Annotated in this window: 45 protein-coding genes and 1 tRNA gene; 23 read left to right on the forward strand and 23 right to left on the reverse strand. The window is 72.4% G+C overall.

Annotation, left to right across the window (positions count from 1 at the left end; genetic code table 11):
* Positions 1–55: 55 nt before the first annotated feature.
* Positions 56–1,198: a molecular chaperone DnaJ gene (dnaJ, locus tag ABZ641_RS02125; protein WP_263105448.1), complete on the reverse strand. Its 1,143-nt coding sequence runs from the start codon at positions 1,196–1,198 to the stop codon at positions 56–58.
* Positions 1,199–1,270: 72 nt separating this feature from the next.
* A complete protein-coding gene (gene hrcA, locus ABZ641_RS02130) occupies positions 1,271–2,293 on the reverse strand; it encodes a heat-inducible transcriptional repressor HrcA (protein WP_344625687.1) in 1,023 nt (340 codons plus the stop codon).
* A gap of 271 nt (positions 2,294–2,564) precedes the next feature.
* On the opposite strand from hrcA, the gene htpX reads away from it, so the two are divergent.
* The 3 genes from htpX (at position 2,565) to ABZ641_RS02145 (ending at position 5,050) form a co-directional block, all read left to right on the forward strand.
* A complete protein-coding gene (gene htpX / locus ABZ641_RS02135) occupies positions 2,565–3,485 on the forward strand; it encodes a zinc metalloprotease HtpX (protein ID WP_344625650.1) in 921 nt (306 codons plus the stop codon).
* A gap of 20 nt (positions 3,486–3,505) precedes the next feature.
* Positions 3,506–4,096 carry a hypothetical protein gene (locus ABZ641_RS02140; protein ID WP_359978473.1) on the forward strand — a complete coding sequence of 197 codons (591 nt, stop codon included), beginning with the start codon at positions 3,506–3,508 and terminating at the stop codon, positions 4,094–4,096.
* Between the two features lie 120 nt (positions 4,097–4,216).
* Positions 4,217–5,050 carry a DUF3097 domain-containing protein gene (locus ABZ641_RS02145; RefSeq protein ID WP_344625652.1) on the forward strand — a complete coding sequence of 278 codons (834 nt, stop codon included), beginning with the start codon at positions 4,217–4,219 and terminating at the stop codon, positions 5,048–5,050.
* A 12-nt stretch (positions 5,051–5,062) separates the two neighbouring features.
* Here ABZ641_RS02145 and hemW read toward each other — a convergent pair whose 3' ends face one another.
* Both hemW and ABZ641_RS02155 read right to left on the reverse strand, forming a co-directional pair.
* On the reverse strand, positions 5,063–6,292 hold the full coding sequence (gene hemW / locus ABZ641_RS02150) for a radical SAM family heme chaperone HemW (protein WP_344625653.1): 1,230 nt from the start codon (positions 6,290–6,292) through the stop codon (positions 5,063–5,065).
* Between the two features lie 77 nt (positions 6,293–6,369).
* Positions 6,370–8,268: an AMP-dependent synthetase/ligase gene (locus ABZ641_RS02155; RefSeq protein ID WP_359978477.1), complete on the reverse strand. Its 1,899-nt coding sequence runs from the start codon at positions 8,266–8,268 to the stop codon at positions 6,370–6,372.
* A gap of 281 nt (positions 8,269–8,549) precedes the next feature.
* Here ABZ641_RS02155 and ABZ641_RS02160 point away from each other — a divergent pair, with 281 nt between their 5' ends.
* The 3 genes from ABZ641_RS02160 (at position 8,550) to ABZ641_RS02170 (ending at position 13,294) form a co-directional block, all read left to right on the forward strand.
* Complete coding sequence (locus ABZ641_RS02160) at positions 8,550–10,283, forward strand: ABC transporter ATP-binding protein (protein ID WP_344625655.1); 1,734 nt, start codon at positions 8,550–8,552, stop codon at positions 10,281–10,283.
* A 77-nt stretch (positions 10,284–10,360) separates the two neighbouring features.
* Positions 10,361–12,259 (forward strand): ABC transporter ATP-binding protein, encoded by a 1,899-nt coding sequence (locus tag ABZ641_RS02165; protein ID WP_344625688.1) that lies wholly within the window; start codon positions 10,361–10,363, stop codon positions 12,257–12,259.
* Positions 12,260–12,415: 156 nt separating this feature from the next.
* Positions 12,416–13,294: a sigma-70 family RNA polymerase sigma factor gene (locus ABZ641_RS02170; protein WP_359978480.1), complete on the forward strand. Its 879-nt coding sequence runs from the start codon at positions 12,416–12,418 to the stop codon at positions 13,292–13,294.
* A 78-nt stretch (positions 13,295–13,372) separates the two neighbouring features.
* Here the strand turns inward: ABZ641_RS02170 and lepA are convergent, their stop codons facing one another.
* Positions 13,373–15,241: a translation elongation factor 4 gene (lepA, locus tag ABZ641_RS02175; protein ID WP_344625657.1), complete on the reverse strand. Its 1,869-nt coding sequence runs from the start codon at positions 15,239–15,241 to the stop codon at positions 13,373–13,375.
* Positions 15,242–15,574: 333 nt separating this feature from the next.
* Between lepA and ABZ641_RS02180 the strand changes: the two genes are divergently transcribed.
* Both ABZ641_RS02180 and rpsT read left to right on the forward strand, forming a co-directional pair.
* Positions 15,575–15,904 carry an antibiotic biosynthesis monooxygenase gene (locus ABZ641_RS02180; protein WP_359978483.1) on the forward strand — a complete coding sequence of 110 codons (330 nt, stop codon included), beginning with the start codon at positions 15,575–15,577 and terminating at the stop codon, positions 15,902–15,904.
* A gap of 316 nt (positions 15,905–16,220) precedes the next feature.
* Positions 16,221–16,481, forward strand: a complete 261-nt coding sequence (gene rpsT / locus ABZ641_RS02185) for a 30S ribosomal protein S20 (RefSeq protein ID WP_030270581.1) — start codon at positions 16,221–16,223, stop codon at positions 16,479–16,481.
* A 301-nt stretch (positions 16,482–16,782) separates the two neighbouring features.
* On the opposite strand, the gene ABZ641_RS02190 is transcribed toward rpsT, so the two are convergent.
* Together ABZ641_RS02190 and ABZ641_RS02195 are read right to left on the reverse strand one after the other, a co-directional pair.
* Positions 16,783–17,979, reverse strand: a complete 1,197-nt coding sequence (locus ABZ641_RS02190; protein ID WP_359978486.1) for a site-specific integrase — start codon at positions 17,977–17,979, stop codon at positions 16,783–16,785.
* The gene (locus tag ABZ641_RS02195) at positions 17,979–18,545 is read right to left on the reverse strand and encodes a helix-turn-helix transcriptional regulator (protein WP_359978489.1); all 567 of its coding nucleotides are present in this window, start codon (positions 18,543–18,545) and stop codon (positions 17,979–17,981) included. The genes ABZ641_RS02190 and ABZ641_RS02195 overlap by 1 nt, the downstream gene beginning before the upstream one ends.
* Positions 18,546–18,662: 117 nt before the next feature.
* On the opposite strand from ABZ641_RS02195, the gene ABZ641_RS02200 reads away from it, so the two are divergent.
* The 6 genes from ABZ641_RS02200 (at position 18,663) to ABZ641_RS02225 (ending at position 22,113) form a co-directional block, all read left to right on the forward strand.
* Positions 18,663–18,857 (forward strand): helix-turn-helix domain-containing protein, encoded by a 195-nt coding sequence (locus ABZ641_RS02200; RefSeq protein WP_359978492.1) that lies wholly within the window; start codon positions 18,663–18,665, stop codon positions 18,855–18,857.
* Positions 18,858–19,041: 184 nt separating this feature from the next.
* Complete coding sequence (locus ABZ641_RS02205) at positions 19,042–19,314, forward strand: hypothetical protein (protein WP_359978495.1); 273 nt, start codon at positions 19,042–19,044, stop codon at positions 19,312–19,314.
* Complete coding sequence (locus tag ABZ641_RS02210; protein WP_359978497.1) at positions 19,311–20,648, forward strand: AAA family ATPase; 1,338 nt, start codon at positions 19,311–19,313, stop codon at positions 20,646–20,648. The genes ABZ641_RS02205 and ABZ641_RS02210 overlap by 4 nt, the downstream gene beginning before the upstream one ends.
* A 138-nt stretch (positions 20,649–20,786) precedes the next feature.
* Positions 20,787–21,194, forward strand: coding sequence for a hypothetical protein (locus ABZ641_RS02215; protein ID WP_359978500.1), 408 nt, complete (start codon positions 20,787–20,789; stop codon positions 21,192–21,194).
* Between the two features lie 132 nt (positions 21,195–21,326).
* Entirely contained in the window at positions 21,327–21,551 is a 225-nt protein-coding gene (locus ABZ641_RS02220) for a hypothetical protein (protein ID WP_359978503.1), read from the forward strand.
* Positions 21,535–22,113, forward strand: a complete 579-nt coding sequence (locus tag ABZ641_RS02225) for a hypothetical protein (protein ID WP_359978506.1) — start codon at positions 21,535–21,537, stop codon at positions 22,111–22,113. The genes ABZ641_RS02220 and ABZ641_RS02225 overlap by 17 nt, the downstream gene beginning before the upstream one ends.
* Positions 22,114–22,173: 60 nt before the next feature.
* Here the strand turns inward: ABZ641_RS02225 and ABZ641_RS02230 are convergent, their stop codons facing one another.
* Positions 22,174–22,449, reverse strand: a complete 276-nt coding sequence (locus ABZ641_RS02230) for a hypothetical protein (protein WP_359978509.1) — start codon at positions 22,447–22,449, stop codon at positions 22,174–22,176.
* Positions 22,450–22,614: 165 nt separating this feature from the next.
* Between ABZ641_RS02230 and ABZ641_RS02235 the strand changes: the two genes are divergently transcribed.
* The 5 genes from ABZ641_RS02235 to ABZ641_RS02255 all read left to right on the forward strand — a co-directional run bounded on the left by ABZ641_RS02235 (position 22,615) and on the right by ABZ641_RS02255 (position 24,750).
* Positions 22,615–22,815, forward strand: coding sequence for a hypothetical protein (locus tag ABZ641_RS02235; protein WP_359978512.1), 201 nt, complete (start codon positions 22,615–22,617; stop codon positions 22,813–22,815).
* A 5-nt stretch (positions 22,816–22,820) separates the two neighbouring features.
* Positions 22,821–23,357 carry a DUF6879 family protein gene (locus ABZ641_RS02240; protein ID WP_359978515.1) on the forward strand — a complete coding sequence of 179 codons (537 nt, stop codon included), beginning with the start codon at positions 22,821–22,823 and terminating at the stop codon, positions 23,355–23,357.
* Positions 23,354–24,190 carry a helix-turn-helix transcriptional regulator gene (locus ABZ641_RS02245; protein ID WP_359978516.1) on the forward strand — a complete coding sequence of 279 codons (837 nt, stop codon included), beginning with the start codon at positions 23,354–23,356 and terminating at the stop codon, positions 24,188–24,190. Before ABZ641_RS02240 ends, ABZ641_RS02245 begins: the two co-directional genes overlap by 4 nt.
* A gap of 87 nt (positions 24,191–24,277) precedes the next feature.
* Positions 24,278–24,487, forward strand: a complete 210-nt coding sequence (locus ABZ641_RS02250; protein WP_359978518.1) for a hypothetical protein — start codon at positions 24,278–24,280, stop codon at positions 24,485–24,487.
* A complete protein-coding gene (locus ABZ641_RS02255; RefSeq protein ID WP_359978520.1) occupies positions 24,484–24,750 on the forward strand; it encodes a hypothetical protein in 267 nt (88 codons plus the stop codon). Before ABZ641_RS02250 ends, ABZ641_RS02255 begins: the two co-directional genes overlap by 4 nt.
* Before the next feature lie 141 nt (positions 24,751–24,891).
* Here ABZ641_RS02255 and traB read toward each other — a convergent pair whose 3' ends face one another.
* The 7 genes from traB to ABZ641_RS02290 form a co-directional block, all read right to left on the reverse strand.
* A complete protein-coding gene (traB, locus tag ABZ641_RS02260) occupies positions 24,892–26,853 on the reverse strand; it encodes a plasmid transfer protein TraB (protein ID WP_359978523.1) in 1,962 nt (653 codons plus the stop codon).
* Positions 26,854–26,869: 16 nt separating this feature from the next.
* A complete protein-coding gene (gene traA, locus ABZ641_RS02265; protein ID WP_359978526.1) occupies positions 26,870–27,388 on the reverse strand; it encodes a plasmid transfer protein TraA in 519 nt (172 codons plus the stop codon).
* A 26-nt stretch (positions 27,389–27,414) separates the two neighbouring features.
* Positions 27,415–27,573 (reverse strand): hypothetical protein, encoded by a 159-nt coding sequence (locus ABZ641_RS02270; RefSeq protein ID WP_359978528.1) that lies wholly within the window; start codon positions 27,571–27,573, stop codon positions 27,415–27,417.
* A gap of 93 nt (positions 27,574–27,666) precedes the next feature.
* On the reverse strand, positions 27,667–27,945 hold the full coding sequence (locus ABZ641_RS02275) for a WhiB family transcriptional regulator (protein ID WP_359978530.1): 279 nt from the start codon (positions 27,943–27,945) through the stop codon (positions 27,667–27,669).
* A gap of 78 nt (positions 27,946–28,023) precedes the next feature.
* Positions 28,024–28,314, reverse strand: a complete 291-nt coding sequence (locus tag ABZ641_RS02280; RefSeq protein ID WP_359978533.1) for a hypothetical protein — start codon at positions 28,312–28,314, stop codon at positions 28,024–28,026.
* Positions 28,311–29,165 carry a DUF2637 domain-containing protein gene (locus tag ABZ641_RS02285; protein WP_359978535.1) on the reverse strand — a complete coding sequence of 285 codons (855 nt, stop codon included), beginning with the start codon at positions 29,163–29,165 and terminating at the stop codon, positions 28,311–28,313. Before ABZ641_RS02285 ends, ABZ641_RS02280 begins: the two co-directional genes overlap by 4 nt.
* A complete protein-coding gene (locus tag ABZ641_RS02290; RefSeq protein WP_359978537.1) occupies positions 29,162–29,554 on the reverse strand; it encodes a hypothetical protein in 393 nt (130 codons plus the stop codon). The genes ABZ641_RS02285 and ABZ641_RS02290 overlap by 4 nt, the downstream gene beginning before the upstream one ends.
* Before the next feature lie 828 nt (positions 29,555–30,382).
* On the opposite strand from ABZ641_RS02290, the gene ABZ641_RS02295 reads away from it, so the two are divergent.
* Positions 30,383–30,970: a hypothetical protein gene (locus tag ABZ641_RS02295; RefSeq protein WP_359978540.1), complete on the forward strand. Its 588-nt coding sequence runs from the start codon at positions 30,383–30,385 to the stop codon at positions 30,968–30,970.
* A gap of 111 nt (positions 30,971–31,081) precedes the next feature.
* Here ABZ641_RS02295 and holA read toward each other — a convergent pair whose 3' ends face one another.
* Positions 31,082–32,077: a DNA polymerase III subunit delta gene (gene holA / locus ABZ641_RS02300; RefSeq protein ID WP_344625660.1), complete on the reverse strand. Its 996-nt coding sequence runs from the start codon at positions 32,075–32,077 to the stop codon at positions 31,082–31,084.
* Between the two features lie 73 nt (positions 32,078–32,150).
* Here holA and ABZ641_RS02305 point away from each other — a divergent pair, with 73 nt between their 5' ends.
* Both ABZ641_RS02305 and ABZ641_RS02310 read left to right on the forward strand, forming a co-directional pair.
* Positions 32,151–32,411 (forward strand): hypothetical protein, encoded by a 261-nt coding sequence (locus ABZ641_RS02305; RefSeq protein ID WP_344625661.1) that lies wholly within the window; start codon positions 32,151–32,153, stop codon positions 32,409–32,411.
* 248 nt (positions 32,412–32,659) lie between these two features.
* A complete protein-coding gene (locus ABZ641_RS02310; RefSeq protein WP_359978542.1) occupies positions 32,660–33,589 on the forward strand; it encodes a helix-turn-helix transcriptional regulator in 930 nt (309 codons plus the stop codon).
* A gap of 131 nt (positions 33,590–33,720) precedes the next feature.
* Here the strand turns inward: ABZ641_RS02310 and ABZ641_RS02315 are convergent, their stop codons facing one another.
* From ABZ641_RS02315 to ABZ641_RS02330, 4 genes are all read right to left on the reverse strand, one after another.
* Positions 33,721–36,438 (reverse strand): ComEC/Rec2 family competence protein, encoded by a 2,718-nt coding sequence (locus tag ABZ641_RS02315; protein ID WP_359978544.1) that lies wholly within the window; start codon positions 36,436–36,438, stop codon positions 33,721–33,723.
* A 257-nt stretch (positions 36,439–36,695) separates the two neighbouring features.
* Positions 36,696–37,454, reverse strand: coding sequence for a ComEA family DNA-binding protein (locus ABZ641_RS02320; RefSeq protein WP_359978547.1), 759 nt, complete (start codon positions 37,452–37,454; stop codon positions 36,696–36,698).
* Between the two features lie 752 nt (positions 37,455–38,206).
* Complete coding sequence (locus ABZ641_RS02325; RefSeq protein ID WP_359978550.1) at positions 38,207–39,052, reverse strand: DegV family protein; 846 nt, start codon at positions 39,050–39,052, stop codon at positions 38,207–38,209.
* 122 nt (positions 39,053–39,174) lie between these two features.
* Positions 39,175–39,936: a hypothetical protein gene (locus ABZ641_RS02330; RefSeq protein ID WP_344625666.1), complete on the reverse strand. Its 762-nt coding sequence runs from the start codon at positions 39,934–39,936 to the stop codon at positions 39,175–39,177.
* A gap of 236 nt (positions 39,937–40,172) precedes the next feature.
* Here ABZ641_RS02330 and ABZ641_RS02335 point away from each other — a divergent pair, with 236 nt between their 5' ends.
* Positions 40,173–41,150, forward strand: coding sequence for a YafY family protein (locus ABZ641_RS02335; protein ID WP_359978553.1), 978 nt, complete (start codon positions 40,173–40,175; stop codon positions 41,148–41,150).
* Between the two features lie 74 nt (positions 41,151–41,224).
* On the opposite strand, the gene leuS is transcribed toward ABZ641_RS02335, so the two are convergent.
* From leuS to ABZ641_RS02350, 3 genes are all read right to left on the reverse strand, one after another.
* Positions 41,225–44,110 (reverse strand): leucine--tRNA ligase, encoded by a 2,886-nt coding sequence (leuS, locus tag ABZ641_RS02340; protein WP_359978555.1) that lies wholly within the window; start codon positions 44,108–44,110, stop codon positions 41,225–41,227.
* A gap of 398 nt (positions 44,111–44,508) precedes the next feature.
* Positions 44,509–45,813, reverse strand: coding sequence for a hypothetical protein (locus tag ABZ641_RS02345; protein ID WP_344625669.1), 1,305 nt, complete (start codon positions 45,811–45,813; stop codon positions 44,509–44,511).
* A 103-nt stretch (positions 45,814–45,916) separates the two neighbouring features.
* Positions 45,917–45,989: transfer RNA gene (locus tag ABZ641_RS02350), tRNA-Ala, on the reverse strand.
* Positions 45,990–46,215 lie beyond the last annotated feature (226 nt).

A 46,215-nucleotide genomic window follows, 5' to 3' on the forward strand; every position in this document is an offset into this window, starting at 1 on the left:
CTGGGAGGTGCCCCCACGCGCCCCTAGTGGTTGTCCGTCGCCCCTAATGGCCGGCCTAGCGGCCGTTGAAGGCGTCCTTGAGGCGGGAGAAGAGGCCCTGCTGGCCCGGTGCGAACTGGCCGGACGGGCGCTCCTCGCCGCGCAGCATGGAGAGCCGCCGCAGCAGCTCCTCCTGCTCCGGGTCGAGCTTGGTCGGCGTCTGCACCTCGACATGCACTATCAGGTCGCCCCGGCCGCCGCCGCGCAGGTGCGTGATGCCCCGGCCGTGCAGCGGGATCGACTGCCCGGACTGGGTGCCGGGCCGGATGTCGACCTCCTCCAGCCCGTCGAGGGTCTGCAGCGGCACCTGGGTGCCGAGCGCGGCCGCCGTCATCGGGATGGTGACGGTGCAGTGCAGGTCGTCGCCGCGGCGCTGGAACACCGCGTGGCTGGTCTCGGCGATCTCGACGTACAGGTCGCCGGCCGGGCCGCCGCCGGGGCCGACCTCGCCCTCGCCGGCCAGCTGGATCCGGGTGCCGTTGTCGACACCGGCGGGGATCTTGACGGTGAGGTTGCGGCGGGCGCGGACGCGGCCGTCGCCGGCGCACTCCGGGCACGGGGTCGGCACGACGGTGCCGAAGCCCTGGCACTGCGGGCAGGGGCGGGAGGTCATGACCTGGCCGAGGAAGGACCGGGTGACCTGGGAGACCTCGCCCTTGCCGCGGCACATGTCGCAGGTCTGCGCTGAGGTGCCCGGTGCGGCGCCCTCGCCGGAGCAGGTGGTGCAGGTGACGGCGGTGTCGACCTGGAGTTCCTTGGTGGTGCCGAAGGCGGCCTCCTCCAGGGTGATCTCCAGGCGGATCATGGCGTCCTGGCCGCGGCGGGTCCGCGAGCGGGGGCCTCGCTGGCCGCCGGCGGCGCCGAAGAAGGCGTCCATGATGTCGGAGAAGCCGAAGCCCGCGGCGCCGAAGCCGCCCGCCCCGGCGCCACCGCCGCCGTTCGGCGACAGCGGGTCGCCGCCGAGGTCGTAGACCTGCCGCTTGGCGGGGTCGGAGAGGACCTCGTACGCGGCGTTGATCTCCTTGAACCGCTCCTGGGTCTTCGGGTCCGGGTTGACGTCCGGGTGCAGTTCGCGTGCGAGGCGCCGGAACGCCTTCTTGATCTCGTCCTGCCCCGCATCCCGTCGGACGCCGAGTACCGCGTAGTAGTCCGTGGCCACCAAATGCTCCGCTTGTTCCGCTTCTGGAAGTGCTTGCGTCCGACCGGCTGCGCCGCCTGGCGCAGCACGCTGTTACGACTCGGCCAGGATCTGACCCACGTACCGTGCCACCGCTCGCACCGCCCCCATTGTGCCCGGGTAATCCATCCGGGTCGGACCGATCACACCCAGCTTTGCCACGCTCTGGTCGCCCGAACCGTAACCGACGGAGACCACGGACGTGGAATTGAGGCCCTCGTAGTCGATCTCGCGGCCGATCCGGACGGTCATCCCGGACTCCGCGGTCTCGCCCAGCAGGCGCAGCAGCACCACCTGCTCCTCCAGCGCCTCCAGCACCGGCTGGATGGTCAGCGGGAAGTCGTGCCCGAAGCGGGTCAGGTTGGCCGTGCCTGCCAGCATGATGCGCTCCTCGTTCTGCTCGGCGAGGGTCTCGAAGAGCGTGGCGAGGACGGTGGAGACGACCGGCCGGTCACCCTGCTCGAAGGCGTTCGGCAGGTCCTCCAGCGCCGCGGGGACGTCCGGCAGCCGGCGGCCGGACGCGTTGGCGTTGAGCTTGGCCCGCAGGTCCGCCAGGACGGTCTCGCCGACGGGGCCGGGGCAGTCGACGATGCGCTGCTCCACCCGACCGGTGTTGGTGATCAGGACGAGCATCACCTTCGCGGGTGCCAGCGCGACCAGTTCGATGTGCCGCACGGTGGAGCGGGTCAGCGACGGGTACTGCACCACGGCGACCTGCCGGGTGAGCTGGGCGAGCAGCCGGACGGTGCGGGCGACGACGTCGTCCAGGTCGACGGCGCCCTCGAGGAAGTGCCGGATCGCGCGCCGCTCGGGCGCGGTCATCGGCTTGACCTCGGCCAGCCGGTCGACGAACAGGCGGTAGCCCTTGTCGGTGGGGATGCGGCCGGCGCTGGTGTGCGGCTGGTGGATGAAGCCGTCCTCCTCCAGCGCGGCCATGTCGTTGCGGACCGTCGCCGGCGAGACGCCGAGGTTGTGCCGCTCGACGAGTGCCTTGGACCCGACCGGCTCCTCGGTGCCCACGTAGTCCTGGACGATCGCCCGGAGCACGGCGAGCCTGCGCTCGTCGAGCGGGCGCACGCCAGCACGCGTGTCGATGAGACGCTCGTCCCTGCGCTCGTTGGCCACGGGGCACGCACCTCCGTCTTCGCCCGTTGGACCTGGTGACCGATCCGATCCTTGGCACTCCGGAAGGCAGAGTGCCAGATTCGTACCTGCCAGTGTAAGGCCCACCCCCGACGGCAGGAACGGGCCTCCCGCGTGATCCTCGACCGATCTCGGGGCCGCGGGCAGTGCCCGGTGCGCCGGTGAGTGGCAGCATCGAAGGCAGCGAGCTACCGAAGGAGCAGCGATGTCGTCGACACGGCAGCACTCCCGCTTCGCGCCGGACCGCGGCCTGACCGGCCGGATGGTCACGACGATGTTCCTCATCGGCCTGGTCTACGTGGGGTTCACCGGGCTGCTGATCGTCATACTGCGCGGCGCCTGGCCGCTGATCGTGCTGCTGTCGGGCGGACTGTTCGTCGTGCAGTTCTGGTTCAGCGACAAGATCACCGAGAAGGCGATGGGCGCCCACGAGGCGTCCCCCGAGGAGTACCCGCAGCTGCACGGCACGATCGACCGGCTGTGCGCACTGGCCGACATGCCCAAGCCCCGGGTGGCGGTCGCCCGCAACGACATGCCGAACGCCTTCGCCACCGGCCGCAAGCCGGAGAAGGCGGTGGTCTGCGTGACCACCGGCCTGCTGCGCCGGCTGGAGCCGGAGGAGCTGGAGGGCGTCCTCGCCCATGAGCTGTCGCACGTGGCGCACCGGGACGTGGCGGTGATGACGGTGGCCGGCTTCCTCGGCGTGCTGGCCGGCGTGACGACCCGGATCGCCCTGTACGGCGGATTCCTGGGCAACAACCGCAACAGCAACGACCCGAACACGGCGATCGCCCTGGTGATCGTCCCGCTGGTGAGCATGGTGGTGTACGCGCTGAGCTTCCTGCTGACCCGGATGCTGTCGCGCTACCGGGAGCTGGCGGCGGACCGTTCGGCGGCCCAGCTGACCGGCCGGCCGAGCGCGCTGGCCTCCGCACTGACCAAGGTGACCGGGCAGATCGCGGCCATCCCGACCGAGGACCTGCGCAAGGCGCAGCCGTACAACGCCTTCTACTTCGCCCCGGCGCTGAGCGCGCGGGACGCGGCGACCCAGCTCTTCTCCACCCACCCCTCGCTGGAGAAGCGGCTGGAGCAGCTCGCCCGGATCTCCGCCGAGCTCGGCCGCTGACGGCCGGAGAGGACCACACCGTGGGATTCCTGGACGCGCTGCTGGGCCGGAGCAAGCCGGTGAAGCCGGACCTGGACCAGCTGTTCGGCATTCCGTCGGCCGCGCTGACCCTGGAGGCGGCGGCCGGGTTCCGGCCGACCGGGCTCGGCTCGGTCTGCTTCGCGGCCGTCGAGGGCGGCGCCTTCGAGGAGGTGAAGCAGCAGGTCCGGGCCCTGCTGGACGCCGACACCGACCGGGGCGGCGTCCCGGTGGAGGGCTCCCGGGACGGCTACGGGTACTCCTGGCTGCTCGCCCGGCACACCCCCGAGGAGCTGCCGGACCTGGTGAACGACCTGCACGCGGTCAACAGCGAGCTGGAGGCGCACGGCTTCGGCCCGCAGCTGCTGTGCTCGCTGGTGGGCTTCCGCGACACGGAGGGCCGCTCGCTGGCACTGGTCTACCTCTACAAGCGGGGCACCTTCTACCCGTTCGCGCCGATGCCGGGCGGCGGCGAGAAGCGCAACAGCCCGCTGGAACTGCAGGTCAAGGCGATGCTCGGGAACGACCTGCGGCTTGAGTCGGACCTCTCCCGCTGGTTCCCGGTCTGGGGCGCCCCGGGCCTCACCGACTGAGGCGGCGCCTCACACGGCTCCTTCACCGCGCGCGGGGGCTCTCGGGGGCGCGGGGGCGGGCCCGGCGCGCCTTACGCCGGACGGGGGATGACCGGGTGTCAGGATCGTAGACTCCCGTCCATGCGCAGCAGGCAGTACGGCCCCGATCTGACCCCGCCGTGGAAGCGGCAGCAGCCGGCTCCGGAGGTGCCCGCCGAGCGGGACCTGGTGGTGGAGGAGGCGGCGACCGGCTTCTGCGGGGCGGTGGTGCGCTGCGAGAAGACCGCGGAGGGCCTGACGGTCACCCTGGAGGACCGGTTCGGCAAGCACCGGGTGTTCCCGATGGTGCCGCGCGGATTCCTGCTGGAGGGCCGCGTGGTGACCCTGGTGCGGCCCTCCGCGCCGGCACCCGCCGCCGGGCCGCGGCTGACCGCCTCCGGGTCGATCGCCGTGCCGGGGGCACGCGCCCGGGTCGCCCGGGAGTCGCGGATCTACGTGGAGGGGCGGCACGACGCGGAACTGGTCGAACGGGTCTGGGGCGACGACCTGCGGATCGAGGGCGTCGTCGTGGAGTACCTGCAGGGCGTCGACGACCTGCCGGCGATCGTGGCGGAGTTCGCTCCCGGCCCGGGCCGGCGGCTCGGCGTCCTGGTCGACCACCTGCTGCCGGGCACCAAGGAGCACCGGATCGCCGAGCGGGTCTCCGGCGACGCGGTGCTGGTGGTGGGCCACCCGTACGTCGACGTCTGGCAGGCCGTGAAGCCGGCCGCGGTGGGCATCGGGGCGTGGCCGCAGGTACCGCGCGGCGAGGTGTGGAAGGAGGGCGTTTGCCGCCGGCTGGGCTGGCCCGTGGACCCGCCCGCGGCCTGGCGCCGCATCCTCGCCTCGGTCGACTCCTACCGCGACCTCGACCCCGCCCTGCTCGGCCGCGTCGAAGAACTGATCGACTTCGTGACAGCGACGGAGACTCCGTAGAGGCGCCCCTGTTCAGTCCACGAGGTCGCGGACGACGGCGTCGGCCAGCAGGCGTCCCCGCAGGGTCAGGGCGGCCCGGCCGGCGGCGTGGGCCGCGGGGTCGAGCAGGCCCTCCTCCAGGGCGCGCAGGGCGGCCTTGCGGCCGTCCTCGGTGAGCAGGTCGAGCGGGCAGCCGTCGACCAGGCGCAGTTCCAGCAGGATGCGCTCGACCCGGCGGTCCTCCTCGGCGAGCACTTCCCGGCCGAGGGCGGGGGTGCGGCCCTCGGCGAGGGCCTGGGCGTAGGCGGCGGGGTGTTTGGCGTTCCACCAGCGGACGCCGCCGACGTGGCTGTGGGCGCCGGGCCCGGCGCCCCACCAGTCGGCGCCGGTCCAGTAGAGCTCGTTGTGCCGGCAGCGGCCTTCGGGGGTGGTGGCCCAGTTGGAGACCTCGTACCAGGAGTAGCCGGCCCGGCTCAGGGCGTCCTCGGCGATGAGGTAGCGGTCGGCGTGCACGTCGTCGTCGATCATCGGGAGCTCGCCGCGGCGGACGCGGGCGGCGAGCCGGGTGCCCTCCTCGACGATCAGGGAGTAGGCGGAGACGTGGTCGGGGCCGGCGCCGATCGCGGCGTCGAGCGAGGCCCGCCAGTCGTCGTCGGACTCGCCGGGGGTGCCGTAGATGAGGTCGAGGTTGACGTGGTCGAAGCCGGCCTCGCGGGCCTCGGCGACGCAGGCCTCGGGGCGGCCGGGGGTGTGGTGGCGGTCGAGCACCTGCAGGACGTGCTTGCGGGCGCTCTGCATGCCGAAGGAGATCCGGTTGTAGCCGCCCTCGCGCAGCTCGGCCAGGTACGCGGGGCCGACGGACTCCGGGTTGGCCTCGGTGGTGACCTCTGCGTCCGGGGCGAGCCCGAACTCCTCGCGGAGCGCGGCGAGCATCCGCACCAGGTCGCGGGCGGGCAGCAGGGTGGGGGTGCCGCCGCCGAGGAAGACGGTCCGCACGGGCAGGTCGGCGTCGCCGAGGACCTTCCGGGCGAGCCGGATCTCGGCGATCACGTTGTCGGCGTACGTCTCCTGCGAGGCGACCGCGCCGGAGGAGCGCAGTTCGGTGGCGGTGTAGGTGTTGAAGTCGCAGTAGCCGCAGCGGCTGGCGCAGTACGGCACGTGCAGGTAGAAGCCGAACGGCCGGGTGCCGAGCCCGGCGAGGGCGTGGGCGGGCAGCGAGCCGTCGGACGGCACCGGTTCGCCGTCGGGGAGTGCGGAGGGCATGACCCCATTGTCCCGTACGGCTCGGGTTGCCCCGGAGCCGTACGGGACGGCGGACGTCACACCGTGTGCGGGCCCGGTCAGGCCTCGTTGGATCCGGCGTACATCTCGGTGATGGCGTCGGCGTACTCGCGCTCGACCACCGGCCGCTTGATCTTGAGGCTGGGGGTCAGCTCGCCGTGCTCGATGTCGAGGTCGCGCGGCAGCAGGGTGAACTTCTTGATCGTCTGCCAGCGCTGCAGCTCGCCGTTGAGGCGGGTCACGAAGCCCTCGATGAGCTTGTTGGTCTCCGGTGCGGCGACCACCTCGGCGTAGCTCTTGCCGGCCAGGCCGTGCTCGGCGGCCCACGGCATGAGCACGGTCTCGTCCAGGCCGATCAGGGCGGTGCAGAAGTTCCGCTGGTTGCCGATGACCAGGATGTTGCTGACGAACGGGCAGATGGCCTTGAACTTGCCCTCGACCTCGCTGGGGGCGACGTACTTGCCGCCGGAGGTCTTGAACATGTCCTTCTTGCGGTCGGTGATCCGCAGGTAGCCGTCCTTGTCGAGCTCGCCGATGTCGCCGGTGTGGAACCAGCCGTCCGGCTCCAGCACCTCGGCGGTCTGCTCGGGCAGCTGGTGGTATCCGCGCATGACGCCGGGGCCGCGGAGCAGGATCTCGCCGTCCTCGGCGATCCGGACCTCGGTGCCGGGCAGCGGAAGGCCGACCGTGCCGACGCGCGTCGCGCCGTCGCGGTTGACGGTGGAGCCGGCGGAGGTCTCCGTCAGGCCGTAGCCCTCCAGGATCGGCACGCCGGCGCCCATGAAGAAGAAGCCGATCTCGGGGGCGAGCGCGGCGCTGCCGGAGACCGAGCCGCGCATCCGGCCGCCGAACGCGGCGCGGATCTTGGCGTAGACCAGCTTGTCGGCGATCTTGTGCTGGAGGTCCAGCGCGAACGGCGCGGTGGCCCGGCCGGTGGCGATCTGGTTGGCCTGGGTGGTGCGGGCGTGGTCGCGGGCGACCTTGGCGGCCCACTGGAAGATCTTGTACTTGGCGCCGCCCTCGGCCCGGGCCTTGCCGGCGATGCCGTTGTAGACCTTCTCGAAGATGCGCGGGGCGGAGGCCATCAGGGTCGGGCGGATCACCGGCAGGTTGTGGATGATCCGGTCCACCCGGCCGTCCACGGCCATCACGTGGCCGGTGGCGATCTGGCCGGAGATCAGCGTCTTGCCGAAGACGTGCGACAGCGGCAGCCACATGAACTGCACGTCGTCGGCGCGCAGCAGCCCGCTCTCCTCCTGGGCCAGGCCCTCGTAGGACCAGCAGTCGTGCACCAGGCGCACGCCCTTGGGGCGGCCGGTGGTGCCGGAGGTGTAGATGAGGGTGGCGAGCTGCTCGGGCTCCAGCGCGTCGACGGCCTTGTCGACCGCGTCGGGGTGGTCGACGAGGTACGCGGCGCCGCGCTCCTCCAGCTCCGCCAGGGTGATCACGGTCAGCCCGGCCGTCTCCGGCTCACCGGCGGGGGCGTCGAAGAGGATCACCGTTTCGAGGGCCGGCAGCTCGGCCTTCCGCTCGACCGCCTTGGCGAGCTGCTTCTCGTTCTCGGCGAACATCGCCCGGCTGGCCGAGTTGGCGAGGATGAACGCCGTTTCGTCCGCATTGGTGCTGGGGTACACGGTGGTGGTGGCAGCGCCGGCGCACATGTTCCCGAGATCCGCGATGATCCACTCGACCCGGGTGGTCGAGGAGACCGCCACGCGGTCCTCCGCCTCGATACCGAGCGACATCAGGCCCGCCGCGACCGCTCTGACCCGCTCCGCGGTCTGCGCCCAGGTCAGCGAGCGCCACTGCTCGGCACCGGGCGCGCCGTCGGCGGCATGCTCGTCGACCGGCACGGGGTACCGGTAGGCCTCACCGTCGGGCGTGGCCCTTACCCTGCTGAGGAAGAGATGGGCCACGGAGGGCGGACGCCGCTCGATCATGGACTGCACGGAACTCAACGAGGACCTCCGGGGGGCGGGTGGCCGAGGGTGAGGGACGGGCGGCCGTGGGGGCAGCCTGGCCCGGCCCGCCTTGTTAACCAGCAAGTAACAAGAACCAGGCAGCAGCCTAGGGCGTGATCGGCCGTTCCGTAAGGGGGTCCGGACAGCTGGCACACCGTCGGAGCTGCAGTGCAGGAGGGTCCGCCCCGGCGACTGGGGCGGTCCTAGCACGAAATACCCAGTCGCGAGTAGACCTAAATGAGGATGCGCGCATCCGCGTCGAGGACGAGAGTGTCACGGTGCTGATCAGACTGTTGCGGGCCCATCTGGGGCCCTACCGCCAACCGATCCTGCTGCTGGTCCTCCTCCAGCTCGTCTCCACCATCGGTGCCCTGTACCTGCCCACGCTGAACGCCGACATCATCGACAACGGCGTGATCAAGGGCGACACCGGCTACATCCTGCAGATCGGCGGCGTGATGATCGCCGTCTCGCTCGCCCAGGCGGTCTGCTCGATCTGCGCCGTCTACTTCGGCGCCCGGACGGCGATGGGCATCGGCCGGGACATCCGCGCCACCGTCTTCGACCGGGTCCAGGGCTTCTCCTCCCGCGAGCTCGGCCAGTTCGGCGCCCCCTCGCTGATCACCCGCACCACCAACGACGTCCAGCAGATCCAGATGCTGGTGCTGATGGCGTTCACCCTGATGGTGGCCGCGCCCATCATGTGCGTCGGCGGCATCGTCATGGCGCTCAACCAGGACGTCCCGCTCTCCGCGCTGCTGCTCGCCGTCGTCCCGCTGCTCGGCATCGTGGTCGTCCTGCTGGTCCGCAGGCTGCGCCCGCAGTTCCGCGGCATGCAGCAGCGCATCGACGGCGTCAACCGCATACTGCGCGAGCAGATCACCGGCATCCGGGTGATCCGGGCGTTCGTCAAGGACGGCCACGAGCAGGAGCGGTTCGGCGGCGCCAACCAGGACCTCGCCGACGTGTCGCTGCGCGTCGGCCGCCTGATGGCCTTCATGTTCCCCGCCGTGATGTCCGTGGTGAACATCTCCAGCGTCGCCGTGCTCTGGTTCGGCGCCCACCGGATCGACAGCGGCGGGATGCAGATCGGCGCGCTGACGGCCTTCCTCTCCTACCTCATGCAGATCCTCATGAGCGTCATGATGGCCACCTTCATGTTCATGATGGTGCCGCGCGCCGAGGTCTGCGCCGAGCGCATCCAGGAGGTCCTCACCACCGAGTCGAGCATCGTGGCCCCCACCGCCCCGGTGACCCAGCTCGACGGCCGCGGCCGGCTGGAACTGCGCGACGTCGAGTTCCGCTACCCCGGCGCCGAGGCGCCCGTCCTGCGCGGCATCGACATCCTCACCCGCCCCGGCGAGACCACCGCGATCATCGGCTCCACCGGCTCCGGCAAGTCCACCCTGCTCGGCCTCGTCCCCCGGCTCTTCGACGCCACCGGCGGCCAGGTCCTGGTCAACGGCGTGGACGTCCGGGAGATCGACCCGTCCCGGCTGGCCGAGGTCATCGGCGTGGTCCCGCAGAAGCCCTACCTCTTCTCCGGCACCGTCGCCTCCAACCTCCGCTACGGCCGGCCCGAGGCCACCGACGACGAACTCTGGGAGGCACTGGCCACCGCCCAGGCCAAGGAGTTCGTCGAGAAGTTCCCGGAGGGCCTGGACGCCCCGATCTCCCAGGGCGGCTCCAACGTCTCCGGCGGCCAGCGGCAACGCCTGGCGATCGCCCGCGCGCTCGTCCGCAAGCCGGAGATCTACCTCTTCGACGACTCCTTCTCGGCCCTCGACTACGCCACCGACGCCAAGCTGCGCCGGGCCCTGGCCGCCGAGACCTCCGACGCCACGGTCGTCATCGTCGCCCAGCGTGTCTCCACCATCCGCGACGCCCACCGGATCATCGTGCTCGACGAGGGCTCCGTGGTCGGCAGCGGTACCCACCAGGAGCTGATGGCCGACAACCCGACCTACCGGGAGATCGTCCTCTCCCAGCTCACCGAACAGGAGGCGGCGTGACCACCCCCGGTCAGAAGCCCCGCAGCGCCTCGCAGGAGGCCGCCGCCCGGCGCGGCCCGGCCGGCCCCGGCCGCTTCATGGGCGGCCAGGGCGCCGAGAAGTCCATGGACTTCAAGGGCTCGGGCCGGCGGCTGCTCGGCACCCTCCGCCCCGAACGCCGACTGCTGTACGGCGTCCTGGCGCTCGGCGCCGTCAGCATCGGCTGCGCGGTCGCCGGCCCGTACGTCCTCGGCCACGCCACCGACCTGATCTTCGCCGGCGTGGTCGGCGCCCAGGCCCCGGCCGGTGCCACCAAGCAGCAGGTGCTGGAGGGGCTCCGGGCGAAGGGCGAGGGCGGCGTCGCCGACATGCTCTCCACCGTGCCGTTCACGCCCGGCCAGGGCATGGACTTCGACGCCATCGGCACCGTGCTGCTCTGGGTGCTGGCCATCTACGTGGTCTCCGCCGTCTTCGGCATCCTCCAGGGCCGGCTCGCCACCACCGCCATCCAGCGGGCGGTCTTCCGGCTGCGTGCCGACGTCGAGGCGAAGATCTCCCGGCTGCCGCTCAGCTACTTCGACCGCCAGCCCCGCGGCGAGGTGCTCAGCCGGGTCACCAACGACATCGACAACATCGGCCAGTCCATGCAGCAGACCACCGGCCAGGTGGTGAACTCCCTGCTCACCATCGTCGGCGTGCTGGGGATGATGTTCTGGATCTCCCCGCTGCTGGCCGTGATCGCGCTGATCTCGGTGCCGCTGTCGGTCGTGGTCGCCGCCCGGGTCGGCAAGCGGGCCCAGCCGCAGTTCGTCGCCCAGTGGAAGACGACCGGCGCGCTCAACGCCCACATCGAGGAGATGTACACCGGGCACACCCTGGTGAAGACCTTCGGCCGCCAGAAGGAGGCCGCGGAGATCTTCGCCCGCGAGAACGAGGCGCTGTACGACTCCGCCTTCCGGGCCCAGTTCATCTCCGGCATAATCCAGCCGGCCATGATGCTGATCGGCAACCTCAACTACGTGCTGGTCGCGGTGGTCGGCGGTCTGCGGGTGGCGAGCGGCGCGCTCTCCATCGGCGACGTGCAGGCCTTCATCCAGTACTCCCGGCAGTTCAGCCAGCCGCTCACCCAGGTCGCCTCGATGGCGAACCTGGTGCAGTCCGGCGTGGCCTCCGCCGAGCGGGTCTTCGAACTGCTCGACGCCCCCGAGCAGACCCCGGAGCCGGCCATGCCGGAACGCCCCGCGGAGCTGGCCGGGCGGGTCGCCTTCGAGGACGTCGCCTTCAGCTACGAGCCGGAGAAGCCGCTCATCGAGAGCCTGTCGCTGAAGGTCGAGCCCGGACAGACCGTCGCCATCGTCGGCCCGACCGGCGCGGGCAAGACCACCCTGGTCAACCTGCTGATGCGGTTCTACGAGGTCAGCGGCGGCCGGATCACCCTGGACGGGGTCGACATCGCCGCGATGTCCCGCGAGGAGCTGCGCTCCGGCATCGGCATGGTGCTCCAGGACACCTGGCTGTTCGGCGGCACCATCGCCGACAACATCGCGTACGGCGCCGCGGGCGCCACCCGCGAGCAGGTGGTGGAGGCCGCGAAGGCCGCCCACGTCGACCGCTTCGTCCGCACCCTGCCGGACGGCTACGACACCGTGATCGACGACGAGGGCACCGGCGTCAGCACGGGCGAGAAGCAGCTGATCACCATCGCCCGGGCGTTCCTCGCCCAGCCCTCCATCCTGGTGCTGGACGAGGCGACCAGCTCGGTCGACACCCGCACCGAGGTGCTCATCCAGAAGGCCATGGCGCGGCTGCGCACCGGCCGCACCAGCTTCGTGATCGCGCACCGGCTCTCCACCATCCGGGACGCCGACGTGATCCTGGTGATGGAGAACGGCTCGATCGTCGAGCAGGGCTCGCACGACGGGCTGATCGCGGCGGAGGGCGCGTACGCGCGGCTCTACCAGGCGCAGTTCGCCGAGGCGGTGGCCGAGGTCGACTGAGCCGGGCCGGCGCGACGGCGTCCCGGGCGTCGGGGGAGGTCCGGGAACACCGGGCCTCCCCCGAGGCGTGTCCGGGCCGGTGCTGTGGGGCAGGTCATGGCCGCGGGTGCGGCGGACGTCCGTCCCGCCCGGGCAAGATCGCGCTAGCGTGGCCGGGTGACCGACACCGATGCGGCGCTCGCCGACCCGTTCGAGACCTACCGGCGCTACCTGGGCGCCGTCGCCTACCGGCTGCTCGGTTCGGTGGCCGACGCGGAGGACGTGCTGCAGGAGGCGTGGCTGCGCTGGCAGTCCGCCGACCGCGCCGCGGTGGCCGAACCCCGCGCCTTCCTCACCACCGTGGTCACCCGGCTCTGCTACGACCAGCTCGGCTCGGCCCGGGTGCGCCGCGAGGAGTACTACGGCGAGTGGCTGCCCGAGCCGCTGGTCGCCGACGAGAGCTCCCCCGCCGACCTCGCCGAGCTCGGCGAGTCGGTGTCGATGGCGGTGCTCACCGTGATGGAGCAGCTCACCCCGGCCGAACGGGCGGCCTTCGTCCTGCACGACGTCTTCTCGGTCGGCTTCGACGAGATCGCCGCCACCCTGGAGCGCAGCCCGGAGGCCGCCCGCCAGCTCGCCTCCCGGGCGCGGCGGCGGGTGAAGGACGGCAGCCGCCGGAGCACCGTCGACCCGGCCGAGCACCGGCAGGCGGTGAGCGCCTTCGCCGCGGCCACGGCCGGCGGCGACCTCCAGGCGCTGCTGGCGGTGCTCGACCCGGACGTCGTCTGGCACTCGGACGGCGGCGGCGTGGTCAGCGCGGGCGTGCGGCCGATCGTCGGCGCCGACCGGGTCTCCCGGCTGGTGGTCGGCCTGGTGGCGAAGTTCATGAGCGCCGAGGCGACGGTCTCCTTCGCCCAGGTCAACGGCGAACCCGGCCTGGTGGTCCACTCCTCGCCGGGCGTGGTGGCCGGCGTGATCGCCTTCACCGTCACCGACGGGCGGATCACCGAGGCGTACGTGGTGGTGAACCCGGAGAAGCTCGCGCACGTGAAGTGAGCGCGCCCCCTGCGCGGAGAACGGCGGAGGCCGCCACCCGGTTCGCCCGGGCGGCGGCCTCCGCCGTACGCGGTACCGCTACTTCTTCTCCTTGGGGGCTTCCGCATCGGTGGACAGCGCGGCGATGAAGGCCTCCTGCGGGACCTCCACCCGGCCGACCATCTTCATGCGCTTCTTGCCCTCCTTCTGCTTCTCCAGCAGCTTCCGCTTACGGGAGATGTCACCGCCGTAGCACTTCGCGAGGACGTCCTTGCGGATCGCGCGGACGGTCTCGCGGGCGATGACCCGGGAGCCGATGGCGGCCTGGATCGGCACCTCGAACTGCTGGCGGGGGATCAGCTTCTGCAGCTTGCCCGCCATCATGACGCCGTAGTTGTAGGCCTTGTCCTTGTGCACGATCGCGGAGAAGGCGTCCACCGCGTCGCCGTGCAGCAGGATGTCGACCTTCACCAGGTTGGCCGACTGCTCGCCGATGGGCTCGTAGTCGAGCGAGGCGTAGCCGCGGGTCTTGGACTTCAGCTGGTCGAAGAAGTCGAAGACGATCTCCGCGAGCGGCAGGGTGTACCGCAGCTCGACGCGGTCCTCGGAGAGGTAGTCCATGCCCTGGAGGCTGCCGCGGCGGGACTGGCAGAGCTCCATGATCGCGCCGACGAACTCGTTGGGCGCCAGGATGGTGCCGCGCACGACCGGCTCGAACACCTCGGCGATCTTGCCGGTGGGGAACTCGCTCGGGTTGGTGACGGTGTGCTCGCTGCCGTCCTCCATGATCACGCGGTAGATCACGTTGGGGGCGGTGGAGATCAGGTCGAGGTTGAACTCGCGCTCCAGGCGCTCCCGGATGATCTCCAGGTGCAGCAGGCCGAGGAAGCCGCAGCGGTAGCCGAAGCCGAGCGCCACCGAGGTCTCCGGCTCGTAGACGAGCGCGGCGTCGTTGAGGCGCAGCTTGTCGAGGGCGTCGCGCAGCAGCGGGTAGTCCGAGCCGTCCAGCGGGTAGAGGCCGGAGAACACCATCGGGCGCGGGTCCTTGTAGCCGCCGAGCGGCACGGTGGCGCCCTTGTGCATGGAGGTGATCGTGTCACCCACCTTGGACTGCCGGACGTCCTTCACACCGGTGATGATGTAGCCCACCTCGCCGACGCCGAGGCCGTCGGCGACCTTCGGCTCGGGCGAGATGACGCCGATCTCCAGCAGCTCGTGGGTGGCGCCGGTGGACATCATCGCGATGCGCTCGCGCTTGGTCAGCTGGCCGTCGACCACACGGACGTAGGTGACCACGCCGCGGTAGGAGTCGTAGACCGAGTCGAAGATCATCGCTCGGGCCGGGGCGTCCTTGACGCCGACCGGGGCCGGGATGTTGTCGACGATGTGGTCCAGCAGGTCCTCGACGCCGAGGCCGGTCTTGGCGCTGACCTTGAGCACGTCCGCCGGGTCACAGCCGATGATGTGCGCGATCTCCGCCGCGTACTTCTCGGGCTGGGCGGCCGGCAGGTCGATCTTGTTGAGGACCGGGATGATCGTGAGGTCGTTCTCCAGCGCCAGGTAGAGGTTGGCGAGGGTCTGCGCCTCGATGCCCTGGGCCGCGTCGACCACCAGGATGGTGCCCTCGCAGGCCGCCAGGGAGCGGGACACCTCGTACGTGAAGTCCACGTGGCCCGGGGTGTCGATCATGTTGAGGATGTGCGTGGTGCCCGCGTTCGCGCCGGTCTTCGGCGCCCACGGGAGGCGGACGGCCTGCGACTTGATGGTGATGCCGCGCTCGCGCTCGATGTCCATGCGGTCGAGGTACTGGGCACGCATCTGCCGCGGGTCGACAACACCGGTGATCTGCAGCATCCGGTCGGCGAGCGTCGACTTGCCGTGGTCGATGTGGGCGATGATGCAGAAGTTGCGGATCACCGCCGGGTCGGTCCGGCTGGGCTCTGGCACATTGCTGGGGGTCGCGGGCACCTTGGTCCGATTCTCCGTGTGGTCCGGGGGCCGGGGTGTCCAGGTCATCGCTGACCGGCTTCCCGGGGACCGGACGGTCTCGTCCGATCGATAATGGCTCTCCCTATCCTCCCACGAGCCCGAGCCGCCGTGGCGGCGAGCCGGTCGGGGATGGGTCAGGGGCGGGTCGGGGGTGGGTCGGGTGCGGGTCAGGGGCGGTCCGCGGGGCCCCTCGGTGGGGGGTGGCGACCGGGAGCGGTCCGCGGGGCCCCTCGGTGGGGATGGGCCGGGTGCGGGGCCGCACCCGGGTGCGGCGTTCCCCGAGGGCGCGCGGATCCGGAAGGATGGCCGTCCATGATCCTCGAAAGTGCGCTGCTGAACGTCCGGCCCGGCGAGGAGGAGGCCTTCCTCGCGGCCTTCGCCGAGGCCCGGCCGCTGATCGCCGTCCAGCGCGGCTTCCGTTCGCTGGAGCTGCGGCGCTGCCTGGACGAGGGCGGCACCTCGCGCTTCCTGCTGCAGGTGGAGTGGGAGACGCTCGCCGACCACACCGAGGGCTTCCGCGGCTCCGCCGAGTACCTGCGGTGGCGGGAGCTGCTGCACCACTTCTACGAGCCGTTTCCCGTGGTGGAGCACTACGGGGAGCCGGTGCTGACGGCAGGGCCGGTCGAGCCGTCGGACCGGTGACGACCAGCGACGAGGACGCGGCCTCCTCATGAGCGACCCCTCATGAGCGACCCCCTCATGAGCGGCCCCCATGAACGGCCCCCTCCGGCAGGGCGGGGCCTGCGGCCGGGACGGGGCTCCCCCGTTACGGGGGTTCGAAGGGGCGCCCTCAGGTGGGGAGCCCGGTGGGGCGCCCGGCGGTGCGTCCGGTTTGGGGACGGCCGACCGCCCCTGGTAGCGTGGGGCGCTGCACCTGGTTTCGGCATGCCCTCTCAGCTGGTCCGAAGCCGCTCCGGTGCAACCGTCGAGACCGTTCCACACAGACTGAGGCTCATTCGTGGCGAACATCAAGTCCCAGATCAAGCGCAACAAGACCAACGAGAAGGCGCGCCTGCGCAACAAGGCCGTCAAGTCCTCGCTGAAGACCGCGATCCGCAAGGCCCGTGAGGCCGCTGCCGCCGGCGAGAACGAGAAGGCCACCGTGCTGGCCCGCGAGGCCGCCAAGGCCCTCGACAAGGCCGCCAGCAAGGGCGTCATCCACAAGAACCAGGCCGCCAACAAGAAGTCGGCGATCACCAAGCTGGTCAACGCCGCCTGATTGTCGCGGACGCCCCACCGCCTCGGGCGGTGACGGCCCCACCCCGGGCCCGCCCCGGAGGTCGGCGAGATCGCGGCCCTCTACCCGCACCGTCGACCACCCTTTCTCGGACCGCACCGGCCCTCTACCCGGAGCCCCGAGACGCACGACTCCGTACCGCACGCGGCCTGCGTTCGCCACGCGGGTGCGGTACACACAGCTTCACCGGAAGTGCCAGCTCAAAGGGCCTTCCACTACTGCCCGTCCGGTACACACCGGGCGGGCAGTACGCATTTTGTACACATGGATCTGATCTCCCCCGCTACGCGGCGAGCGCAGTTCGAGCCGCGAGTGCGCTCGCACGGCCGATGTCGAGGGCGTCGGCCACCTCGTCCAGACGCTCCGGGAACAGGTGCCCGTACACGTCCAGCGTCATCGCCGCCGACTTGTGGCCCAGCATCTGCTGCACCACTTTCACGTCCGCGCCGGCCGCGATGGCGAGCGACGCCGCCGTGTGCCGCAGCTTGTGCGGGGTCAGGCCGAGCTCGGCCAGGCCCGCGGCCTTCACCGCCGGGTCGAAGATGCTCGACCGGAACTCGCCGTACCCGAGCGCCTCGCCGTCCTGGCCGGTGAACACCAGTCGATCAGGGCCGCGGGAGCCGACGAGCGCGCGGAGGTCCGGCACCACGGATGCGAGCAGGGGCACGGAGCGCTTCTCGTGGTTCTTGACGTCCTTGAGTAGGAGGCCGCCGCCCCGCTTCCGGGTGTACGCCTGGACGATCCGCAGCCGGCGGGCGTCAAGCTGCACCCTGCCGACCCGCAGGGCCGACACCTCGCCCCACCGGATGCCGCAGTAGGCGAGGACCAGGAGGAGCGTGCCGTTCGGGCCGGCTGCCTCGACCAGGTCGGCGACCTGCGCGTGAGTGAGGTAGACGTGATCGTCGTCGTCCTCGTCCTGCGGGAGCTCGTGGTCGACGGTCGGGCTCGTGGTGATCTTCCCCGTCTTGACGGCGTACTTCATCACCATGCTGAGCACGAGGTGCGTCTTGCCGATGCGGGCCGGGGACAGCACCCTGCCCCGCTTGCCCGGCGTGTTGCAGAGCTCGGTCAGCCACTCGGAGACGTCCTCCCAGCGGACCGCGGCCACCGACCAGGTGCCCCACTTCGGCAGCACGTAGAGGTCGAGCAGCTCGCGGTAGTCGCCCTTCGTCCGCTCACCGGGGCGGCGGAGGGAGCCGAACCACTGCTCGGCGACCTCGGAGACGAGCGTCTTGCCCTGCTTCGGGTCGCGGTACGTCCCCTTGTCGAGCCGCTCGGCGATCGCCTGGCGCTCCTTCTCGGCGGCCGGCAGCTTCGCGAAGGTGAGCGCCTTCGGCTTGCCGTCCGGCCCGTACCAGCGGACCCGCCACCGGCCGGGTTCGGCCCGCTTGCTGCCGGCCTTCTTCGCCTCGCGCCACTTCTCCATGGCGGCGAGGTAGTCCTTCTGCTTCGCGCGGTCCTCGATCCAGACTCGGGCCATCAGTCACCCCGTCCGGTCCGGCGGGGCACCATCCGCACCATGCCGTCCTCCATGAGCTCCGGCTCGAACCCGAGCTCTCGCAGGTACCGGTTGACGTCGTCGATGTAGGTGGCGTTCTCCCCACGCGGCGCCTGGCCGCGGCGGTGCGGCGGTCGGCCGTACAGCTGGAACTCCAGCAGGGCGGCACCGACGTCCCGATGGACGACCCTGAGCGGTCGACGGCCGTCAATCCAGTCCCAGGCGTCCTCCGCCGAGACCGCGCCAGCGCCTGTCACCTCGACGCTGCTGTTCGGCGAGTCGTCCATCGGCAGGAGCAGCGCCGAGGGCGAAACGCCGAGAACGACCGCGAGCGCCATGAGGTCGTCAACATCCACACGCCGCTCCCCCCGTTCCAGCTTGGAGATCGCCGACGGCGTGATGGGCCTGCCGACCTCCTGGAGCGCGCGGGACAGCTGGTACGTCGAAAGGCCGCGACGCTCGCGGACCCTCCGCGTGTTGGCCGCAACAGCGGCAGAGGTAGGACCCATCTCCACGGCGCCTCGGCCGGCCTTTCGCTGCTCAGTCATGCACCCCAGGTTAGGCGCAAGGTGAATCTGCCTTAGCTCCAGATGTTCTGCTATCGTCCTTCGCATGGGTCTACTTTGACCCTGACTGCTTCTAAAGTCAACTCACTAGGAGCTACAGTGGCCGCGTCCGAGCTTCTCAGTCCGCGCGAAGTGCACGCCGCATACGGAATCGCCCCCCAGACGCTCGCGAACTACCGCTGGCGTGGCGTCGGGCCGGACTTCATCAAGCTCACCCCCGGGCGAGGCGGACGCATCCGCTACCGCCGCCGCGACGTCGAGAAGTGGCTCGACGCGCAGACAGTCGCTGCCTGAATGCGAACGGCCCCTGTTCGGATTGCCGTCCGAGCAGGGGCCTGACGCTCCCGACACGCAGCAAGTCCTGGTCGACGGCTAGGAAGACCCGGGACTTGCTGCCAGATAAGGAGCACGTCATGGAACACGGTACGGGTGGCTCCACCGCCACCACCACCGGGCCCAGCTGGCGGCCGCCATGGAAATGAGTCCCATCCTGCTGGATGCCTTCGTGCGACACCTCGAAGAGCACCTCTTTCGCGAGTGGACCGCCGCCATGGATGCAGCCGAGGCCGCCGCCTGGGCGCCCGTGCGGCAGCGCCTCGCAGAACTGCGCGGAGCGCCCAGCGCAGCCGAGGTCCGCGCGCTGCGCCGCCTTCCGCCGCCGACCACGCTTCGCGCAACACCGGGATGGCCTCCGATCGCCATCCCCGGCCAGCCCGGCAAGTACCTCACCGCACAGGAGATCGCCGCGTGACCGACCACGACACCCACGAGGGTGCGATCTGGGAGAAGTACGGGCCGCCGCCCGCGTACGAGGACGAGCCGGCGCCCGGCGAGTCGACGCGGCGTCTGGTCCTCACCAGGGCCCGGGACATCGAGCCTGAGCCAGTCATCTGGGCCTGGGAACCCGAGCTCGGCGAGGGGCGCATCCCGGCCGGAGCGCTCACCCTCGCCGCCGGCCGGGAAGGCACCGGCAAGTCGTCCTTCGGTATCTGGCTCGCCGCTCAGCTGTCCCGCGGCACCTTGCCCGGCACCTTCTACGGTCACCCGCGGGCCGTGTTCTACGCGGCGGTCGAGGACTCGTGGTCGAGGACGCTCGTTCCCCGGCTGATGGCGGCTGGCGCCGATCTCGACTACGTCTATCGGGTGGAGGCGGAGGACATCCTCCGGGGCGAGACGATGATCTCGCTGCCGATGGACGTCGACCTGATCGAGAAGGCCATCGCCGAGTACGGCGCCGCAGCGCTGATCGTTGATCCGCTGATGTCCACCCTCGGGGGAAAGACGGACGCACACCGCACACAGGACGTGCGGCAGGCTCTCGAACCGCTCGTACGAATGGCGGAGCGTACGAAGGCCCTGACGCTCGGCATCGCGCACTTCAACAAGGCGGCGGGCTCCGACGCCTCCCAACTGATCTCGGGCTCGGGCGCGTTCAAGGACTTGGCGCGGGCCATCCTCGCGTTCGCGCGCGACCCCGAGGGCGAACAGCAGGTGATGACGCAGACCAAGAACAGCCTCGGTCGGCTCCTCGACCTGCCGTCCCTCGGCTACCGCATCGAGGGCACCGACGTGCAGACGCCGAAGGGCGTGGCCAACGTCGGCCGTTTGGAGTGGACGGGGATTGCTGAGCGCAGCGTCGAGGACACCCTCTCTGCGACGACCGACCGCGAGGACGCGAGCGAGCGGGACGAGGCCGTCGAGTGGCTGCGCGACTACCTCGCCGACAACGGCGGCGAGGCGTCGGCCGGCGACGTCATCAAGGCTGCCGAGAAGGACGGCATCGCCAAGCGGACCCTCCAGCGCGCCCGCGCCAAGGCAGGTGTCACGTCCGAGAAGTCCGGATTCGGCAAGGGCTGGGTGTGGGTACTGAGCGTGACCGACTCCAACGAAGGTGACACGAAGGTGCCGAAGGTGCCAGGCCCCAGAGTGCTGGCGCCTTCGGCACCTTCGCTGTCACCTTCGGCAGACCAGACACGGGGAGTGACCGAGGCGGGCGTCGACTGCGCGGTCTGTCGCTTCCCGCTGGACCCTGTCCACGCCTCGGCGGGCGAGACCACACACCCCGGTTGCGACGCCCCCGTCTGACCCTGTCTCCGAATTTGCTACCTGCGGAGATGACGGGACACCGGTTTTTAGGGCGGCCCGCTGGGAGGCCCCGCGCCCAAGCCTTCCGCCTCTCTCCCCGCCAAATCGACTGTCGCCGATCATGAAGGAGGAACCGCCTTGGAAGCACGGCCCTACGTAGAGGGCGCCGCCCTCGTCTCGGGGGTGAGCGCGCACGTCCTGGACCGCATCTTGGCCTCGCCCGACGTCACGCGCATCTTCGCCACCATGGCGCCGTGGATGCGCCCGGAGGTCGAGGCGACACGGCGGGCAATCCACCGGGCCGCCCTCCTGTACGAGGCCCTGCCGCATGCCGCCAACGGCAGTGCGGAAACTGACATTCCGGAAGTCGAGGCACCGTTGCCTCATGAGATCACCACGACGGAGGCGAGCGCCGTTCTCGGCCTCGGTGAGAGGCGCGTACGCCAGCTGGCCGCCGAAGGCATGGGCCGCCAGCTCGCGGGGCGGTGGCTCCTCGACCGGTCGGCGGTCCTCGCGTACGGGGACCGCCGCCGGGGTGCTCTCTGAGCCCACGCACCGCAGGCCGGCAGATCGCCCGGCTGCGGGGACACCGGCCGGCCCGGTAGGCGCCCAGGGACCGGCCAGGACCGTGCGAGGGCGCTGCCTCTGCGTCGTCGCCAACGGCGGGAGGCAGTAGGGATGGTGGTGCAGTGGTGGGGTGGGCCGGTTCTTCCGGAGCGTCAGGAAGAACCGGCCCCGGCCGCAGAGAACCCGATGGTGTCGGCGCTGCTCCGAGAGCGCGCCGGCTACGAGGCCCGCGGCCTGGCCGACCGGGTCCGCCAGGTCGACGACGCGCTGAGGATGTACGGCTACGAGCCCGCCGACACGGCGGGGAAGGGGGACCGCGATGGCGGCCAGCTTTGAGCAGATCGCTTGGCAGATGTACGCCCAGCTCAACAGCGACGCCCGGAAGGCTGTCGACTCGTGGCGCTCGCTCGGCAACGACCTGACCACATCGCTCCTCAACTCCGGCGCCCTGGGAGGCCGGCGTCACCCGGCCGGCGACCCTGACGACTGGAACCGCCGGCGGCTCAACCCGGACGACGTGGAGTTGCAGAACACCTGCGAACACGAGGCCGCCCATGCCGTCGTGGCCCACGTGCTCGGCCTCGGCCCCGTCGAGGCCGTGGTCGACGAGGGAGGCCGGTCCGGGGTGACCAACTTCCAGAGCACATCGCGCCTCGCCTCGGCCATCGTCGCCGCGGCTGCCGAGGTCTGGATCACCGAGTTCCGGTACAACGCCTTCCCTGCCTGCATGCAGCGGGATTTCAGCCACGACCTCCAGGTACTCGTCCGCAACACGGACAGCGCCATGGGCGTGCACGACGCCCGTCGGCGGGCCCGCGTGATCCTCACCGAGCACCGCGAGGAAGTCCTCGCCGCGGCCCACCGCCTCGCCCAAGACCGGCGTCTACTCCTCGACTGACATCACGCGAAGCGCCCGGCTGCCGTAGTGGCGGCCGGGCGCTTCGCTGTGCGGCAGCGCTTACCGGCCTTCCCACGGGCGCCGGGGAGATACATCCGGCTGGCCGGCAGCACGTGCCGGCTTCGGACCGCTGCCCTTGCGCCACGCCCACCGTGCGCCAGCGCCGAACGCAGCTGCAATGCCTGCGAAAAGCGCGAAGTCCAGGACCGCTGCACTAATGCCGAAGCCAGTGTTTGTCGTCACGAGATCGCCGACAGCCTTCACAACGCCGGAAGCAGCGGAGATCGCCATGAATCCGAGCACCAGCGCCAGGACGTAGAAGAACACCGACTTCACGTAGACCTCCGTAGGGCTGGCAGCGGCGCGGGGCAAGCGTAGGGCTACCTGTCAGTCGAGGGGAAGCTCAGCCAGCCGGCAGCCGACACACTTCCGGTATTCCGAGCACCGGGCACCGTTCCGGGCGCCATCCTGGTGTCTCATCCAGCAGAGAGGGAGTGCACCGTGAAGCTCAGGTTCCTCGGCACCACCAGCGACAGCGGCAACTGCCCCACCCTGTACGAGACCGAGACCGGCGACATCGTCGTGCAGGGCGAGCGGCTCACCGACCCGGAGGCGCTCGCCCAGCTGCGGGACGTCAAGGACTCCGAGACGTTCGTCGTCGTCCCCCGCGCCCTGCTGACCCGCTTCGCGCCCAAGGAGTAGCCCCGGTGCCCGGCATCCAGCCCTTCGAGACGATGGCCCACCACTTCGAGGACTTCGAGCACACCGCGTTCCGCCTGGAGACCCGCCGCGGGTACGCGGTCGACGTCGGCACCGAGCGCTACGAGCGGTTCCGGCGCGGCGAGCCGCTGCCCTTCGAGGCGGACAACCCGTGGCACGCCAACGTGCGCCGCCAGACGGCCGCCGGCAAGCGATTCGAGCGCGTGCGCCTGGTCGACGACCCGCCCACCCTCGGACAGCGGTTCCTGATGGCCTCCGGGCTCGGCAACGTCGAGGCCGGCGAGGACATCCGCAACCTGCCGCGAGCCGAGGCCGAGCGGCTCGACCTGCCCGCCGTCGACTTCTGGCTGTTCGACTCCCGCACGCTGGTGCGCTTCCACTTCGACGACGCCGACAACACCCTCGGCGTCGAGACCGTCGAGGACCCGGCCGAGGTGCTCGCCGCCTGCCAGGCCCGCGACGCCGCTTGGCACTTCGCCGTGCCTACGGTCGACTTCACCGCGCGCGTACTCTCCGGCGTGTGAGTACCGACTTCCAGCAGGCCCGCCTGTCCCTCGGTGCGCGGCTGCGCGAGCTGCGCACCGAGGCCGGCGTGAACGGGCGAGACCTCGCTGCCCGGTTGGGCTGGCCCGCCTCGAAGGTGTCAAAACTCGAGAACGGCCGCCAGACGGCCACCCCCGGCGACCTCCAGGCGTGGGCCGAGGCGGTTGGCCAGCCCGGTTCCGCGGCCGAGCTCAAGGGCCGATTGCAGGGCCTGGAGTCCCGGTACCGCACGTGGAAACGCCTCCTCGCCGGCGGCCACCGGGCCCGCCAGGAGGCAGGAGTGACGCACACCCGGGAGACGACCGTGACGACCGGGTATGAGCCCGGCATCGTCCCCGGCATGTTCCAGATCGCCGAGTACGCCCGCCACGTGCTCACCCACGCGAGCGACCTGCACGACGGGCCCCGGGACATCGAGGAGGGCGTACGCGCCCGCCTTCGCCGCCAAGAGGCGCTGTACCAGAGCGGCAAGCGGTTCCGGTTCGTCATGGCCGAGGCCGCCCTGTACGTGCAGATCTGCCCGCCCGACGTCCTCGCCGCCCAGCTCGACCGCCTCGGGGGCCTGCTCGGCCTCGACACTGTCGAGCTCGGCATCGTCCCGCTCGGCGCCCCGGTGAGCGTCATCCCGAAGCACGGCTTCTGGATCTTCGACGACCGGCTCGCCATCGTCGAGACGTGGAACACCGAGATGTGGCTCGACGACCCGGCGGACATCGCCCTGTACGGCAAGGTCTGGGGGAAGCTGCACCAGGCCGCGGTGTACGGCCCGGCCGCGCACCGGCTGATCGCCCGCGCCCGCGCGGCGCTCGCGTGAGCAACCCCGGGAAGCCCCGTCGGCCGTAGGAGAAATCCCGAGAAATCGGGCCGAGGCCGAGCAACCTGCCGCCCTAACTTGCTGGTCATGGCTGACCTGATCCCCCGGGCCGTCCTGGACGCGCGCTCCGCCGACGGCCTCGACCGCGACCAGCTGCACGGCCTCAAGTGCTGGCGCGGCATCGACTGCACCGGTCCCCTGCACCCGGCCGGGCACGCCTTCACCACGCCGGCCGAGCCCGGCGCCCCGCTCGGCTGGGCCGTCGTCGTCTGCGAGCGGCACCGGGAGGCGGCGTGACCGTCTCGCCGACCGGCCTCACCCGGCCCGATCTCTCGCACGTCCCGGACGACGTCTGGCCGCCGCACCGGGAGACCACCGACGTGGTCGTCCGGTTCGACCTCAAGCTCGGCGGCCGGTACGTCACCGCCGAGTGCCAGCTCGGCGCGCACCACGCCTGCCCCGGCGGCCTGCGGACGCAGACTCAGCAGCCGATGCCGGAGTACCGGTGCAGGTGCGTTGCCGAGGGCTGCGGGTGCCGGCCGCGGCCGGCGGCCGAGTAGCGCGGCTAGGGTATGGGCGAGGCCCCGCCGATCTGCCTTCGGCGGGGCCTCGCTGTGCTGTCAGGAGCGGCTGTCAGGGCTGTCTGACGCCGCGCCTACCTAGGGGTTCGGGTGTCAGGGCGGCCTGACTGTCAGGCAGTGTCAGGCCATCGCGGGGGCGGGCACGATGCGCCACCGGCCGGGCTTGCCGGTGGGCTCCAGCCGGCCGGACAGGGCCGCCTCCTTGAGCCGCTCGGACACCCACGGGCGGGAGTAGCCGTTGGCCTCGCACCAGTCCATGAAGTCTTTCGGGCCGACGACCATGCGGCCCTGGTGCTCGAACTCGGCGAGGGCCTCGCCGAACAGGTACCGGGCCTCTTCCGGGGTCGGCTTGTGGCCGCCGTCCGGGGCGAACATCGGGCTGTCGTCCGCCTCGGCGAGCTCGGCCTCGACGTTGAGGTGCTCGTCCTCGGGGTCGACGCGAGAGTCGGCCATCTCGTCCTCGTCCTGGGCGGCCGGGCCGAGGGCGGCCCGGGTGGTCTGCCGGGCCGCGGCCCGCTCGGTGTAAGCCCGGCCCACGGCGCCGCCGGCCGCCGCGGCGGTGACCGGGTCGACGGCCGCCCGGACGCCGGCGAACGCCCGCACCGCGTGTTCCAGCACCACGGGGTCGCACCGGAAGGTGCGGCCGGGCGTGGCCCACAGCGGTTCGGCGACCCCGGCGGACACGAGGTAGCAGTACCCGGGCCGCTTGTTGCCCCACGCCCCGGGGTTCGCGCCGGCGTCGAGGACGTCGGACGGCAGGGCGAAGGAGGCGTCCCGCTCGTCCACGCCGAAGCACAGCGCAGCCGGCAGGGAGGCGCGGGTGTCGGTGCTGATCTGGTACCCGGACGCGCGCTGCATCGACACGACGAGGGTGATGCCCGCGGACCGGGCCTCCTGCGCGATGCCGGTGAAAGCGTCCTCGTCGACCGCCCGCAGGGTGTTGGCGGCCTCCTCGAACCACGCCACCAGGTAGGGCATGCCGGGCGAGCCGTCCGCCTGCACCTCGGCGGCCTCCGGGCACCAGGACCGGTACCCGCGGGAGCCGAGCCACTGCTGACGGGCGGGGATCGCCGCCTTGATCGCCTCGATCATGACCTCGGCGCCGGGCCCGTCCTGCACCACCCAGTCGCAGCCGCCGAACGCCTCGCCGAGGTCCTGGCCGCGCTTGGGGTCCGACAGCCACACGATGACGTCCCGCCGGGTGAGGATCTCGGCGAGGACGTCGAGGGCGCCCTCGGTCTTCCCGGCGCCGGTCACGCCCATGATGAGCAGGTGTACGGCCTGCGGCAGCGTCAGTTGCAGGCGGTCCCCGTTGTCGTACGTGCCGATCACCAGCGGGTCGGCGACGGACCCGCCGGGCGTCGAGGCGCCCGGGTACCAGGTGATCTCCTTGAGCATGTCGACCGGCACGACGGTGAGGGTGCCGCGCCGGGCCGAGTCCGGGTCCGGGCTGTACCGGACCGCGGTGGTCGGCACGTCGAGGCCGGACGCGAGCCGCGGCAGCGCCTTCGTGACGTCGTCGTGCGTCGCCTCGCCGGCCGGGAGCGAGATCGGCACGGTCAGCCGGTTCGGCTCGACCTTCGCCGCGCCGAGCTTGGCCTTGGCCAGGCCGACCTTTGCCAGCAGCCCGGTGTCGGACGACTCCTCGGTGCCGCCGTCGGGGTTGCGGCGCATCACCTGCCGCAGGTTCCACGACAGGGCGCCCACCACCCCGCCCATCACGTACAGGTCCGGCAGCGGGCCCGCGGCGGGCCCGGCGAGGGCGGCGGCGGTCACCCAGGACGAGGCGGCCGCCACCGTGACCGCGGAGTGCAGCCGGCGGGCGGCGTCGGTCTTCCGGCCCGCCCACCAGGCGGCGCCGGTGAGGGCGACGGACGACAGGGTGAGGCCGACGCCGCCGGCCGCGGACCCGTCCCACATCAGGTTCCCGCCGACGCCGGCGAGGCCGACCGCGGCCGCGCCGACCCACGGCGGGCTGTAGGGCTTGGCCCGGTGCCAGAGGTAGGCGCGCAGGCCCGCGCCGCTGGACCCGCCGTTGAGCTGCTCGTCGTGCCGGTCGTCCCGGTTCTTGTTCTCGCTCATCTCTCGTCCCTCCCTGTTACTGGTTCGTCCAGTTGATCCGCTGTCCGCCGGTGCTCGGCCGCGCCCGGTGCCGGACCCGGCCCAGCTCCTCCTGGTACTCCTGCTGGAACGCCGAGTAGGCGCCGGCCGCGTTGGTCGCGGCGTCCTTGAGCGCCTCGGCGGCCTTGTGGAGCTTGCGGGCGACCCGGCGGCCCCGCAGCTTCGAGCCGAACGGCCGGCCCTCGGGGTCCGGCACGTTGGCCAGGACGGCGGACAGGATCTCGGCGGCCATGGCGACCTCGAAGTGCAGGCCCACGCCGAGGCTGCGCAGGCTGTTGCAGTAGTTCCGCACGTCCGCCGGCGACAGGAACTCGGGCACCGGCAGCTGGCTGCCCCCGCCCTGCCCAGCCGGGGCGGCCGCCGGCGCGGCGCCGCCCTGCGGCGGGACGGTCTTGTTGACGTTGATGTTGAAGCCGGGCGAGAACGTCGCGCCGCCCCCGAAGCCGTTGCGGGTGTGGCCGTTGGCGCCGTTGGCCTTCGGCGGGATCGTGGTCATGAGGGTGTCCTCTCGGTCGGTGTCGGTCAGCTGTTGAAGGTCGGCAGGCCGAAGAAGGCGTCGAGGGTCTCGGGGCGGAGCGGCCGCTCGTCGCGGCCGGGCCGCTCGTCCCGCTCGGTCATCTCGGTGGCCCAGCGGGCCTGCAGCTCGCCGTCGTCGGTGGCGTTGTGGTCGTGCTGGTCCATCGCGGTGTCCCCTCGGTGCGGGCCAGGGCCGTCCCGGCTCCCCACCCCCGCCCGGCAAGCGGGCGGGGACGGGCAACCGTCAGCGGGCGGCGGTCAGGTCTGGTTGGCGACGGCACGGCGGGCGATCTCGGCGCGCCGCTCGTCGGCGGTCATCGCGCCGCGCACGCCGTGCTGGTCGAACGGCTTGCGGGCGAGTTCCTCGTCGAGGCATGCCTGTCGCATCGGGCAACGGGCACAAAGCCTCTTGGCGGTCGCCTCGCGGGCGGCGGCGCGGTCCTTCGACTCGTCGTCGCTGCCGTAGAAGAGGGACCACGAGTAGCCGCGGCAGGCGGGCTGGGGCTGGGCTGCGGTCTGGGTCGTTCTGCGCGCCATGCTGGTGTCCTCTCCGTGCGGGCCAGGCTGTCCCGGCTCCCCACCCCCGCCCGGCAAGCGGGCGGGGACGGGCAACCGTCAGCCGCGCCGCATGTCGCGGATGATCCAGCGGACGACCAGGGCCGTGACCGCGATGGCGAGGGCGGCCAGGCCGACGGCGAGCAGGGCGGCGGTCACCGCGAGCAGGGTCGGGATCAGCACCGCGGCGGCACCGGCGCCGGCCGCGATGTACCCGCCGAGCGGCCGGGCGGGTACGGGCGCCGGGGGCTGCGGGTACACCGGGTACGGCGCCGGGTACATCGGCTGCTGCGGCAGATGCGGGGCCGGGTTGTGGTCGTGCCCGCAGGTGCAGGCGTGCTGCTCGCTCACACCGTCACCCCCTGCTCCACATCGGCGCGGAGCGCGTCCTGCAGCCGCTGTGCGCGGGGCTGGCCAACGCCGAGTGCGGCACGGATCTCCCTGATGGAGGGCACCTTCCGGTCCGCGACCTGGTCGGCGAACCTCTCCCGGCCGCGGGCGAGCAGCTCCGCCTCGGCGTCGCCCGTACCCGCCTCCGGCTCGTCCTCGGGCACGTACTCGACGTGCACCTCGGTGCGGGTACGCGGCTGCTCAGCGGCCAGCACCGGCCGGGGCCGGGCGGGCTCCTCGACGACCGCCGGGGCCCACTGCGGCAGCGGCAGGAAGTCGAGGCGTACCCGCTCCTTATCGACCGGGTACGGCGCGGGTACAGGCTCCGGGTACACCGAGCCGTCGACGACGTCGAGCAGGTCGGGTACGGGCTCCTCGACGGCAGCCAGCGAAACCTCGGCAGGCTGCTCGGCGGCGGTCAGCGCCCCGTGCACCTGCCGCATGAGCGCCCCGAAGGCCAGCAGGGCGGCGGTCGGCGGCACCGCAGCGGTCACGTAGTCGAGCGGGTCAGTCCCGGTGACCCCGGCGATGTTGAGGGCGATGGAGCCCCCCGAGCCGACCACAGTCAGCCCGACCGCCCACCAGTCGGTGGAGCGGGCCAGGGACGCCCGGAGCATCAGCAGCTCGCCCGCCACGATGAACAGGTCCAACGTCGCCGGCCACGCCCACGCCCGGGCCGGGGATGCGCCGAGGCCGTGCTCGGCCGCCACGGTGTGCAGGTGCGCGTAGCTCAGCCAGAACGCCGCGCCGGTCAGGGCCACGATCACGGCCGCAGCAGCGCCGGTCAGCCAGCGTGCGGGAGTCGTCTTCACAGCCCCGCCCCCTTCGCCTCGATGGCGCCGAGCTGGCGCGCCAGCATCCGGAGCTCGACCGCGTGCCGGGCGAGGGCGTCGGCGAGGTTGAACAGGCCGTTCTCGTCGAACTGGTACCACGCCGAGCCGAGCAGGACGGCCACCCGGACGCCGCGGTCGTCGACGTTCTCGCTGTACGGGTACTGCGTGAGGCAGGCGTCGAGGATCGACACGTTCCCGAGGTCGGTGGCGACCTCGGCCGACGTGGTGGACCCGCCGTGGGCGAGGTCGGCCAGGCGCTCGCCCTGGTCGTGGCGGCCGAGGCACCAGGCCGGCTCACGGACAGTGACGGTCGTGCCGTCGATGAGTCTCACCGCGGCGGTGCGCAGGCGAGTAGGGTCGTGCTTCACGGTCGGACTCCCTGTCAGATAGGGGCCCGGCTGAGGCGCCGCCAGGTGTGCAACCACCGGGCGGCGCCGTCCTCTCTCGCAGTACACATTCAGTACACATGAGAGGCAGACATGCCGGGATCTTGCGGGATAACGCGGGATTGCGTTTCCCCAGGTCAACCGGCCTTTGAGGCTGTTTCTACTGGTCAGCTGGATTGATCGAACACACGCGGCCTGCGTTCGCCACGCGGGTGCGGTACACACAGCTCCACCGAGGCGCCGGTCCACCGGCACCTCACCGATTGCCCGTCCGGTCCCCACCGGGCGGGCAATCTGCTTTTGCACCACCAGGCCCCGCACCGCAGGAACGTCGGGCGCAGGAACGTCGGGCGCAGGAACGTCGGGCGCAGGAACGTCGGGCGCAGGAACGTCGGGCGCAGGAACGTCGGGCGTCGATCATCGAACATCGACGGAGACAGCACGCGGTGCGGCCGAACGGCAACTCTCTGTCACGATCTGCTGACCGGTATGGTTCGGTCCTACCATCTCGCCGGACGGCCACTGGGGGCTCCGATGTCGACACCACCGCCGCCACCGCACACCGGGGCCTCCCGCACCACCGGGCCCGGCCCGTACGGACCCGGCCCCTACAGCGGCTTCGGCGGTGCAGTCGGCACGGCCGCGCCGGGCGGGGTGACGGCACCGGGCGGAACCGTCGGGCCGGGCGGCATGCGCGGAGCCGGCGCGGCGACCGGCACCGGCGGGGCCGCTCCCGGGGTTTCCGGCTCGGGGCGTCCGAACGGGGGCGGCGCGCGAAGAGGGTTGCTGTGGGGGGTGGGCGGCGTCCTGGTGGCGTCCGCCGTGTGGGCCACCGCCGTGCTGACGGTGCCCTCGCTGGTGGCCACCGGACGCAAGGCGCCGGGTCCGGGCCCGTACCACCTGGTCAGCGACATCTGCACGACGGCCAAACTGACCTCGTTCGAGCAGCTCTACCCCTCGCAGTACGGCAAGCCGTACCACTACGCGACCCGGCATCCCGCGCTCGACGACATGTACTGCAGCCAGTACCTCAAGAAGACCGGTGCGGACACCGACTACGTCTCCCTGTACGTCGAGGCGCAGTTGCACAAGGCGGTCGACCCCGAGCCCGAGTTCGAGGCGCAGCGGTCGGGCCTGCAGCAGCGGAAGTACCAGATCACCTCGGTCCCCGATCTCGGGCAGGAGGCCTACCTCGGCTACCTGGACGACCCGAGCAGTTCGGACTCCAGCTGGCACTACATCACCCATGTGCTGTACGTGAGGGATCGCGGCCTGACGTACTACCTGAGCTGGTCGGGGTCGTTCCAGGAGGGCAAGACGACGGTGCCGGACCGGGAGCAGATCCGGCAGGCGCTGGTGGTCGACAGCCGGGCGGTGCTGCGGGCACTCGGCGGTTGAGGCGGCAGCCGGGCAGCGTCGCGGGTCGGCCGTGCCACCGTCGGCGGTGGCACCCGTGGCAGTCCGCTGCCGGCAGGCAACCCGCAGGTGTCCGTCAGTAGCGAGTGTCCGTCAGTACTGGCGGGCGCCGGATCGGGCCGCGCGGGCCACGGCGACCACAGCGCGTTCCAGGGCGTAGGCGGGATCGTCGCCGCCACCCTTGACGGCAGCATCCGCCTCGGCGACGGCGGTCAGGGCAGCGGCGACGCCGTCGCCCGTCCACCCGCGCATCTGCTGGCGGACGCGGTCGACCTTCCACGGCGGCATGCCGAGCTCGCGGGCGAGGTCGGCGGGGCGCATCGACCGGCCGGCGGAGGCCAGTCGGCCGATGCTCCGGACGCCGGAGGCCAGCGCGTAGGTGATGCCGGTGGGCGGCTGCCCCACGGCCAGGGCCCAGCGGAGCCGTTCCAACGCCTCCGCCGCGCGGCCGGTCACCGCGAGGTCGGCCACCTCGAAGCCGGTGGCCTCGGCCCGGCCACTGTAGTAGCGGGCGACCGCGGCCTCGTCGATCGTCCCCTCGATGTCGGCCGTGAGCTGACTGCACGCGGCCGCCAGCTCGCGCAGGTCGCTGCCGAGTGCGTCCAGCAGCACCTGGCAGGTCTCCGGGGCCGCCGCACGACCGAGCCGGCGGAACTCGTTGCGGATGAAGGCGAGTTTGTCGCCGTTCTTGGTCAGCTTGGCGCACTGCACCTCGCGGCCGCCGGCCTTCTTCGCCGCGTCCAGCAGTCCCTTGCCCTTGGCGCCGCCCGCATGGACGAGGACCATGATCACCTCGTCGGCGGGCGATTCGATGTACGCCTTGACCTCCTTCACCGAGTCGGCGGAGAGGTCCTGGGCGGCCCGGACGACGATGACCTTGCGTTCGGCGAAGAGCGAGGGCGTGGTCAGCTCGGCGAGACTGCCCGGCTGCAGGGCGCCCGGCGCGAGGTCCCGGACGTCGGTGTCGGGGTCCGCCACCTTCGCGGCGGCCACCACCTCGGCCACGGCGCGGTCGAGCAGCAGCTCCTCCTGGCCGACCGCGAGGGTCAGCGGGGCGAGCAGGTCGTCGGGTGCACTCTTCCTGGCCATCGCGTACCAGGATCGCACGGTGCGGTGACACCCCCGGACCGTACGCCCCTGCGGGCGGTTGCAGAATGGTGCGGTGATCAAGAACCGTGCCCGCCAACTGCTCGTCCTGCCCGACCGCGACGCCGCCGACGAGGCCCGCGAGGACCTCGTCGCCCGCTGCCCCGACCTCGACGACCCGGAGCTCGTCCGGGACGCGCTCGCCGGCGAGGACGACGCCGAGGACGCCCAGTGGCTGCTGGTGTTCGAGGCCCCCGAGGACGGCTGGACCCCCGCTCTGCTCGCCGAACTCGACGCGGTCGCGGATGCCCAGGACGGCTGGCGCGAGGAGGACTGAGGCCGCGCGCCGGTGAGCCCTTCGGGGCAGTGGGCCGACGGATCGGCGGTGGTCGGCCCGGCCTGCCGATGGGTTCGGGGGCAACGCCGGGTGCGGGGGTGGCGGCGCTCGACGTCCGGCTGTGAGGCCGGGGCTGCGGGACGCGGTGGCTGCCGGGTCGCGCGGTCCGCGGCGTTCACCTCCGGCAGGGAAGGGTGGTATCGGCAGACCCTGGCTACCCGCCCTCCTGCCGCAGCATCATGGGGATCATGGAGATGGACCGTCGTGAGCTCGCAGACTTCCTCCGCCGCTCCCGCGAGCGGCTGAGCCCACAGGACGTCGGGCTGCCCGCCGGCTCGCGCCGCCGTACGCCGGGCCTGCGCCGTGAGGAGGTCGTTCAGCTCGCCGGCATGTCGGCCGACTACTACACGCGGCTGGAGCAGGCCCGCGGCCCGCAGCCGTCCGTTCAGATGCTCGCCGCGCTCGCCCGGGCGCTGCGGCTGTCGGAGGACGAGCGGGACCACCTGCACCTGCTGGCGGGGCATCGGCCGCCGGCCGGGCGACAGGCCGGGGACCACGTCCGCCCCGCGTTGCTCCACCTGCTGGACCAGCTGAAGGAGACGCCGGCTCAGATCGTCAGCGACCTCGGCGATCTGCTCGCCCAGAACGCCATGGCCACCGCGCTCTTCGGCAGCGTGTGCTCGCTCCGCGAGGACGACCGCAACGTGGTCTGGCGCTGGTTCACCGACCCGACGGTGCGCCAGGCGTACCCGGAGGAGGAACGCGACCACTGGAGCCGGGTGCATGTCGCCGACCTGCGGGCCGCGGTGGCCCGGCGGTCGCGGGATGCCGCGGCCGAGGCTCTGGTGGCTCGGATCACGGCAGCGAGCGAGGAGTTCGCCCGGCTGTGGGAGCTGCACGAGGTGGCTGTGCGCCGGACCAGTCGGATGTGCGTGGTGCACCCGGCGATAGGCCCGATCAGTCTGGACTGCGAGGCGCTGCTGACGCCGACCGAGGACCAGCGACTGCTGCTGTTCACCCCGGCACCCGGCACCACGGCGGCCGGATGCCTGGAACTGCTCCGTGTGGTGGGCACCGAACGCTTCGACACCAACGCCGACGGGGCCGGCAGGGCGGGCGGAACCGGTGGAGCGGCCGGGGCCGGTGGAGCGGCCACCGAGCACGACGAGGTCCGGTGACGTCGAGGGCGTGAGTCCGCGGGAGCCGTCCGTGACGGCTCCCGGGGAACAGTCGTACGGGGAACGGTCCTACGAAGAACGGTTGTCCGGGGAGCGGCCGTCCGGGTGGCGGTGCGGTGGGTCATGGCGGCTCAGCTCCGGTGGTGGTGCGGGTGGGTGGCCATCCGGAGGTGCCGGTGGCCGCCGAGGACTGCGATGTCTCCGGCCCGGTCGGTCCGCAGCACCGTGGCGCCCAGTGCGCTCAGCCGGTCGACGGTGCGCGGGGCGGGGTGCCCGTACGGGTTGTCGTGGCCGCAGGAGATGAGTGCCAGCGTCGGGTGCAAGGCACCGGTGAGGTCCCAGTCCTGGTTGGCGGAGCCGTGGTGGGCCACCTTGAGGACGTCGACCCGGTCCGGTGGGCCGCGCTGCATCAGTGCCGCCTGGGCCGGTGGTTCGAGGTCGCCGAGCAGGGCCAGCCGCAGCTGGTCCCCGGGCGGTCCCACGGTGGCGAGGAGTGCGACGCTGGCGTTGTTGGCTCCAGGGGTGGAAGGTCCGAGGGAGTCGTCGGGCCACAGGACGTCCCAGGCGAGGTCCGGTCCCGCAGCGCGGTGCTCCCCTCGGCGGGCCTGCAGGAGGGGGATGCCCGCGGCCGAGGCCCATCCCAGCACGCGGGCCTGCTCACCGGGTGGCGTGCCCAGCAGGGTCACCTGGAGCGCGGCGACCGTACGCCCGTGCAGCACGCCGGGCACCCCCTCGACGTGGTCGGCGTGGAAGTGAGTGAGGATCAGCAACGGGATCCGGGAGATCCCGAGGTCTCGGAGGCAGTTGTCGGCGGCTGCCGGGTCCGGCCCGGTGTCCACGACCACGGCGGTGTCGGAGGCGAGCGGGAGCACGGCCATGTCGCCCTGACCGACGTCGCACATGGCCAGGCGCCACCCGGCCGGCGGCCAGCCGGTGGCGATCCGGGTGACGGCCGGCGGTCGCAGCAGAACGGCCGCGAGGGCCAGGACGACTCCGGCCGCCAGGGCGGTCCGGACCCTGCGGGAGGCGGCACGGCGGGCCGACAGCAACGGGGGGACACCCCAGCACAGGGCCACCGTGGTGACCGCCAGGAGCAGTGCCCCCGTGAGGCCGTCGGGCCAGTCCAGCAGCGCGCCGGGCACTGCGGCGCCCTGTCGGGCGACCGCGGCCAGCCACCCGGTGGGGACGGCCGCGAGGTCCGCGAGCACGCGGGCCGCGCCCGGGGCGAACGGCTCGGCTGCGAGCGCCGCGAATCCGAGCAGGGTGGCCGGAGCCACTGCGGCCTCGGCGAGCAGGTTGCACGGGACGGCCACCAGGCTGACCCGTGGGGCGAGCAGGATGGTGACCGGGGCGCACAGGGCCTGGGCGGCTGCGGTGGCGCCGGTCGCGGTGGCGAGGACCGTCGGCCAGCCCCTGCGGCACAGCGCTTCCGTCCAACGCGGCCCGAGCGTGAGGAGACCCGCAGTGGCCAGGGTGGAGAGCAGGAAGCCGTAGGAGCGGGCGAGGTAGGGATCAAGGAGCACCAGGAGCAGGACCGCCCCGGCGAGGGCCGGCACGCCTTGGCGGGGACGGCCGGTGGCAAGGGCGAGCAGTCCGAGGAGACCGGTGGCGGCGGCTCTGAGGACGCTCGGCTCGGGACGGCAGACGGTCACGAAGGCGAGGGTCAGGCCCGTGCCCACGAGCGCGGTAGTCCGGATGGACAGGCCGAGCAGACCGGCCAGACCGCCGCGGCTGCCCATGTCCTCTTTGCGGGACGCTCCGAGCAGGACGGTGAGGAGGATCGCCAGATTTCCCCCGCTGACCGCGGTCAGATGCCCGAGGTCGGTGGCACGGAACACCTCGCGCAGGTCGTCGGGGAGGCGCGAGGTGTCGCCCACCACCAGCCCCGGCAGGAGGCCACGGATGTCCGGCGACAGGTGGTCGGTTGCCTCACGGAGGCCCGCGCGCAGCTCCGCCGCGAGCTGCTGGGACCGGCCGGGTGGGGCCAACAGACGCGGCGGGCCGAGCGCCACCAGGCGAGCTGCCGAGTCGTGATCGCGCTCGCCGGGGGCGGTCGCGCGGACTCCGGCCGCAACCCTGGTGGAGGGGACGAGCCCGCGCCAAGCGGCGATGTCCTGTGCCCGGACGAGCACGGTGACCGGTGTGTGCACGGCTACGGCGGAGCGGCCGGGGTCCATGGGGAACCGTACGCGGTCCACCACTGCGTCGAAGGTCAGTACGGCCTGCCCCGGCGTGGTGCCGTGCACCCGCCCCGTTCGTGGCGTCGGGTCGCCGGCGACGGTGAGGTCCACCGACAGCTCGACAGGGGAGGTTCCCTTGGCCTCGGCGGTGTGGGCGCTGGACTCCGGCGAGCCGGGGATGGTCGGCGGGCCCGGGCCTACCGCGGTGACAGCTGCCGTGGCAGCCGCCTTCGGCGAGGCCGCGGTGCCGGGTGCGGCTCCGGCTCCGGTGTCGGGTGCGGTGTCCGAGGCGGCCGCGGTGCCGGGTGCATCGCCGGAAGCGACTGCGGTACCGGGTACGGCTGGGCCGGCCGGTGTGGCGGTGCCGCCCGACGGGACTCCGGCCCGCGCCTCGGTTGGCGGCGTCGACGGGGCGGTGGCTTGCACGGTCAGGGACGGTCGGACGAGATCGGGGATCGGGCCGCGGTGGAGGTCGGCGGTGTGCAGGACGGTGGTCAGCGTGGCCGCCGCTGCTGACAGCAGGACGGCTGCGGTCGACGGAGCGATTCGGCGGGTGCCGTCGGCGGCTCGCTGCCGGAGCAGGAACAGGGCTGCTCCGGTAGCGACCACCGCGGTGACGACGAGCGGCGGGTGGTGGACCGGATCCACCGAGAGTACGGCGGAGGTCACAGCCCAGGCGGTGAGCGCGGGCAGCAGCAGCCGCAGATCTGCCGGCCGCCGGCTCGGACCCGCCGGCTCACGGGGACCGGTGGCGAGCGAGTGTGTCCGGTCCGGCGGGGCGGCCGTCGGGGCGAGGGTGGAAGTGATCGCCGTGCCTCCTTTCAGAGCGGGCGGTCTTCTCGGTGCAGGGGTGAGCGGTGCGAGGACCCGGTACGGCCGGTGGGGACGACACGAACTGGCCTGTTCCGATCAGGGAAGAGCTGCTGTCAGAGCGTCAACAGGCCCTTGATGTCGTCGAACTTGCGCTGGCCGATGCCAGGCACCTGACGGAGCTGGTCGACCGAGCGGAACGGACCGTGCGTCTGGCGGTACTGGAGGATCCGCTGGACGAGCGTCGGCCCGACACCGGGCAGGGTGTCCAGCTGCTCGGCGGTCGCCCGGTTGAGGCTGACCAGGCCGCCCGTGGTGGCGCCGGGCGCCCCCTGACCGGTCGGTACGCCGACCAGGATCTGCTCGCCGTCGCTGAGCACCCGGGCGAGGTTGAGGGAGTCGGTTTCGGTGCCGGGGAGGGCTCCACCTGCTGCCCGAAGGGCGTCGGCGACGCGGGAGCCGGTCGGCAGGGTGCGAAGGCCCGGATGCTGGACCTTGCCCGCCACGTCCACCACCACGGTGGGCGCCGGTGCCCCGGGCTGGGCCGTTGTCCCGGCCGCTGTGGGATGCGGGCCTCCCGTGGCGGACGCAGCGCTGCCGCTCACGGTGGGGACGGCGACCGGCTCGGGGCGACTCAGCCAGAAGTGCTGGACGGCGTAGCCGACTGCGAGCAGGAGCAGTGCCGCGAGACCGAGCGCGGCCCTACGGTCCAGCATCAGCCCGGCCGGCAGGGAGAAGGCGAGCCGCCGGGCCGAGGGCGACTTCGGGAGGTCGGGTGGGACGGTGGACGGGCCGGCCGCGGCGCCGAAGGGCGAGGAGGTCTCCGGCGGCGGCAGCCCCGCGTTCGGGGCGGAGACTGGCGGCCCGTCCCGCACGGACCGGCGGCGGGGCGATCGTCCGGGGCCCGGGGGCGCGTCGGAGCCGAACCTGCGGGCGGTGAACCGGTGCCCGCGCGGCGGCCGGTCACTCCGGCGACCGGACGCCGCCGCCTCGGGCGGTGACGCGGTGCTCGCAGCACCCGCGGTACGCGCGGCGCCCGGTACTGCATGCCCGCCCGGTGCGGAAGGTCCGCCTTGTGCGGTCCGCCCGGCCGGTGCCGCCGACCCGGCCGGGGACCTGGACGGGGCGGAGTCGGCGCCGTCTCCGGGACTGCCTCCCGCGGCTCCGCCATGTGTGCCGGCCGGGCCACGAGTCGGGTTGCTGCCGCGCAGGGCTGCGGAAAACAGGGCGGCGAGTCGCCGCCGGACGGTCTCGGCCGTCTCTCGGCGCCGTGCTGCGCCGCGGGTCGTGTGCTTCATGCGAGGACGGTACGAATGCCCGCGGTCCGCGATGCACACCTCGCCGCCGGCCTGTGGACAACTCGGGGGTGTGGACAACTCCCTTCCCTCACAAGGATGAAAAGGAGGAGGCCGGGAACCTGCCGGGCGGCTTCGTTCGTCAGCCGGGTCGGAGCCGCACACAGCGGAGCCACGAGGGGCACAGCCGTACCGCCGGCGGGAACGGCAGCAGGGACGGCGGGGTGACCGGAGCAGCGAGGACGGAGCGGCGGTAAGGGCGGGGCGGCAGCGAGGGCCGCCTCGCCTCACCACCGGAGGCGCCTCGCCTCACCACCGGAGCTGCCGCTCCGTCAGCGGGGCGACACCACGACGGCCAGCAGGCCGGGGCCGACGTGGGCACCGATGACGGCGCCGACCTCACCCACGTAGAGGTCGCGCAGTCCGGGCACCCGTTCGCGCAGGCGCTCGGCCAGCGGCTCCGCACGGTCCTCGGCCGCGAGGTGGTGGACGGCGATGTCGACCTCGGCGTCGCCGGCGCGTTCCACGGCGATCTCCTCCAGCCTGGCGATCGCCCGTGATGCCGTCCGTACCTTCTCCAGCGGTTCGATCCGGCCGCCGGAGAGGTGGAGCAGCGGCTTCACCGCGAGGGCCGAGCCGAGCAGTGCGCGGGCGGCACCGATGCGGCCGCCGCGGCGCAGGTGCTCGAGCGTGTCGACGTAGAAGAAGCCGCTGCTCAGCGACGACCGGCGGACGGCTTCGGCGGCGGCCTCCGCGGGCCCGAGACCTGCCTCGGCAGCCTGTGCGGCCGTCAGAACGCAGTGCCCGAGGGCCATGCCGACCAGTCGGCTGTCGACGACCTCGACCGGGATCTCCGCCCCGGCCGCGGCGAGTTTGGCGGCCTCGTACGTACCCGAGAGTTCGGAGGAGATGTGAACGGAGACGACACCCGTGGCACCCGCCTCGGCGGCTGCCCGGTAGGCGGCGGCGAAGTTCTCCGGGTTGGGACGGGAGGTGGTGACTCTGCGCTTGGCGCGCAGCGCCTCGGCGACGTCCTTGGGCGAGATCTCGACGCCTTCGGTGAGGACCTCGTCGCCCACGACGACGGAGAGCGGGACGACCTCGATCCGATGGCGGTCGACGACGTCCTGGGGCAGGTAGGCCGTGGAATCGGTGACGAGGGCGAGGTGGCCGGGCATGTGCCGGAGGTTACTCCGCGACCGGCGCAGATGACAGCGCAGGCCGCTGGCAGAGACACCCCGCAGCAGCAGCGGACCGGCCCCGAACGGGCGGCGCTGCCGGGCCGGAACCGGCAGGAGCCTTACGCTCCACCGGTGTTCGGCTTGCGCAGCCGGTCGGCGAGCCGGTTGAGGGGGTCACCGAGACCGAGCACGTCCTCTGCCCGCAGGCGGTTCCCGGCGGTGAGGCCCTTCCGCTGGGCGTCCTCGGACCGGGCCGCCGCAGCCCCGTTGGCTGAGGCGACACCGTCCGGACCCGCACCGGCCGCGCTCGTGTCCTCGGGCCCGGCCACCCGGTCCCAGTGCCGCAGCGCCCCGGCTTCGTTCTCGCATTCACGGCTGAGTCGGGCCAGGTCGTCGTCGGCGAAGCGGCGCATGCGGTCCTGGGCCGCCCAGCGCATGGTTTCGGCGGAGTGGGTGATCCGGCCGGCCCGCTCGCGCAGCTCGGGGAGCTTGGCGGCCAGCCGGGCGCCGTCCGGCTCGCGTTCGAGGATGCGCATCTCCTGGTCGAGCTCCGCGGCATGCGCGTCGAGGCGGTCGAGCAGTTGGAGGGATTCGGCGAGCTGGCCGTCCGCTGCGAGGCCGGACTCAAGGACCTGCCGGGTGGCGTCCAGGGAGGTGCGCAGCGAGAGACGCACGGAGGCGAGCTGGCCCTGGGAGCCCGGCTTGGTGAAGGTCTTCGCCCTCAGGGCGGCGTTCTCCACGGCGCGCCGTGCGTGGGCCTCGTGCCTCTCCACCTTGGCGGCGACCGCCTTGGCCGCCTTGACCGTGCCGACGACGGCCATGACTCCGGCGGTCACCAGGAACAGCATCACCAGGGCGATCACCACGCCGATCGCGTCCATCCCTACCCCACCTTCCGCGGTGCCCATCGACACCGCTCGCCGGACGCGGCCCGCGCGGCCGCCCTGGAATATCCACGGTAGCCGCCGGAAGGGTCCGGTCGGACCCCGGAGGCCGTGCGCACCTGAGAGATCAGGGAGAGCTCAGGGCCCGGGTCGGGGCTCTTCCGGGGCCGTTCCCCCTAGCGGGCACACCGCCGAGGACAGTAGCTGTCCACATCGACTGCCAGGATGGCCGCGTGCTGGAGACTTCCGCCCGCCTGCTGCGTCTGCTGTCCCTGCTCCAGGTCCGCCGGGACTGGTCGGGGGCCGACCTGGCCGGCCGGCTCGGTGTCGACGTGCGGACGGTGCGACGGGACGTGGACAAGCTACGGGGCCTGGGCTATCCCGTGGACTCGACGCCGGGCACCGCCGGCGGCTACCGGCTCGGTGCGGGGGCGGAGATGCCTCCGCTGCTGCTGGACGACGACGAGGCGGTCGCGGTGGCGGTGGGACTGCGGACGGCGGCGGGCGGCACGGTCTCCGGCATCGAGGAGTCCTCGGTGCGCGCCTTGGCGAAGCTGCTGCAGGTGATGCCCTCCAGACTGCGGCACCGCGTGGATGCGCTGGCCGACGCGACGGTGGCCATGCCGGGGAACGGCCCGGTGGTGCAGGCCGAGGTGCTCACCGCGATCGCCGCCGCTTGCCGGGCGCACGAGCGGCTGCGCTTCGGCTACCGGACGCACGACGGCGAGGAGAGCCGTCGGGACGCCGAACCGCACCGGCTGGTGCACTCCGGCACCCGCTGGTACCTGGTTGCCTGGGACACCGCCCGGGCGGACTGGCGGAACTTCCGCGTCGACCGGATCACGCTGTGCCCGCCGCACGGGCCTCGGTTCGTCCCGAGGGAACCTCCGGAGCAGGACGTCCGGCGCTGGGCGTCCTGGGAGGTCGCCGTCGGCCAGTACCGCTACCAGGCCCGTTGCACGGTCCACGCGCCGGCCGAGGAGGTCGTCACGAGGACCACGCCGACCTCGGCGGTGGTCGAGCCGATCGACGGGCGGAGCTGCACCCTGCGGGCGGGCTCCAACTCGCTGGACGGGCTGGCACTCCACCTGGCGCTGCTGGGGTACCGGTTCACCGTCCACGAGCCGCCGGAGCTGGTGGCACACGTCGCGGCCCTCGCCGACCGCCTGCACGGGGCCGTCCCGCCGTCCCGGCCGGCCGCCGGGGACTGATCCCGGGCCTGCCGGAGAACGCCCGGGCCGGGCGCCCCTGGTGGGGAGCCCGGCCCGGGAACGAGCGGTCGGCGTCAGCCGGTGACGATGTTCACCAGCTTCGGCGCACGCGCGATGACCTTGCGCACCGGGGCGTCACCCAGCGCGGCCACCACGGCCGGGTCGGCCAGCGCCAGCGTCTCCAGCTCGGCGTCGGTGATGCTCGGCGCGACCTCCAGGCGGGCCTTGACCTTGCCCTTGATCTGGACGACGCAGGTGACCGTCTCGTCGACGACGTAGGCCGGGTCGGCGACGGGGTAGTCGGCGAAGGCCAGCGACTCGCGGTGACCCAGGCGCTGCCACAGCTCCTCGGCGATGTGCGGTGCCAGCGGGGCGACCATCAGCACGATCTGCTCGGCCACGCTGCGCGGCGTGGAGCCCCGCTTGACCAGGAAGTTGTTCAGCTCGATCGCCTTGGCCACGGCCGTGTTGAAGCGCAGGCCGGCCATGTCCGCACGGATGCCGTCGATCGCCTTGTGCAGGGCGCGCAGGGTCGCCTCGTCCGGCTCCTCCTCCGTGACGACCAGCTCGCCGGTGGTCTCGGAGACGACGTTGCGCCACAGACGCTGCAGGAAGCGGTACGAGCCGACGACTGCGCGGGTGTCCCACGGGCGGGAGACGTCCAGCGGGCCCATCGACATCTCGTACAGGCGCAGGGTGTCGGCACCGTACTCGTCGGCGATCTCGTCGGGGGCGACAGCGTTCTTCAGGGACTTGCCCATCTTGCCGGCCTCGCGCTTGACCGGCTCGCCCTGCCAGAAGTACGCGCCGTCGCGCTCCTCGACCTCGGCGGCGGGCACAGGGAAGCCGCGTGCGTCGCGGTAGACGTCTGCGGTGATCATGCCCTGGTTGAACAGCTTGTGGAACGGCTCGACGGAGGACACGTGGCCCAGGTCGAACAGCACCTTGTGCCAGAAGCGGGCGTACAGCAGGTGCAGCACCGCGTGCTCGGCGCCGCCGACGTACAGGTCGACGCCACCGGCCGGCTTGTCGGCGGTGGGGCCCATCCAGTACGCCTCGTTGGCCGGGTCGACGACCTTCTCGGAGTCGGCCGGGTCGACGTAGCGCAGCTCGTACCAGCAGGAACCGGCCCAGTTGGGCATGGTGTTGGTCTCGCGGCGGTACTTCTTCGGGCCGTCGCCCAGGTCCAGCTCGACCTCGACCCACGCCTCGTTGCGGGACAGCGGGGTCTTCGGGGTGGAGGCGGCGTCGTCCGGGTCGTAGGTGTGCGGCGAGTAGTCCTCGACCTCGGGCACCTCGACCGGCAGCATCGACTCGGGCAGCGCGTGCATGGCGCCGTCCTCGTCATAGACGATCGGGAAGGGCTCGCCCCAGTACCGCTGGCGGCTGAACAGCCAGTCGCGCAGACGGTAGTTGACGGTGCCCTCGCCGATGCCGCGGCCGACCAGCCAGCCGGTGACGGCGGCCTTGGCGTCGACGACGCTCAGGCCGTTCAGGGACAGGTCGTCGTGGGCCGAGTTGACGATCACCGAGTCGTAGGTGTCGAAGGCGTCGTCCCAGGTGTGCGGGTCCTCGCTGCGACCGTCGGTGGGCTCGACCACGCAGCGCATCGGCAGGCCGAAGGCACGGGCGAAGGCGAAGTCGCGGTGGTCGTGGGCCGGGACGGCCATGATCGCGCCGGTGCCGTAGCCCATCAGCACGTAGTCGGCGATGAAGACGGGGACCTGCTCGCCGCTGACCGGGTTGGTCGCGTAGGCGCCGGTGAAGACACCCGTCTTGATCTTGGCGTCGACCTGGCGCTCGACGTCCGACTTGGCCGCGGCCTCGGCGCGGTAGGCCGCGACGGCGTCGGCCGGGGTGGCGGCACCGCCGGTCCAGTCCGCCGGCACGCCCTCGGGCCAGACGGCCGGGACGATCGCGTCGACCAGGCCGTGCTCGGGCGCCAGCACCATGTAGGTGGCACCGAACAGGGTGTCCGGGCGGGTGGTGAAGACGGTGATCGCCTCGCCGCCGGGCGCGGCGAAGTCGACCCGGGCGCCCTCGGAGCGGCCGATCCAGTTGCGCTGCTGCAGCTTGATCGCCTCGGGCCAGTCCAGCATGTCCAGGTCGGCGATCAGGCGGTCCGAGTACGCGGTGATCCGCATCATCCACTGGCGCAGCTTGGACTTGAACACCGGGAAGTTGCCGCGCTCGGAGCGGCCGTCCGCGGTGACCTCCTCGTTGGCCAGCACGGTGCCCAGGCCGGGGCACCAGTTGACCGGCACCTCCTTGGCGTAGGCCAGCCGGTACTCGCCCAGCACCTCGTCGCGCTCGACGGCGGACAGCTCGGTCCAGGCGCGGCCGCCCGGCACCTCGCGCTCACCGGACTCGAACTGCGCGACCAGCTCGGCGATCGGGCGGGCCTTGCCGGCCGCCTCGTCGTACCAGGAGTTGAAGATCTGCAGGAAGATCCACTGCGTCCAGCGGTAGTAGTCCGGGTCGATGGTGGCGATGGAGCGCCGCGAGTCGTGGCCCAGGCCCAGGCGGCGCAGCTGGCGCCGCATGTTGGCGATGGCCGCCTCGGTGGTGATCCGGGGGTGCTGGCCGGTGGCGACGGCGTGCTGCTCGGCGGGCAGGCCGAACGCGTCGTAGCCCAGGGTGTGCAGCACGTTGTGGCCGGTCATCCGCTGGTAGCGGGCGTACACGTCGGTGGCGATGTACCCCAGCGGGTGGCCGACGTGCAGGCCGGCACCGGACGGGTACGGGAACATGTCCATGATGAAGCTGTGCGGCTTCGCGGCGACGTCGCCGCCCGCGCCCTCGGCCAGCGGGCCGACCGGGTTGGGGGCGTTGAACGTCCCTTCCTTCTCCCACAGGTCCTGCCAGCGGGACTCGATCTCGGCCGCCAGCGCGGCACCGTAGCGGAAGGGCTCGGAAGCGGCCTCGGCCGCGCCGGAAGCAGGGGTCGTCGTCTCGCTCATGGTCCTTCGGGCTCCGTCGTCATCAGTGGCGAACCAGCGGCACACACTCGGAACAGCACGTACTCGGAAAGCAAAAAACCCCTCGCAGGAGGGGTCGCCACGCCGACTCCGGCCCCGGGCCGGTCCTGGTCAGCGCGGCCGGCTAAGGAGCAGGCGCACGGTTCGCATGGGGTCAGGGTACCGCAACGGCCCGTACGCCCCGCTGCGCATTCCACCCGCGGGCCGCCCACCGGGACGGCCCCCGGGCCGGGGAACATCGCACGCGGGGCTCACGCCGGGCCGGCGGACGTCGCACCCGGGCCCTGCCCGGGGCCGCGGCCCACCCGGGCCGGAGCCCGCACAGGCTGCCGCAGAGACCTCCCCCTCATCCCACGCCCTCCCTCATCCCACGCCCTCCCTCATCCCGCGAGCGGCACCTCCTCCCGCGCGGCCGCATCGAAGGCACGCAGGGCCCGCGCCACCCGCGCGGACTGCATGCCGGCGGCGAGCAGCCGCGCCTCGTCGGCGATCCGGGCGGCCTCCTCCCGCTCCCCGGTGCGCCGGCACGCCTCCGCGAGCCGGACCATCAGCAGGGCCCTCGTCCGGGCACGCTCGGCCGGCAACGCGGCGACCGCCTCGCCGAGCATCCGCTGCGCACGCTCGAAGTCCCCCAGGAAGAGGTGCATCTCACCCACCATCCCGGCGAGGTCGGCACGCTCGTGGGCGTGGTCGTCGACACCGTCGAGCGCCTGGAAGGCCCGCTCGGCGACGGCCTCGGCGCTGATCTGCTCGCCCTTCCGGCCGTGGGCACGGGCGATCCGGCCGAGCTGCAGCGCCCGTTCACGGGGGGTCAGCACCTCGTCGGCGGCGCGCAGCGCGGTGGAGAGCATGGCCACGGCATCGAGCCCGCGCCCGCCGGAGTTGTACGTCGCCTGCACGGCGAGGCAGCCGACCACGCCGACGCCCAGCCGCGGGTCGCCGGAGACGTGCGCGGCCCGCAGTGCGGCGACGAAGGCACGCTGGGCCGCGGCGTCGTTGCCCATGTCGTAGTTGGCCCAGCCGACCAGCCTGGCGAGCCGTCCGGCGGCACCGTAGAGCTCCCGGCCGAGCTTCTCGTCGTAGGCGCCGAGTTCCAGCAGTTTGCCGACCATGGCGAGTTCGGCCTTGGCGAGGTCGAGGATGAGTCCGCCGCCGTAGGCACGTTCCAGGCGCCGTTTGCTCTCGTAGGAGAGCCGCAGGTCGGCGAGCTGTTCGGGGGCGATGCGCAGCGCGCCGGCTCCGCCGGTGACCTCGGGCGGCGGGGAGGCCCAGTGCCGGGCGGCCTGTTCGAGTTCGTCGCCGCGGAAGAGGTCGGTCAGCCGGACGGGCGCTGCGTCGGCGCCGGCCTCCCGGAGGGCGGTCTGCGCGGTGTCGGCCGTCCACGGGTCGGTGAGCAGCCGTGGCGAGAGGATCTTGGCGCCGCGGCCGCTGCCCATGCGGCCCCAGAGCTGTTCGTAGGTGACGGCGATGCCGACGGCGCGGCCGAGCACCTCGCAGACGGTCTGGTCGTGCGGAGCACGCGGCACCATGCCGCGGTCGCGCCACTTGTAGGGTGCGGTGGCACTGATCGCCAGGCCGGCGGGCAGGACGGCGCTCACCTCGCGAGCGAGCCGCTCGGGGCTCCACCCGAGCTGGTGGAGTATCCGGGCGAGCTCTTCGTTCCGCTTGCGCACCAGGTCGGCCATGCTTCGACCGTAGCGGGCCGGGAGGGTCCACGGGTGAAGACGGTCGCACCTACCGGGGAACGGCGAAAGGCCGCTCCCGGAGGGAACGGCCTTTCACTTGCTGTGGAGCTATGGGGAATTGAACCCCAGACCTCTTGCATGCCATGCAAGCGCTCTACCAACTGAGCTATAGCCCCTTGCTGCAGCCCCCGGCATTCTCCCCCGGCGACACGCACCACTTTACACGGTCACCGGGGTGCTCCCCTAATCCGTTTCGGGCGCCCCGCCCCGACGGTTCGCGACCCGACAGGTCGCACCCGCCCCGCAGCCCTCGCCCGCCCGGCAACCCGCACCCGGGCGCTCCGGCCGGCAACCCCGGCAGCCCGGGCAACCCCCGGCGGCCGGTGCAGCCCCGCAGTGCTG

This window comes from Kitasatospora sp. NPDC007106 (assembly GCF_040634455.1).
Taxonomy (GTDB): Bacteria; Actinomycetota; Actinomycetes; order Streptomycetales; family Streptomycetaceae; genus Kitasatospora; species Kitasatospora arboriphila.

Bases quoted from the DNA above. Each gene is read 5' to 3' on its own strand.
- htpX (WP_344625650.1), top strand. From the start codon at position 2,565: ATGTCGTCGACACGGCAGCACTCCCGCTTCGCGCCGGACCGCGGCCTG.
- ABZ641_RS02145 (WP_344625652.1), top strand. From the start codon at position 4,217: ATGCGCAGCAGGCAGTACGGCCCCGATCTGACCCCGCCGTGGAAGCGG.
- hemW (WP_344625653.1), bottom strand. From the start codon at position 6,292: ATGCCCTCCGCACTCCCCGACGGCGAACCGGTGCCGTCCGACGGCTCG.
- ABZ641_RS02165 (WP_344625688.1), top strand. From the start codon at position 10,361: ATGGGCGGCCAGGGCGCCGAGAAGTCCATGGACTTCAAGGGCTCGGGC.
- ABZ641_RS02180 (WP_359978483.1), top strand. From the start codon at position 15,575: ATGATCCTCGAAAGTGCGCTGCTGAACGTCCGGCCCGGCGAGGAGGAG.
- ABZ641_RS02190 (WP_359978486.1), bottom strand. From the start codon at position 17,979: ATGGCCCGAGTCTGGATCGAGGACCGCGCGAAGCAGAAGGACTACCTC.
- ABZ641_RS02195 (WP_359978489.1), bottom strand. From the start codon at position 18,545: ATGACTGAGCAGCGAAAGGCCGGCCGAGGCGCCGTGGAGATGGGTCCT.
- ABZ641_RS02205 (WP_359978495.1), top strand. From the start codon at position 19,042: ATGAGTCCCATCCTGCTGGATGCCTTCGTGCGACACCTCGAAGAGCAC.
- ABZ641_RS02220 (WP_359978503.1), top strand. From the start codon at position 21,327: ATGGTGGTGCAGTGGTGGGGTGGGCCGGTTCTTCCGGAGCGTCAGGAA.
- ABZ641_RS02225 (WP_359978506.1), top strand. From the start codon at position 21,535: ATGGCGGCCAGCTTTGAGCAGATCGCTTGGCAGATGTACGCCCAGCTC.
- ABZ641_RS02250 (WP_359978518.1), top strand. From the start codon at position 24,278: ATGGCTGACCTGATCCCCCGGGCCGTCCTGGACGCGCGCTCCGCCGAC.
- traB (WP_359978523.1), bottom strand. From the start codon at position 26,853: ATGAGCGAGAACAAGAACCGGGACGACCGGCACGACGAGCAGCTCAAC.
- traA (WP_359978526.1), bottom strand. From the start codon at position 27,388: ATGACCACGATCCCGCCGAAGGCCAACGGCGCCAACGGCCACACCCGC.
- ABZ641_RS02270 (WP_359978528.1), bottom strand. From the start codon at position 27,573: ATGGACCAGCACGACCACAACGCCACCGACGACGGCGAGCTGCAGGCC.
- ABZ641_RS02275 (WP_359978530.1), bottom strand. From the start codon at position 27,945: ATGGCGCGCAGAACGACCCAGACCGCAGCCCAGCCCCAGCCCGCCTGC.
- holA (WP_344625660.1), bottom strand. From the start codon at position 32,077: ATGGCCAGGAAGAGTGCACCCGACGACCTGCTCGCCCCGCTGACCCTC.
- ABZ641_RS02310 (WP_359978542.1), top strand. From the start codon at position 32,660: ATGGAGATGGACCGTCGTGAGCTCGCAGACTTCCTCCGCCGCTCCCGC.
- ABZ641_RS02325 (WP_359978550.1), bottom strand. From the start codon at position 39,052: ATGCCCGGCCACCTCGCCCTCGTCACCGATTCCACGGCCTACCTGCCC.
- ABZ641_RS02330 (WP_344625666.1), bottom strand. From the start codon at position 39,936: ATGGACGCGATCGGCGTGGTGATCGCCCTGGTGATGCTGTTCCTGGTG.
- leuS (WP_359978555.1), bottom strand. From the start codon at position 44,110: ATGAGCGAGACGACGACCCCTGCTTCCGGCGCGGCCGAGGCCGCTTCC.
- ABZ641_RS02345 (WP_344625669.1), bottom strand. From the start codon at position 45,813: ATGGCCGACCTGGTGCGCAAGCGGAACGAAGAGCTCGCCCGGATACTC.